Origin of the sequence: Flavobacterium ponti, from assembly GCF_042652765.1 — a bacterium.
GTDB lineage: Bacteria > Bacteroidota > Bacteroidia > Flavobacteriales > Flavobacteriaceae > Flavobacterium > Flavobacterium ponti.
In genome coordinates, this window is record NZ_JBHSGW010000003.1 from 57672 (window position 1) to 115342 (window position 57671).

At 29.5% G+C, this 57671-nt stretch carries 56 protein-coding genes and 1 tRNA gene (2 of these 57 cut by a window edge); 27 read left to right on the forward strand and 30 right to left on the reverse strand.

Translation table 11 applies throughout. From position 1 onward, the window contains the following. Nucleotides 1-77: the beginning of a ribosome assembly cofactor RimP gene (rimP, locus tag ACFO3U_RS04790; protein ID WP_379738601.1), read on the reverse strand. The gene continues 391 nt to the left of window position 1, outside the view; the window shows 77 of its 468 coding nt (coding positions 1-77); the start codon lies at nucleotides 75-77; its stop codon lies off the left edge, out of view. 163 nt (nucleotides 78-240) lie between these two features. Between rimP and ACFO3U_RS04795 the strand changes: the two genes are divergently transcribed. Continuing rightward, entirely contained in the window at nucleotides 241-1065 is an 825-nt protein-coding gene (locus ACFO3U_RS04795) for a universal stress protein (protein WP_379738602.1), read from the forward strand. A 54-nt stretch (nucleotides 1066-1119) separates the two neighbouring features. On the opposite strand, the gene ACFO3U_RS04800 is transcribed toward ACFO3U_RS04795, so the two are convergent. Next, a tRNA-Gln gene (locus ACFO3U_RS04800) sits at nucleotides 1120-1190 on the reverse strand. Between the two features lie 153 nt (nucleotides 1191-1343). Here ACFO3U_RS04800 and ACFO3U_RS04805 point away from each other — a divergent pair. After that, on the forward strand, nucleotides 1344-4550 hold the full coding sequence (locus tag ACFO3U_RS04805; protein WP_379738603.1) for a glycosyltransferase family 117 protein: 3207 nt from the start codon (nucleotides 1344-1346) through the stop codon (nucleotides 4548-4550). A 79-nt stretch (nucleotides 4551-4629) separates the two neighbouring features. Continuing rightward, a complete protein-coding gene (locus tag ACFO3U_RS04810; protein WP_379738604.1) occupies nucleotides 4630-5253 on the forward strand; it encodes a polysaccharide deacetylase family protein in 624 nt (207 codons plus the stop codon). On the opposite strand, the gene ACFO3U_RS04815 is transcribed toward ACFO3U_RS04810, so the two are convergent. From ACFO3U_RS04815 to ACFO3U_RS04825, 3 genes are all read right to left on the reverse strand, one after another. Further along, entirely contained in the window at nucleotides 5250-5546 is a 297-nt protein-coding gene (locus ACFO3U_RS04815; protein WP_379738605.1) for a thioredoxin family protein, read from the reverse strand. The two genes, ACFO3U_RS04810 and ACFO3U_RS04815, sit on opposite strands and share 4 nt — an antisense overlap. A gap of 168 nt (nucleotides 5547-5714) precedes the next feature. Beyond that, the gene (locus ACFO3U_RS04820; RefSeq protein ID WP_379738606.1) at nucleotides 5715-7187 is read right to left on the reverse strand and encodes a hypothetical protein; all 1473 of its coding nucleotides are present in this window, start codon (nucleotides 7185-7187) and stop codon (nucleotides 5715-5717) included. A 97-nt stretch (nucleotides 7188-7284) separates the two neighbouring features. Next, nucleotides 7285-8526, reverse strand: coding sequence for a metallophosphoesterase (locus ACFO3U_RS04825; protein WP_379738607.1), 1242 nt, complete (start codon nucleotides 8524-8526; stop codon nucleotides 7285-7287). Between the two features lie 118 nt (nucleotides 8527-8644). On the opposite strand from ACFO3U_RS04825, the gene polA reads away from it, so the two are divergent. Together polA and ACFO3U_RS04835 are read left to right on the forward strand one after the other, a co-directional pair. Then, entirely contained in the window at nucleotides 8645-11500 is a 2856-nt protein-coding gene (gene polA / locus ACFO3U_RS04830; RefSeq protein ID WP_379738796.1) for a DNA polymerase I, read from the forward strand. Nucleotides 11501-11513: 13 nt separating this feature from the next. Continuing rightward, nucleotides 11514-12818, forward strand: coding sequence for a serine hydrolase domain-containing protein (locus ACFO3U_RS04835; RefSeq protein WP_379738608.1), 1305 nt, complete (start codon nucleotides 11514-11516; stop codon nucleotides 12816-12818). 1 nt (nucleotide 12819) lies between these two features. Here ACFO3U_RS04835 and ACFO3U_RS04840 read toward each other — a convergent pair whose 3' ends face one another. Further along, complete coding sequence (locus tag ACFO3U_RS04840; RefSeq protein ID WP_379738609.1) at nucleotides 12820-13848, reverse strand: LacI family DNA-binding transcriptional regulator; 1029 nt, start codon at nucleotides 13846-13848, stop codon at nucleotides 12820-12822. A 243-nt stretch (nucleotides 13849-14091) separates the two neighbouring features. On the opposite strand from ACFO3U_RS04840, the gene rplM reads away from it, so the two are divergent. From rplM to ACFO3U_RS04885, 9 genes are all read left to right on the forward strand, one after another. Then, nucleotides 14092-14547: a 50S ribosomal protein L13 gene (rplM, locus tag ACFO3U_RS04845; RefSeq protein ID WP_379738610.1), complete on the forward strand. Its 456-nt coding sequence runs from the start codon at nucleotides 14092-14094 to the stop codon at nucleotides 14545-14547. Further along, nucleotides 14547-14933: a 30S ribosomal protein S9 gene (gene rpsI / locus ACFO3U_RS04850; protein ID WP_379738611.1), complete on the forward strand. Its 387-nt coding sequence runs from the start codon at nucleotides 14547-14549 to the stop codon at nucleotides 14931-14933. The genes rplM and rpsI overlap by 1 nt, the downstream gene beginning before the upstream one ends. Nucleotides 14934-15113: 180 nt before the next feature. Beyond that, the gene (gene rpsB, locus ACFO3U_RS04855) at nucleotides 15114-15929 is read left to right on the forward strand and encodes a 30S ribosomal protein S2 (protein ID WP_379738612.1); all 816 of its coding nucleotides are present in this window, start codon (nucleotides 15114-15116) and stop codon (nucleotides 15927-15929) included. A 127-nt stretch (nucleotides 15930-16056) separates the two neighbouring features. Continuing rightward, entirely contained in the window at nucleotides 16057-16881 is an 825-nt protein-coding gene (tsf, locus tag ACFO3U_RS04860) for a translation elongation factor Ts (RefSeq protein WP_379738613.1), read from the forward strand. 87 nt (nucleotides 16882-16968) lie between these two features. Then, on the forward strand, nucleotides 16969-17541 hold the full coding sequence (locus ACFO3U_RS04865; RefSeq protein ID WP_379738614.1) for a hypothetical protein: 573 nt from the start codon (nucleotides 16969-16971) through the stop codon (nucleotides 17539-17541). A gap of 123 nt (nucleotides 17542-17664) precedes the next feature. Beyond that, complete coding sequence (locus tag ACFO3U_RS04870; protein ID WP_379738615.1) at nucleotides 17665-18282, forward strand: DUF6705 family protein; 618 nt, start codon at nucleotides 17665-17667, stop codon at nucleotides 18280-18282. A 145-nt stretch (nucleotides 18283-18427) separates the two neighbouring features. After that, nucleotides 18428-22207 carry a TraB/GumN family protein gene (locus tag ACFO3U_RS04875; RefSeq protein ID WP_379738616.1) on the forward strand — a complete coding sequence of 1260 codons (3780 nt, stop codon included), beginning with the start codon at nucleotides 18428-18430 and terminating at the stop codon, nucleotides 22205-22207. A 6-nt stretch (nucleotides 22208-22213) separates the two neighbouring features. After that, nucleotides 22214-22777 (forward strand): DNA-3-methyladenine glycosylase I, encoded by a 564-nt coding sequence (locus tag ACFO3U_RS04880; protein WP_379738617.1) that lies wholly within the window; start codon nucleotides 22214-22216, stop codon nucleotides 22775-22777. A 12-nt stretch (nucleotides 22778-22789) separates the two neighbouring features. Next, complete coding sequence (locus ACFO3U_RS04885; RefSeq protein WP_379738618.1) at nucleotides 22790-23512, forward strand: phytanoyl-CoA dioxygenase family protein; 723 nt, start codon at nucleotides 22790-22792, stop codon at nucleotides 23510-23512. Between the two features lie 16 nt (nucleotides 23513-23528). Here the strand turns inward: ACFO3U_RS04885 and aat are convergent, their stop codons facing one another. The 3 genes from aat to ACFO3U_RS04900 form a co-directional block, all read right to left on the reverse strand. Beyond that, entirely contained in the window at nucleotides 23529-24164 is a 636-nt protein-coding gene (aat, locus tag ACFO3U_RS04890) for a leucyl/phenylalanyl-tRNA--protein transferase (RefSeq protein ID WP_379738619.1), read from the reverse strand. A gap of 115 nt (nucleotides 24165-24279) precedes the next feature. Then, entirely contained in the window at nucleotides 24280-24654 is a 375-nt protein-coding gene (locus ACFO3U_RS04895) for a DUF3127 domain-containing protein (protein ID WP_379738620.1), read from the reverse strand. Between the two features lie 12 nt (nucleotides 24655-24666). Continuing rightward, nucleotides 24667-25542, reverse strand: a complete 876-nt coding sequence (locus ACFO3U_RS04900) for a flavin reductase family protein (protein WP_379738622.1) — start codon at nucleotides 25540-25542, stop codon at nucleotides 24667-24669. A 100-nt stretch (nucleotides 25543-25642) separates the two neighbouring features. Between ACFO3U_RS04900 and ACFO3U_RS04905 the strand changes: the two genes are divergently transcribed. After that, on the forward strand, nucleotides 25643-26788 hold the full coding sequence (locus tag ACFO3U_RS04905) for a sensor histidine kinase (RefSeq protein WP_379738624.1): 1146 nt from the start codon (nucleotides 25643-25645) through the stop codon (nucleotides 26786-26788). On the opposite strand, the gene ACFO3U_RS04910 is transcribed toward ACFO3U_RS04905, so the two are convergent. The 3 genes from ACFO3U_RS04910 to greA form a co-directional block, all read right to left on the reverse strand. After that, nucleotides 26778-27884: a transglutaminase domain-containing protein gene (locus ACFO3U_RS04910; RefSeq protein WP_379738626.1), complete on the reverse strand. Its 1107-nt coding sequence runs from the start codon at nucleotides 27882-27884 to the stop codon at nucleotides 26778-26780. The genes ACFO3U_RS04905 and ACFO3U_RS04910 overlap by 11 nt on opposite strands. Before the next feature lie 81 nt (nucleotides 27885-27965). Further along, entirely contained in the window at nucleotides 27966-28358 is a 393-nt protein-coding gene (locus tag ACFO3U_RS04915; RefSeq protein WP_379738628.1) for an HIT family protein, read from the reverse strand. 48 nt (nucleotides 28359-28406) lie between these two features. Beyond that, a complete protein-coding gene (gene greA, locus ACFO3U_RS04920; protein ID WP_379738630.1) occupies nucleotides 28407-28880 on the reverse strand; it encodes a transcription elongation factor GreA in 474 nt (157 codons plus the stop codon). Nucleotides 28881-29029: 149 nt separating this feature from the next. Between greA and ACFO3U_RS04925 the strand changes: the two genes are divergently transcribed. Beyond that, on the forward strand, nucleotides 29030-29449 hold the full coding sequence (locus ACFO3U_RS04925) for a Rieske (2Fe-2S) protein (RefSeq protein WP_379738632.1): 420 nt from the start codon (nucleotides 29030-29032) through the stop codon (nucleotides 29447-29449). A 36-nt stretch (nucleotides 29450-29485) separates the two neighbouring features. Here ACFO3U_RS04925 and ACFO3U_RS04930 read toward each other — a convergent pair whose 3' ends face one another. The 6 genes from ACFO3U_RS04930 to ACFO3U_RS04955 form a co-directional block, all read right to left on the reverse strand. Next, nucleotides 29486-31693: a TonB-dependent receptor gene (locus ACFO3U_RS04930; protein WP_379738634.1), complete on the reverse strand. Its 2208-nt coding sequence runs from the start codon at nucleotides 31691-31693 to the stop codon at nucleotides 29486-29488. Between the two features lie 229 nt (nucleotides 31694-31922). Further along, nucleotides 31923-32324: an alternative ribosome rescue aminoacyl-tRNA hydrolase ArfB gene (gene arfB, locus ACFO3U_RS04935; RefSeq protein WP_379738636.1), complete on the reverse strand. Its 402-nt coding sequence runs from the start codon at nucleotides 32322-32324 to the stop codon at nucleotides 31923-31925. Beyond that, nucleotides 32325-33866 carry a DUF4301 family protein gene (locus ACFO3U_RS04940; protein WP_379738638.1) on the reverse strand — a complete coding sequence of 514 codons (1542 nt, stop codon included), beginning with the start codon at nucleotides 33864-33866 and terminating at the stop codon, nucleotides 32325-32327. Further along, nucleotides 33845-34450, reverse strand: a complete 606-nt coding sequence (gene pnuC / locus ACFO3U_RS04945; protein WP_379738640.1) for a nicotinamide riboside transporter PnuC — start codon at nucleotides 34448-34450, stop codon at nucleotides 33845-33847. The genes ACFO3U_RS04940 and pnuC overlap by 22 nt, the downstream gene beginning before the upstream one ends. Continuing rightward, nucleotides 34447-35163, reverse strand: a complete 717-nt coding sequence (locus ACFO3U_RS04950; protein ID WP_379738642.1) for a phosphoglycerol geranylgeranyltransferase — start codon at nucleotides 35161-35163, stop codon at nucleotides 34447-34449. Before ACFO3U_RS04950 ends, pnuC begins: the two co-directional genes overlap by 4 nt. Further along, nucleotides 35156-35797 carry a 4'-phosphopantetheinyl transferase family protein gene (locus tag ACFO3U_RS04955; RefSeq protein ID WP_379738644.1) on the reverse strand — a complete coding sequence of 214 codons (642 nt, stop codon included), beginning with the start codon at nucleotides 35795-35797 and terminating at the stop codon, nucleotides 35156-35158. Before ACFO3U_RS04955 ends, ACFO3U_RS04950 begins: the two co-directional genes overlap by 8 nt. Before the next feature lie 127 nt (nucleotides 35798-35924). Here ACFO3U_RS04955 and ahcY point away from each other — a divergent pair, with 127 nt between their 5' ends. After that, a complete protein-coding gene (gene ahcY, locus ACFO3U_RS04960) occupies nucleotides 35925-37241 on the forward strand; it encodes an adenosylhomocysteinase (RefSeq protein ID WP_379738646.1) in 1317 nt (438 codons plus the stop codon). A 250-nt stretch (nucleotides 37242-37491) separates the two neighbouring features. Here the strand turns inward: ahcY and rpmA are convergent, their stop codons facing one another. Beyond that, a complete protein-coding gene (gene rpmA, locus ACFO3U_RS04965; RefSeq protein WP_338377784.1) occupies nucleotides 37492-37752 on the reverse strand; it encodes a 50S ribosomal protein L27 in 261 nt (86 codons plus the stop codon). A gap of 32 nt (nucleotides 37753-37784) precedes the next feature. Further along, on the reverse strand, nucleotides 37785-38474 hold the full coding sequence (gene rplU, locus ACFO3U_RS04970) for a 50S ribosomal protein L21 (protein ID WP_379738649.1): 690 nt from the start codon (nucleotides 38472-38474) through the stop codon (nucleotides 37785-37787). Between the two features lie 159 nt (nucleotides 38475-38633). Between rplU and ACFO3U_RS04975 the strand changes: the two genes are divergently transcribed. Next, nucleotides 38634-39959, forward strand: a complete 1326-nt coding sequence (locus ACFO3U_RS04975) for a M16 family metallopeptidase (protein ID WP_379738651.1) — start codon at nucleotides 38634-38636, stop codon at nucleotides 39957-39959. A gap of 11 nt (nucleotides 39960-39970) precedes the next feature. Next, nucleotides 39971-42013: a M16 family metallopeptidase gene (locus tag ACFO3U_RS04980; RefSeq protein WP_379738653.1), complete on the forward strand. Its 2043-nt coding sequence runs from the start codon at nucleotides 39971-39973 to the stop codon at nucleotides 42011-42013. Between the two features lie 73 nt (nucleotides 42014-42086). Here the strand turns inward: ACFO3U_RS04980 and ACFO3U_RS04985 are convergent, their stop codons facing one another. Continuing rightward, nucleotides 42087-42953: a DMT family transporter gene (locus ACFO3U_RS04985; RefSeq protein ID WP_379738655.1), complete on the reverse strand. Its 867-nt coding sequence runs from the start codon at nucleotides 42951-42953 to the stop codon at nucleotides 42087-42089. Between the two features lie 112 nt (nucleotides 42954-43065). Here ACFO3U_RS04985 and ACFO3U_RS04990 point away from each other — a divergent pair, with 112 nt between their 5' ends. Next, the gene (locus ACFO3U_RS04990) at nucleotides 43066-43434 is read left to right on the forward strand and encodes a cation transporter (protein ID WP_379738657.1); all 369 of its coding nucleotides are present in this window, start codon (nucleotides 43066-43068) and stop codon (nucleotides 43432-43434) included. Between the two features lie 51 nt (nucleotides 43435-43485). On the opposite strand, the gene gldD is transcribed toward ACFO3U_RS04990, so the two are convergent. From gldD to mutY, 4 genes are read right to left on the reverse strand one after another with little or no spacing between them, the layout of a single operon-like run. Then, complete coding sequence (gene gldD / locus ACFO3U_RS04995; protein ID WP_379738659.1) at nucleotides 43486-44043, reverse strand: gliding motility lipoprotein GldD; 558 nt, start codon at nucleotides 44041-44043, stop codon at nucleotides 43486-43488. Nucleotides 44044-44056: 13 nt separating this feature from the next. Next, nucleotides 44057-45349 (reverse strand): gliding motility-associated protein GldE, encoded by a 1293-nt coding sequence (locus ACFO3U_RS05000; RefSeq protein WP_379738661.1) that lies wholly within the window; start codon nucleotides 45347-45349, stop codon nucleotides 44057-44059. A 22-nt stretch (nucleotides 45350-45371) separates the two neighbouring features. Beyond that, nucleotides 45372-45824: a single-stranded DNA-binding protein gene (locus ACFO3U_RS05005; protein ID WP_379738663.1), complete on the reverse strand. Its 453-nt coding sequence runs from the start codon at nucleotides 45822-45824 to the stop codon at nucleotides 45372-45374. 42 nt (nucleotides 45825-45866) lie between these two features. Further along, nucleotides 45867-46898, reverse strand: coding sequence for an A/G-specific adenine glycosylase (mutY, locus tag ACFO3U_RS05010; RefSeq protein WP_379738665.1), 1032 nt, complete (start codon nucleotides 46896-46898; stop codon nucleotides 45867-45869). 131 nt (nucleotides 46899-47029) lie between these two features. On the opposite strand from mutY, the gene ACFO3U_RS05015 reads away from it, so the two are divergent. Next, nucleotides 47030-47323 (forward strand): HU family DNA-binding protein, encoded by a 294-nt coding sequence (locus ACFO3U_RS05015; RefSeq protein ID WP_026716764.1) that lies wholly within the window; start codon nucleotides 47030-47032, stop codon nucleotides 47321-47323. Between the two features lie 334 nt (nucleotides 47324-47657). Further along, entirely contained in the window at nucleotides 47658-49205 is a 1548-nt protein-coding gene (locus ACFO3U_RS05020; protein ID WP_379738668.1) for an Rne/Rng family ribonuclease, read from the forward strand. Between the two features lie 61 nt (nucleotides 49206-49266). On the opposite strand, the gene ACFO3U_RS05025 is transcribed toward ACFO3U_RS05020, so the two are convergent. Then, nucleotides 49267-50052, reverse strand: coding sequence for an SIMPL domain-containing protein (locus ACFO3U_RS05025; protein WP_379738670.1), 786 nt, complete (start codon nucleotides 50050-50052; stop codon nucleotides 49267-49269). A 59-nt stretch (nucleotides 50053-50111) separates the two neighbouring features. Further along, nucleotides 50112-50552 (reverse strand): nucleoside deaminase, encoded by a 441-nt coding sequence (locus ACFO3U_RS05030; RefSeq protein WP_379738672.1) that lies wholly within the window; start codon nucleotides 50550-50552, stop codon nucleotides 50112-50114. A 39-nt stretch (nucleotides 50553-50591) separates the two neighbouring features. Between ACFO3U_RS05030 and ACFO3U_RS05035 the strand changes: the two genes are divergently transcribed. Next, nucleotides 50592-52361 (forward strand): 1-deoxy-D-xylulose-5-phosphate synthase, encoded by a 1770-nt coding sequence (locus ACFO3U_RS05035; protein ID WP_379738674.1) that lies wholly within the window; start codon nucleotides 50592-50594, stop codon nucleotides 52359-52361. A 3-nt stretch (nucleotides 52362-52364) separates the two neighbouring features. Further along, entirely contained in the window at nucleotides 52365-53333 is a 969-nt protein-coding gene (locus ACFO3U_RS05040) for a DUF3078 domain-containing protein (RefSeq protein WP_379738676.1), read from the forward strand. A 21-nt stretch (nucleotides 53334-53354) separates the two neighbouring features. Here the strand turns inward: ACFO3U_RS05040 and ACFO3U_RS05045 are convergent, their stop codons facing one another. Genes ACFO3U_RS05045 through ACFO3U_RS05055 form a run of 3 tightly spaced genes read right to left on the reverse strand, consistent with a single transcriptional unit; the run spans nucleotide 53355 to nucleotide 55414 of the window. Then, on the reverse strand, nucleotides 53355-54500 hold the full coding sequence (locus ACFO3U_RS05045; protein ID WP_379738678.1) for a cystathionine gamma-synthase: 1146 nt from the start codon (nucleotides 54498-54500) through the stop codon (nucleotides 53355-53357). 10 nt (nucleotides 54501-54510) lie between these two features. Beyond that, a complete protein-coding gene (locus tag ACFO3U_RS05050; RefSeq protein ID WP_379738680.1) occupies nucleotides 54511-54966 on the reverse strand; it encodes a DinB family protein in 456 nt (151 codons plus the stop codon). Nucleotides 54967-54976: 10 nt separating this feature from the next. Further along, nucleotides 54977-55414, reverse strand: a complete 438-nt coding sequence (locus ACFO3U_RS05055; RefSeq protein ID WP_379738682.1) for an acyl-CoA thioesterase — start codon at nucleotides 55412-55414, stop codon at nucleotides 54977-54979. A 69-nt stretch (nucleotides 55415-55483) separates the two neighbouring features. Here ACFO3U_RS05055 and ACFO3U_RS05060 point away from each other — a divergent pair, with 69 nt between their 5' ends. From ACFO3U_RS05060 to ACFO3U_RS05070, 3 genes are all read left to right on the forward strand, one after another. Continuing rightward, nucleotides 55484-55843: an arsenate reductase family protein gene (locus ACFO3U_RS05060; RefSeq protein ID WP_379738684.1), complete on the forward strand. Its 360-nt coding sequence runs from the start codon at nucleotides 55484-55486 to the stop codon at nucleotides 55841-55843. Then, nucleotides 55836-56729 (forward strand): DMT family transporter, encoded by an 894-nt coding sequence (locus ACFO3U_RS05065; protein ID WP_379738686.1) that lies wholly within the window; start codon nucleotides 55836-55838, stop codon nucleotides 56727-56729. Before ACFO3U_RS05060 ends, ACFO3U_RS05065 begins: the two co-directional genes overlap by 8 nt. Nucleotides 56730-56822: 93 nt before the next feature. Next, on the forward strand, nucleotides 56823-57671 hold the 5' portion of the coding sequence (locus tag ACFO3U_RS05070; protein ID WP_379738688.1) for a YicC/YloC family endoribonuclease. 12 nt of this gene lie beyond the right edge of the window; the window shows 849 of its 861 coding nt (coding positions 1-849); its start codon is at nucleotides 56823-56825; the stop codon falls past the right edge of the window.

A 57671-nucleotide genomic window follows, 5' to 3' on the forward strand; every position in this document is an offset into this window, starting at 1 on the left:
AAATCAATTAAAAACATAGATGTCTTCTGGGCTAAAGCTTCATCTAAAAGAACTTTTACTTTATCTTTAAAACTCATAATTTTATAAAAAGAGGGAAGCAGTGCTTCCCTCATTATCTAAATTCTCATACAAATAACGGTGCAAATATACATAATTTTTTAAATAAATAAAATCATTGATTTATATAATTAATTTTCATACCTTTATGTTATAAAAATACAAACCATTATAAATTTCAATATGAAAAAAATTTTAGTACCTACAGATTTTTCAAAACATGCCGAATATGCACTAAAAGTTGCAGCACAAATTGCCAAAAAAAACAATAGCGAAATAGCACTAATTCATATGTTAGAGTTACCAACTTCAGGTAATGATGCAGTTTCAAGTTCACACGATATTCCAGAATTAATGTTGTTCAAAAACGCAGCCATAAATAAGTTAGACGAAATTGCCAACTCTGATTTTTTACAAGGATTAAAAGTTTCAAAAATAATTCAATTTGAAATGGCATTTGACGGAATTGTTAAAAGCGAGAAAGCAAGTAATGCTGATTTGATCGTTATGGGTTCACATGGTGCAAGTGGGTTTCAAGAAATGTTTATTGGTTCAAACACTGAAAAAGTAGTGAGAAATGCTGATGTTCCTGTTTTAGTAATCAAAAAAGAAGACAATAACTTTAATGCAGATAATTTTGTTTTTGCTTCTGACTTTTCTGATGAAATTAAAAAGCCTTTTGCAAAAGTTGTTGAATTTGCCAATAATTTCAACTCTCACATTCATTTAGTAATGATAAACACTCCAAACAGCTTTAAATCAACTCATGTTGCTCAAGAAATAATGGATAATTTTACTTCTGGATTTAAAATCAATAATTTTTCTACACATATTTATAATGATGTTAACGTAGAAAAAGGTATTTTACATTTCGCAAAAAGCATCAAAGCTGATTTAATTGGAATGAGTACTCATGGAAGAAAAGGAATTGCACATTTCTTTAATGGAAGTATAAGTGAAGATTTAGTAAATCATGCAAAAAGAGCCGTGATCACTTTTAAAATATAATACTAAAAAAGTAAAAGCATAAAAAAAGCCCCGAAAAATTTCGGGGCTTTTTTGTTGTCCCACAAGGACTCGAACCTTGAATGACGGTACCAAAAACCGGAGTGTTACCATTACACCATGGGACATGGTTTGCTATTGCGAGTGCAAATGTAATACATATTTTAATTATTACAAATTTTTCTAAAAAAAATATTAAAAAATAAATTTCATCGTTAGTTATAACAAAAAAATAGTTTCTTTGTGGTATCGATAAAAAATAATCTCATTTAAATATGCTTATGACATCATTTAACTTTAATAAGTGGAATAATATTCTGGGTTGGTTTGCTTTTGCTGTTGCTTTAATTACTTATAGTTTAACTGTTGAACCAACTTTAAGTTTTTGGGACTGTGGAGAATACATCTCAACGGCTGCCAAATTAGAAATAGGTCATCCACCTGGAGCACCTTTGTTTCAAATGTTAGGTTCTTTCTTTGCCATGTTTGCAACTAGTCCAGATAAAATAGCATTAATGGTCAATATGATGTCTGTTTTCTCAAGTGCATTTACGATATTATTTATGTTTTGGTCGATGACTATTTTACTTAAAAAAATAATTCCTACGACTGAAAATGACGGAAAAAACAACTCAATAATGATTTTAGGAAGTGCTTTAGTAGCTTCTTTAGCCTTCACTTTTACTGATAGTTTTTGGTTTAATGCTACTGAGGCTGAAGTTTATGCTATGGCTTCTTTGTTTATTGCTTTATTAATTTGGTTGGCCTTGAGATGGGAACAAGAAATAGACACACCAAGAGGAAACAGATGGTTAGTTCTAATATCATTAGTAATCGGATTGTCTTTTGGAGCTCACTTTATGGCATTACTAACAATTCCTTCAATTGGATTGCTTTATTATTTTAAGAAATACAAAGAAGTTACTCTTAAAAATTTCATTTTAGCCAATGTTGTTGTAGTAGTAATTTTATTTTTCGTTTTCAAATTCTTATTACCCTATACACTTTCATTCTTTGGAAAGACCGAAATTTTTATGGTAAATACTTTTGGATTACCATTTAATTCAGGAACAATCTTTGCCTTTTTACTGATTTTAGCTTTCTTTTACTTTGGATTAAACTATACCCGAAAAAAAGGACATGTTTTTTATAACACCATTTTACTTTGTTTATTATTTATTCTAATTGGATTTTCAACATGGATAATGTTACCCATTAGAGCCAATACTGACATTCCAATAAACGAAAACAAACCTTCTGATGCTGCCGAAGTTTTAGCCTATTATAATAGAGAGCAATATGGTGAACAAAAAACGTTTTATGGCCCAATGTTCTCTGAACAATATGCAGGTTTAGATCCAAGCAATCCTTATTTTGATGAAAAACCTAACTACGAAAGAGATTACAAAACTGGAACTTATGTAATTACTAATGATTATAAAAACGGAAATCAAAATTTAGATGACAATCACAAAGGTTTTATGCCTAGAATGTGGAGCACTGATCATGCTGAAAATTATATGTCTTTTACTCAACCTTTAGAGTTTAGAATAAATCCAGAATATTCTCATGAAGACGAACTTGTTCAGATTGTTTCAGAATTTAGAACAGCTTATTCACAAGGAAAAGTTGATTTAGAAGATTATTCTGCCTTTTTGAAAGGTTATGGAGATTATTTAATTGTTGAAAAACCTTCTTTTGCTAGCAACATGCAATTTATGTTTGAATATCAATTTGGCTACATGTATTGGAGATATTTGATGTGGAATTTTGTGGGTCGTCAAAATGATATTCAAGGTAAATATGACAATGAAAATGGAAATTGGATTAGTGGAATTAAACCAATAGACGAAATTAGATTAGGAAATCAATCAGAGTTAACTTCTGACATGAAGAATAATAGAGCTAGAAACACTTATTATTTCTTACCATTTATTCTTGGTGTTATCGGAATGATTTTTCATGCCAGAAAAGATTTAAGGAGTTTTTATGTGTTATTAGCATTATTCTTATTTACAAGTTTTGCTTTAAAAATATTCTTAAATGAAAGACCTTTTGAACCAAGAGAAAGAGATTATGCAGTTGTTGGTTCATTCTATGTATTTGCCATGTGGATTGGTTATGGTGTTTATGCCATTTATGAAGGGTTGAAAAAATATTTGAGTCCAAAAACAGCTGTTCCTGTTGTTTTAGCTGTTACAATATTAGCTGGCCCAGTTCTTTTAGCAAAAGAAAATTGGAATGACCATGATCGTTCAGGAAGATATACAGCATTAGCTATGGCAAAAGCATATTTAGATTCTTGTGATCCTAATGCCATTTTATTTACTATTGGAGATAATGATACTTTTCCTCTTTGGTATGCTCAAGAAATTGAAGGTTATAGAACTGATATTAGAATTGTAAATACTAGTTTACTTGCAACAGATTGGTATATTGACCAAATGAAAAATAAAGCTTATAAATCTGAACCTCTACCAATTTCTTTTACAAGAGATCAATACAGAGGTAGTAATAGAGATGGAGTTTTATTTGTAGAAAAAACCAAAGAACCTTTACTTTTAGATGAAGTTTTAAAATTCATAAAACTAGACGATGAAAGAGCTACAGTTGAAATGAATAGTGGTCAGAGTCTACATTATTATCCTTCAAACAAAATAATAATTCCTGTTGACAGAGAAACAGTTATTAAAAACAATGTTGTTGCAAAACAATTTCAAGATTCTATAGTTCCTTCTATAAATCTAAAAATTAAAGGAAATGCATTGTATAAAAATCGTTTAATAATGCTAGACATTATGAATGAAAACAATTGGAAACGTCCAATGTATTTCACCGGTGGAAGTTTTGCAGATGAGGATTTCTTATGGATGAAAGATTATTTGCAATTAGACGGAATGTGTTATAAAATTGTTCCAGTTAAAACTCCATTAGAAAAAGGAGGAAGTCCATTAGATATGGGAATTATTGATAGTGATAAAATGTATGACATTATAATGAAATGGGATTGGGGAAATAGTAATGACCCAAACATCTATCATGACACAGAAACCAGAAAAAACAGTGTTTCTTATCGCTCCAATATTGCTAGACTAATGGAAACATTAATCAATGAAAACAAAAATGAAAAAGCTGAAAAATTGATTGATTTAGCTATGAAAAAAATGCCAATTGAACAATTTGGATATTATACGTTAGTTGAGCCATTTGCTGCAGGATATTATGAAGTAGGTCAAAAAGAGAAAGCACAAAAAATATTAAAAACTTTGATTGGTAAGTATCAAGAAAATCTAACTTATTATAGAAGTTTGAGTGTAAATGAACAAAACAGAATAAAATATGATATTAGTCTAGACATTGAAAGATACAGAAGCTTATTAGAAATCAGTGAAAAAGCAGATGACCTTAACTTCTACAATATAGAAAAAGTGAAATTCAACAATTTCAACAAAATGTTTGAACGTTTTAAAAGAGATATGTTAGAATAATTATCAAAATAAATTATTATTTTTAGCCATAAATCATTCACTTTTCAATTATGATTTATGGCTAAATAATTTAAACCAAATGGTAAAAGTTCCAAAAATCATAAAGAAGTTATTTTTTAACCAAGTTTGGGAAATTCCAAATAAGGAAAATAAAATATATCTAACATTTGATGATGGACCAACTCCAAAAGTTACCGAATGGGTTTTAGATATACTTGAAAAAGAAAATATCAAAGCTACTTTTTTTTGTATTGGAAACAACATTGAAAAACATCCTGAAATATTTAAAAGAATTCTTAAAGAAGGACATTCAATAGGAAACCACACATTTAACCACTTAAAAGGTTGGAAAACAGCAACGAAAAATTACATTGAAAATGTGGATTTGTGCGAAAATGAAATTAATAAATTAGCTTCAATAAGCTATAAATTATTTCGTCCTCCTTATGGAAAAATTAGTTTAATACAATCTATACAATTAAGAAAAAAAGGATTTAAAATAATAATGTGGGATGTTTTGAGCAAAGATTATGACCAAACCATTTCACCAGAAAAATGTTTTGAAAACATAAAAATAACAACTTCAGGAAGTATAGTAGTTTTTCACGACAGTTTAAAAGCACAGAAAAACCTTGAATATAGCTTACCCAAAGCAATAAAATTCTTAAAAGAAAAAGGATTTACATTTGAAACGATAAACTAAGCTTGCTCTTGCACAATATTTATCAGTGTATTAGCATCTAATTCACCACTTTGTCTCCAAACCATTTGACCTGATTTGTAAATCATTAAAGTAGGCAAACCTTTAATACGAAGAGCTTCGGCAAGTTCTTGATTTTTATCAATATCAATTTTAATCACTTTAGCTTTATCACCAAGTGCAGCAGCTACATGACGAATTACTTCGTTCATTGCAATTGAAGGCTCATTCCATTCTGTAAAAAAATCTAACAAAACAGGAACTTGAGCATCGATAAGTTCTCCAAATTTTGACATAAATTTGATTTAATTAATAATAAAATAAAATCTTATTATTGAATTTACAATACAAATGTAGTATTTTATAACAAATTACATTAAAATTTATCTTTTTTTTAGCAAAATGACTATTTTAAAGTTTACATCTTTCAAAAAACTAATTTAACATCAACAAATAATTAACTGTTATTTAATAGTAAGTGTCATATTAGGAACCACGACGTCACCATTTGAACCAGAATATCGTTGAATATATACTTCTATATAATCATTAGCAGAAAGTTCAGCTACTGCATTCAATGGAACTACAACAATATCATTGGCAGCAGCTCCTTTTCCATATATTTTAAAATTATCAATTGTTCCAGAAGATCCATTTTTTGCAATATAAACTATATAAACACCACTAGCTGGTACTTGAAAAGAAATTGATCCCGTAATTTGAAAAATTCTTTTCTTTTTACCTAAGTAAGTTAACTTTGAAAATCCATCAGATGAAAACCTAAATAAATTAGAAGAGGTACTAACAGTTGCAATTTTATATTTAGTTGTATTATTGTTAATGTAAATACCCAAACCTGAGCCAACTGGATAATCAGCTCCAAAATTACCTGTTGCTGCCGAATCACTTTCACTAGGTATACCAGGACAACGAATATTCCAATTATTATTAAAATTGTATCCTGAGTAAGTTCCAGTAGTATATGGTTTTACATACAAACCTGTTGATAGTGTTCCAGTAAAAACTACAGATTCCATTACAGCATCACCTAAAATTGCTGGGTTACCAGAGACATCAATTCCAATAGCCGTTCCATTTACTTCACAAAAACCACCTTGTTTTTGAATTAATGTAAAATTACCTGTAAATTTTTCAAAAGTTCCAGTATTATTACCAAACCAAGCAGTGTTGTTTAACAATAATCTATTAATACCTGAATAAGTAATTCCAGTAGTGTTAGCCGTATATTGCACTACTGAAAAAAACACCAATCCAAAACCACTGATTGTTCCAACATCAGAACAACCACTCACAATTGAATCTCTTAAAAGAAGAGTCTGGGTTGCAGTTCCGGATAAAGAAAAAACAGCACCTCCTGTAACAGTTATAGAAATATTCTTAACCGTACCACCAGTTCCTCCAATAAATAGATTACCTGTTCTAACTAATTTATCTTCATTTGCATCTAAACCTACTAAATAAGCACTATTTAATTCAATAGGAAAATTGACATTTATAGTTCCATTAATTTCGTAGTAGGTAGAACTATCCAAAACATATTTACTTCCTCCACCTGCTGCTAGTTCTGAAGCTAAAACAGTTGAAAGTACATCTGTAGATTTAATTCTCTTAAAATTAAGCCTTCCATTTACTTCACTATTTATTTTAACCCATGAACTAGTTGATGTATTATAATGATAAAAAGATTTTAAAGTTGTATCATAAACCAACAAACCATCTGTAGGAGTCGCAATAGAATTTCTTTGCAAAGTGGTCATTCTTGGAGTTAAAAATCCTTTAGAAGTTGAGCTAACATCTAACATTGAACTAATATCTGGTGATGTAGTTCCTATTCCAACTTGTGCTCTTATTTGGGTTAAAACCATAAAGAAAGAAAGCACTATCCACATAGATAGCTTAGTAGGTAAATTTTTCATAAGTAAGTCTATTTTTCTAGATTTGGGAATCTATTGAAGCACCAAAATTACATCAATTATAAAATAAACATATCTGAAAAAAGTTAATCTTTTAAAATTATAAATCTTTTACGGTAAAACCTCCTTTTTTTAAAGTGATAACCGTAATTTCAGGCATTATCCCTACTCTTCCAGGAAAAGCATGAAATCCAAATCCACGATTAACATAGATAAATCGACCCATATTTTCATACAATCCAGCCCATTGTTTATAAACATATTGAACAGGACTCCATTTTAAAAATCCTGGTATTTCAATTCCAAATTGAAAACCATGTGTGTGACCAGAAAGTGTCAAATGATAATTTCTTTCATCATGTTGAACTTCTGCGTCCCAATGACTTGGATCGTGACTCATTAATATTTTAAACTCATCATTTGAAACACCTTCACTTGCTATATTTAAGTCACCAGCTTTTTTGAAATGTTTTCCCCAATTTTCCACACCAACTAGTCTTATGAAATCCTTCCCTTTTTGGATTTTTACATTTTGGTTCAGTAATAACTTAAAATCTATTTGACGATGTAAATCTTTAATCTCTTTAAAATTTTCTTCTTTTGCTTCTTCAGAACTCCAATCAGAATATTCTCCATAATCATGATTTCCTAAAATAGAATATTTTCCTAAAACTGGATTATGGATTTTTTTAAATGTTTCAATCCAAGGATGCATTTCCTTTGCATGAGTATTTACAATATCACCAGTAAACAATACTAAATCACTGTTTTGTTCATTGATTAAATCGATAGCATATTCAATTTTTTCATGATTATCAAAGCTTCCACTGTGTATGTCAGAAATATGTGTAATTGTAACACCATCAAAAGAATCAGGTAAATCAGGAAAACTCAAAGTTTTTTTTATTACTTTGAAATTATATTTTCCAATTGTCATTCCATAAATAAGAGATGTAAAAGGAATAGATGCTAACCCAAGAGCAATTTGACTTACAAATCTTCTTCTGGTAGGCATAAATTTTCCTCCATCATTATCTCCCATAAAATGAACAATAATAGCTTTGAAAAATCTAAAAATATCTTCCCCAAACAAGACTACTGCAATTAAAATTTTTGGAACAACAAAGATTAAAAACATACCCATAGCCAACATACTTTGTTGAGTCTGGCCTACACTTCTATCAAATTGTAAAAAGTTATAAACTATGTAAATAATTGTTATTAAAGTAGCTAAAATATAAACCGCTAAAACAATTTTAGATTTTGATACCGTTCTAATTGCCTGAAAAGAGTAAAATTCAACGACAGCAATTACTATTAATGGAATTATCCAACGTAGCATATTATTATTTTTTTACAAAGTAAACAACTAGAAATCAAATAGACTATTTATTTAATCAAATTTAACAAAGTGATATTCATAAAGAATTGTATTTTTACGTTTTAAAATAAATTTCAAAATCATGTCACAAAAAAGATTATTCCTTTTAGATGCATATGCATTAATATTTCGTGGGTATTATGCCTTTATCAAAAATCCTAGAATAAACTCAAAAGGAATGGATACTTCTGCCATAATGGGATTTATGAATTCTCTTATGGATGTGATTAAACGTGAAAAACCAGATCATTTAGCTGTAGCTTTTGATAAAGGTGGAAGTGACATACGAAATGAAATGTTTCCTGATTACAAAGCTAATAGAGATGCTACTCCAGAAGCTATAAAAATTGCAGTTCCATATATTCAAGAAATTTTAAAAGCCATGCACATTCCAATTATGGAAAAAGCAGGTTTTGAAGCCGATGATTTAATTGGAACATTAGCCAAACAAGCAGAAAAAGAAGGATTTCAAGTTTTTATGGTAACTCCAGATAAGGATTTTGCGCAATTGGTTTCCGAAAATATTTTTATGTATCGACCAGCTCGAATGGGTAATGGTATTGAAATTTGGGGAATTCCTGAAGTACAAGCTAAATTTGAAGTTCAACATCCTTTACAAGTAATTGATTTTCTTGGAATGATGGGTGATGCAGTTGATAATATTCCAGGATTACCTGGTGTTGGAGAAAAAACAGCCAAGAAATTTTTAGCCGAATATGGTTCGATGGAAAAATTGCTTGAAAGCACACACGAACTGAAAGGCAAAATGAAAGAAAACATCGAAGCCAACAAAGAAAAAGGGATTCTTTCTAAAAAATTAGCTACTATCCTACTCGATTGCCCTGTGACATTTAATGAAAATGATTTTGAACTTTCAAAACCAGATGTAGAGAAAACTGAAGCCATTTTTCAAGAATTGGAATTCAGAAGAATGCAAGAACAGTTTGATAAAATGTTTAGAGATGGAAGTGATTATGATGAAATAAACACAAACGATATTCCTACAAATGGTGAAACTCCAAAACCAGCCAAAAAAACAGCTCCAAAAAATGAAGATCAAATGGATTTATTCGGATTTTCTGATGATTCCAATGATACTTCAAGTCACAATTCATTTTATGCAACTTTAGAAAACACCGAACATTTTTATCAAATTGTTCAAGGTGATTTAGCTTTGAAATTATTACTTCAAAATTTACAAAATCAAACTTCAGTGTGTTTTGATACTGAAACTACTGGTTTAGATGCTTTGAATGCTGAATTAGTCGGAATTGCCTTCTCTTACGAAAAAGGAAAAGGGTTTTATGTTCCGTTTCCAGAAAACCAAGAAGAAGCTTTAGTTTTAATGGAAAAACTGAAACCATTTTTTGAAAACGATGCGATTGAAAAAATTGGTCAAAATTTAAAATACGATTTAAAAATACTTTCTAATTACAACATAACCATAAAAGGAAAATTATTTGACACCATGATTGCTCATTATTTGATTAACCCAGATATGCGACACAATATGGATGTTTTAAGCGAAACCTATCTAAAATATAGTCCAAAAAGCATTGAAGAATTGATTGGTAAAAAAGGAAAAAATCAAAAATCAATGAGCGATGTTCCTTTGGAAGATGTCAAAGAATATGCTGTAGAAGATGCAGATATCACTTTCCAATTAAAAGAACATTTTCAACCTATTTTAGAAAAAGTAGGTACTAAAAAATTATTTGACGAAATTGAAATTCCTTTGGTAGAAGTTTTAGCTGATATGGAAAAAGAAGGCATCAACTTGGATGTTGATTTTCTAAAAACCATGTCAAAAGAATTAGCAGAAGAAAGCAAATCATTAGAACAAAAAATATATGAAATTGCTGGAGAAACTTTCAATTTAGCTTCACCAAAACAATTAGGAGATATTTTATTTGACAAATTAAAAATTGGAGGTGCCAAACAAAAGAAAACCAAAACTGGTCAATATGCAACTGGTGAAGAAATCTTAAGTTATTTAGCCAAAGACAATGAAATTGTTCAACATATTTTAGAATGGAGACAAATGGTAAAACTGCAAAATACTTATGTAGATGCTTTGCCAAACCAAGTAGATGCAAAAACTGGTCGCGTTCACACTGATTATATGCAAACTGTTGCTGCCACAGGTCGTTTGAGTTCCAATAATCCAAATTTACAAAACATTCCAATTCGAACCGAAAGAGGAAGACAAATTAGAAAAGCTTTTATTGCTCGTGATGAAAATTACACCTTACTAGCAGCAGATTATTCTCAAATAGAACTTCGTATTATTGCTGCTTTATCTGGTGAAGAAAACATGATAAAAGCCTTCCAAAATAACGAAGATATTCATCGTTCAACAGCTTCAAAGGTCTTCAATGTCCCTTTAGAAGAAGTAACTAAAGAGCAACGTAGTAATGCCAAAACGGTCAACTTTGGTATAATTTATGGTGTTTCAGCATTTGGATTAAGCAATCAAACTGATTTATCTCGAAAAGAAGCAGCTGAATTAATTGATGCTTACTATCAAACTTATCCAAAATTAAAAGCTTATATGTCAGAGCAAGTTGATTTTGCAAGAGAAAATGGTTATGTTGAAACAATTTCAGGGAGAAGACGTTATTTAAAAGACATCAATTCAGCCAATGCAATGGTTCGTGGTGGAGCAGAACGAAATGCAGTTAATGCTCCAATTCAAGGAAGTGCTGCTGATATCATCAAAATTGCCATGATTAACATTCATAAACGATTAATTTCAGAAAACTGGAAATCAAAAATGTTATTACAAGTACACGATGAATTGGTTTTTGACGTTTATAATGATGAGTTAGAAAAAATTCAACCGATGATTAAAAGTGAAATGGAAAATGCATTTAAAATGGGTGTTCCTTTAACTGTAGATTTAGGTTTGGGTAAAAATTGGTTAGAAGCACATTAGAATTATAATAAACATGAAAAAAATATTAATACTTTTTACTTTATTTTCAACTTTTGGATTTGCTCAAGAACGTTTTCAAAGATTAGATAGTTTATTGACTTATTTAAATGAAAACAACAAGTTCATGGGTTCGGTTTCTCTTCGAGAAGGGAATGAAATTGTATTTTCAAAAGCCTATGGTTATGCAGATATTAATGCAAATATAAAAGCCGATAATACTACTAAATACAAAATTGGTTCTATTACCAAAACCTTTACAGCAACTATCATCATGCAATTGATTGAAGAAAAAAAATTGCGTTTAGAAAGTAAGTTAACCAAGTTTTATCCAAAAGTTCAAAACGCTGATAAAATTTCCATTTATGATTTATTACACCATCGAACAGGAATTTTAGATTACATTAATCAAGATTCCCTTTCTGTTGAAGATTTTGCTAGTGACAATTTAAAAGATATAATTTATAAAAAAATAAACAACTACGAATCTATTTTTGAACCAGGTTCTCAATTTTTATATAGTAATTCGAATTATTATTTATTAGGTGGAATTATTGAAAAATTAACCAATGAGTCGTATGAAAAAAATGTTGAGAATAGAATTGTTAAGAAACTTGGCTTAAAAAACACTTATTACCCTAAAGACAAAACCAATTCTTCAAAAAAAGAAAGTTACTCATACCTATACAATGGTTCAACTTGGGAAAAAATTCCTGAATGGGGAAATGATGTTGCTTTTGCAGCTGGAGAAATAGTATCTACTCCAGATGATTTAACACTATTTATGTATAGTTTATTAAATGGAAAGCTAGTTAAAAACAGCTCGTTAGCACATATGAAAGAATTAAAAGATGGTTATGGTATGGCTTTAATGCAATTTCCTTTTGGTGAAAGAAAGTTCTACGGTCACACTGGTGGAATTGAAGGATTCAGGTCTGTTGTTGGTTATTACCCCAATGACAATCTTGCAGTTTCATTAATTGTAAATGGAGATAACTATAACAGAAATGATATTATGATTGGTATTTTGAGCATTTACTATAAAATGCCTTTTCCTTTTCCAAATTTTGACAAAATAGATAACACGGTTTTGCAAAAATATGTTGGTACTTATACTTCTAAAGATATTCCACTTAAAATTGATATTTCTATAAAAAATGGTGAATTAACTGCACAAGCAACAGGACAAAGTTCATTTCCCTTGACACCAAAAAGCGAAACGGAATTTATATTTCAAACTGCAGGGATTGAAATGGATTTTGAAGAAAATCAATTTACCTTAAAACAAGCAGGGCAAAAGTTTAAATTCACTAGAGAATAATCTAAATTTTTCTGGTTGACTCTCTTTGACGTAATTCAGTCTTAATAACAACTGTTTTATATTCTGGAATTTCTTTTTCAGATTTATCTTCAAGTCTATCAATTAACAAATCAGCGGCATTTTTTCCAATTTCCGGTGCATGTTGACTTACTGTTGATAGACTAGGAGTTAATCTTTTAGACCAAACACCATCAGCAAAACCAATAAAGTTTATTTCTTCAGGAATTTTAATACCTTTTTTTAATGCTAATCTAAATGCTGTAGTTGAAGCAACTTCGTTTAGTGCAAAAACACCATCAATCTTTTTTGAACTCAATAAATCTTTCAATTTTGACTCAAAAACATCAATATCATTTTCAAGAATAATTAATTCTTCATTCAGAGTTTGATTTTTACTTTCAATTGCTTTTTTAAAACCCTCTAATCTCAATTTGCCAACACTTACATTATCAATTGTAGAAAGTAAAGCAATTTTTCTACAGCCAAGTTTTATTAAATGATTAGTCGCATCAAATGCAGAGTCAAAATCATCAACTATAACTTTATCACATTTAATTTCATCCGCAACCCTATCAAACATTACGATAGGTGTTCCACTATTTAAAATTTCTTTAATATGCTTATAATTTTTCTCAAATTGTGTTTCTTCAGCAAGTGAAATAATAAAACCATCAATAGTTCCATTATTTAACATGTCCATCACTTGTTGCTCTTTTTGTTGAGATTCATTTGAAATCCCAGTAATTACATTATAACCTCTTTCAAGAGCACGTTTTTCAATACCACTAAAAACTTTGGCAAAAAAAGGATTTAATATATTAGGTATAATTACACCTATAGTATTAGTACGCTGATTTTTTAAATTTTTAGCAATACTATTAGGTTTGTAATTTTTTAATTTAGCAAATTCTTTTATTTTTACTTTTGTACTATCACTAATTTCAGAACTATCACTTAAAGCTTTGGAGACAGTAGATACTGAAACTCCTAATTCTTTTGCAATTTGTTTTAATGTGGCTTTTGATTTCATAACTTGTTAAAAAGGTAAAATTAGTCATTTTTAAAATAACATTTTAAACTTAGGAAAAATAAAACTAGATATTTTTTTTCCACTTTATAATTCTGAAATATTATTCTCACTTTATAACTACTTCATATACAATATAAATAATATTGCAATTGGTATTTGGTTTTATAATAAATAATTGTACTTTTGCACTCCCTTACCCGAACCATCGGAAGGGAATGGAATGTTTAATTAAAATAAATTATTGTGAACACATTAAGCTACAAGACAGTTTCAGCTAACAAAGCCACAGTTGACAAACAGTGGGTTGTTGTAGATGCTGAAGGTCATAACTTAGGTCGTTTATCTACAAAAGTTGCAATGCTTTTAAGAGGTAAATATAAGCCAAGTTATACACCGCACGTTGACTGTGGAGATAACGTAATCGTTATCAACGCAGAAAAAATCAACCTGACTGGTAACAAGCTAGACGAAAAAACATACATTCGTCACACAGGTTACCCAGGAGGACAAAGAACTTTAACTGCTAAAGTAATGCAACAAAAAAATCCTGCATTATTAGTAGAAAAAGCTGTAAAAGGAATGTTACCTAAAAATAAATTAGGTGCTGAATTATTCCGAAATTTAAATGTATTTGTAGGTGCTGAGCATACTCATGGAGCTCAAAAACCTAAAACCGTTAACCTAAACGATCTTAAGTAATGGGAGTTATTCACAAAATCGGTAGAAGAAAATGTGCTGTAGCACGTGTTTATGTTTCAGAAGGAACAGGTAAAATTACCGTAAACAAAAAAGAATTTGCAACTTACTTCCCAACTGCTACTTTACAGTACAAAGTTATGCAACCAATGTCTATGACAGAAAATGCAACAAACTTTGACGTAAAAGTAAATGTTTATGGTGGTGGTTCAACAGGTCAAGCAGAAGCTGTAAGAATGGCTATTGCAAGAGCTATGTGTGAGGTAGAAGCTGAAAACAGAGCTATCTTGAAACCAGAAGGGTTACTAACAAGAGATCCAAGAATGGTAGAACGTAAAAAATTCGGTCAGAAAAAAGCAAGAAAAAAATTCCAATTCTCGAAACGTTAATATTTCGAAGGAGTTTGGATTATTTTTCAGACAGATTTTTACAATTAAAATTGAATTTAAAACACAGTTGTCGATATTCCTTCAATTAAAAAAGGGAATTAGTTTAGCATCTAAATTTTCAAGACAAACGCAAGTGACTACTTGAAGATTGCTATAACACGGAACGTAAACTATTACACAATGGCAAACAAAATTGACGTTAAAGAATTATTAGAAGCAGGTGTTCACTTTGGACACATGACTCGTAAGTGGGATCCAAACATGGCTCCTTACATCTATATGGAGCGTAATGGTATTCATATCATTAACCTATATAAAACAGCTGCAAAAATTGAAGAAGCTAACGAAGCTTTGAAAAAAATTGCATCTTCAGGTAGAAAAGTACTTTTCGTTGCTACCAAAAAACAAGCTAAAGACATCGTAGCTGAAAAAGCTGCTGCTGCAAACATGCCTTACATCACTGAAAGATGGCCAGGTGGAATGCTAACTAACTTCGTAACTATTAGAAAAGCTGTTAAAAAAATGGCTATGATTGATAGAATGAAGAAAGATGGTACTTTCATGACGTTATCTAAAAAAGAAAGATTACAAGTGGATCGTCTTAGAGCAAAATTAGAAAAGAACTTAGGTTCAATTTCTGACATGACTAGACTTCCAGCTGCTCTTTTTGTAGTTGATGTTAAAGCTGAGCATATCGCAATTAAAGAAGCTCACAAATTAAACATTCCAGTTTTCGCAATGGTTGATACAAACTCTGATCCTCGTGAAGTAGATTATGTAATTCCATCAAACGATGACGCTTCAAAATCAATCGATAAAATTTTATCTTTAGTTACTGGTGCACTTATTGAAGGTTTATCTGAAAGAACTTCTGACGGTGAAGACCAAGAAGAAGGAAAAGAAGTAAAAAAAGCTCCTAAAGCTAAAAAAGCTGAAACTACTGAAGTAGCTGCTGAAGTAGAAGTTAAAGCTGAAGAAACTTCAACAGAAGAATAATATAAAAATTCAGAATTTATAAAATCCAAATTCCAATAAAGCATCAATTAATTGATAATTTAATAAAGTTGGGATTTGGATTTTTATAGTTTAAGACTTTAAATTTACAATTAAAAAATAAAATATTATGGCAACAATTACTGCTGCAGACGTAAATAAATTAAGAACAATCACTGGTGCAGGTATGATGGACTGCAAAAAAGCATTGGTTGAAGCTGATGGCGATTTTGATTTAGCAATCGAAAACCTTAGAAAAAAAGGACAAAAAGTTGCTGCTAATCGTTCAGATAGAGAATCAACTGAAGGTGCTGCAATTGCTGTTGTTAATGCAGACAATACAGCTGGTGTTGTTATTACATTAAACTGTGAAACTGACTTCGTTGGAAAAAACGAAAGTTTCGTAAAATTAGCTACTGATTTAGCTAATCAAGCATTAAAATTCAACACTAAAGAAGAATTATTAGCTTCTGATTTCAACGGAATCACTGTAGCTGATAAATTAATTGAGCAAACTGGAGTTATTGGAGAAAAAATTGAAATCAATTCTTTCGAAAGATTAGAAGGTCCTTTCGTAGGTTCTTACATCCACGCTGGAAACAAAATTGCTACATTAACTTCATTATCTGCAAAAGTTGAAGGTGCTGAAGAAGCAGCAAGAAACGTATCTATGCAAGCTGCTGCAATGAACCCAATCGCATTAAACGAAGATGGTGTTGATGCTGCAACTATTGAAAAAGAAATTGAAATTGCTAAAGATCAATTACGTGCTGAAGGAAAACCAGAAGCAATGTTAGACAATATCGCAAAAGGAAAATTAAACCGTTTCTTTAAAGATAATACTTTAGTAAACCAAGATTTTATTAAAGACGGTTCTATGAGTGTTGCTGCTTATGTTAAATCTGTAAATGGAGATTTAACTGTAACAGGATTCAAAAGAGTTGCTTTAGGATAATATTTATTCTGAACTCGTTTCAGAAACTCACAATTTTAAAAACCTTAATTCTATAACGAATTAAGGTTTTTTTATTATATTTAAATTATGAAAAATATATTAAAATTTATTTGCTTTTTATTTTTTACAATAAACTTAAGTTGTGGCGCTCAAATAGTAGTGCCACTTAAAACAATTGACGAACCAAACGGTGCTTATAAGAAAGATCTAAACGATATTTTTACTTTTTGGGAAGGAACATGGAAAGGAAACATTAACAATAAAGAGTATACTTTTGAATTTGTAAAATTCACCAAACATTTAATAACTTTATCAAATGGAGAATATTATTACAGAGACATGCTTTTATGTAAATTTAAAGTAGTTGATTTAAATCTAAACATAATATTATATGATGATTTAAATATTACATCCTATGAAAATTATAAAATATATAATTTAGGTAATATTTTTTCTGAATATTTTTTTCAATATAATGATTCAGATAATTGTAATAACAATATAAAGTTTACACTTGTTAAGGATATAAATAATCCAAATCAAATTCTTTATAAGGATTTTAGCTTTGATGAATATTTATATTTTGACTGCCCATATGCAAATCAACAAGACATTCCTATGTTTTTGCCAAAAGTAGATTTGACCTTAACTAGACAATAAAAAATACAAGACAATTTTAAAAACCTTAATTCGTTCTAGAATTAAGGTTTTTTATTTTAAACAATGTTTTTAAAAATTCCATATATTTGAAAATTACTATCATATACACATATCATATCTTTTATGTCTAAAAAAATCATTCTTATTGCACTTTTGTTTTTTTGTTTTGCAAAAGCACAAGAAGTACCAGGTTACCCTGTACTATCCACTACATCTTTGGCAATTGAAAGTGATGATATTCATTTTGCTGAAAATGGCAATTACGCTATGGATACTGCTAATGAGAGAGATCAATATGTTGGCACATGGCAATATAATCAAAATGGTACACTTTTTATAATAAAAATAGAAAAAAGAGATCAACGCTTTTTAGGGGATATTATTCAAGGTCAATTAGAATCTACATATTCTTATATTGATGAAGTTAGAATAAGATATAAGCTTGTAATTAATGGAGTTTTATTATATGATAACCTAAATGAAACAAATATGAATAATATAAATACTAGTGGTTTTAAATTTGCTGGTGATGATTATTTGTCCGGTAATTTTATAGATAAAACTAAAAATGTTGGTGTTAGGTATCAAATATATAAAACCGATGCATCAACTCCCGAAACTATAATTTTTAAAGCAGACAACGGTGCTAACTTTAAGCTAGGACCTGATTCATCATACACATCTGGAGAACAGATAATTTTTATTCCTTTAGGGGAAACTACTATGATTAAAATTGATTAGTAAAAGTTATCCTTTTTTAAATATAAAAAAGGTCAATTTCAAAAACCTTAATTCCACAACGAATTAAGGTTTTTTTATTTTAAACAATGTTTTAAAAATTCCATATATTTGAAAAATACTATCATATACACTTATCATATCTTTTATGTCTAAAAAAATCATTCTGATTGCACTTTTGTTTGTTTGCTTTACACAAGCACAAGAAAAAAAATATCAAAGTCTTCTTTGGGAAATTAGCGGAAATGGCCTTCAAAAAAACTCTTACGTTTATGGTTCTATGCACGTGAGTGAAAAAGTTTCCTATCATTTATCAGATGCTTTTTTTAAACATCTTATGGAAGCTGATTTTGTAGCCAATGAAAGTGACCCAACCACTTGGTCAGATTTATATAACATCTTTAGTGGAATGTATGGCAGCAATTATGGTTACGGTGCCTTTTATAGCAATTTTTATATTACAAAACCCAAAAAAGAAGATTTATATCCTTTATTCAGAGGAACAAATTATAATTTAATTGGCTTACTTTCAAGAACTAATGAAATGAACAAAGATTATCAAGAAGACACGTATCTTGATATGTTTATTTATAGAACTGGAAGAAAATATGGTAAAAAAACGTTAGGATTAGAAGATGTAAAATCTTCAACTATCAACATTATGAAGGCTGAAGCTAAAGTAAAACCAAAAGATGTTGAGGAAAACCGTCAAAAACTCAAAAAACTGCTAAAAAACAAAAACTACAATGAAGCCATGATGGATTACTATCGTGAAAAGGATTTAGATATGCTAGATTCTTTGACTGTTTTATCTTCTTCTGAAACCTATTTAAAAGCCATGCTTTATGACAGAAATACAGATATGGTTAAGAGCATGGATTCAATCATGAAAACAGGTAGTTTATTTGCAGCTGTTGGAGCAGCTCATTTACCAGGAAAAAATGGAATTATTGAAGCTTTAAGAGCAAAAGGATATACTGTAAAACCAGTTTTTGGAGAATATACTGATGAAGGAAGAAAAACCAAAAAACAAATTGAAGAGTATTTTATTAAACCTGAATTTGAAACTAAAACTTCAACAGACGGAATGCTTTCTTTACCACTTTACAAATTGGTTTTAGAAAATGGAGAAAACTTTGAGTCACCAGATTTAGCAAATGGTGGTTATATCAATGTAAAAAGAAGTCTTTTAAAGGACTTTATCACAAAAGACAACACTTTATTCAACCATAAATCTTTGGATAGTTTATTTTATGAAAACATTCCAGGGGATATTTTGGATAAAAAATTCTATAATGAAAAAAACTATTTGGTTTATGATATCAAAAGTAAAACCAAAACTAACAATGCTCAACATTATAGATATTATATCACTCCACTTGAAATAATTGCAGTAATTATGGGTGGTGAAGGTGATTATGTGCGTCAATATGAATCCTATGTTTTTGACAATATTACTTTAAAATCAAATGAAAATAGCACTCAAAAATTTGTACCTAAAAAAGGTGGTTTTGAAGTAGAAGTTCCTTCATATTATATCACACAAGGAAATAAAGATTTTGACAAACAATATGCAGATATCAAATTATTAGCTTATGATGAATCTGAAAAATCAAATTACTTTATAGAAGAGCAAACACTTGGAGATAATGATAATTTAGAAGATACAGAATTTGAGCTAAAAAGAATTCAATATGAATTTTATAACCAACATGATTTAGATTCAACAAACACATCATTCAATAAAAATGAGATGAGTTTTGTGTCGCAATCTAAAATTGGTTCAAAAGATATTTATTTAAAATCTGTTATCAATGGAAGTAAATACTATCTTTTAGGAACTGTTGGAGCTTCAAAAAATAAAACAGAAGCATTTTTCAATTCGTTTATTACAAAAAAATTAAATGCTGAAGTTGAAACTAGAGTTTATGTAGATAGTACAGCAATGTTTTCAATAGAAATTCCTAAAAAACAAAACGAATATCTTGATTTTAGGTTTGATAGAGATTACAATAGTTACCAAAAAAAGGAGAATATTTTTAAAGTAAAGTCAAAAGCCTTTGCTTTTATTTCACCAACAGGAAAAGATGTTGAACTTTCGTTCTATCAATATCATAAATATGATAGTGAGAAAAATTTAGATTCAGTTTGGAAAGAATTTAGAGATCATATAAAATCAGATTTTGCAAGCAATTCTTATGACAATTACGATTCTGCAATGGATTCAGTAGAAAGCGTTGAAACAGCTGTTGAAATGGTTGCTGGTGATGTAACTCCATCAGATCTTAAAAATGAAGATTCTGATAAAAAGAAAAAATTGAGTTACAATATTTCGCGTTGGGATGAAGAACTTGGTTTCAACAAAAAAGACAAAAATAAAATTGAGTTAGTGGATGAAAAATTGACATCAAATGCAGATAAAACCGTTCACGAAATGAATGTTTTGGCTGTAAAACCTAATTCTAATCAAGCTATTAAATACAAAGCTGTTTTTAAAGATGGAATGTCGTATTTAATGAAAACTTTGGTAGAAAAAGAGTATAAAAACGATGATGCTTTTGTGGAAAAAACATTTAATTCGTTCAAACCTTTTGATACCATTATTACACCTTCTGTTTTTGAAAATAAATTTAAATATTTTGTTGCTGATGCTTACAGTGAAAATGACACAATCAGATATTCTGCTTTAAAATCAGTGTACTTTTTAGACATTTCAAAAGAAGATTTACCTCAAGTAAAGGAGTTTTTAGATGGTTTTGAATTCAAACAAGATGAAATTGAAACACTTGTAGCTCTTTACGAAAAAATTGGACAAATAAAAGACCCAGCAATTATTCCTTATTTAGAAGAAGTTTATAAAAAAGAAAATGTAACAACTTCAATTCAATTTGCTATTTTAAATGCTTTAACGAATCAAAAAAGCAAGGAAGCTTACAAAGTCATAGGAAAGTTACTTGAATATGATTTACCGCTTTCTGACAATGAATATGAAGTAACAAGTTTATTTAGCACTTTTGAATATGATATTAAAAATAGTGAAGTTTTATTTCCAGATGTGTTTCAGTTTTATAGTGTAAATGAATATCATACTCCAATTATTGATTTCACAAATAAATTGATTGAATCAAATTTGGGTAACCCAAAGAAACTTAAATCATACAAAAAAATGCTATTGACTAATGCCAAATTAGAATACAAACGTGTTTTAAGTTGGAAACAAAAACAAAACATAAAAGATAATGATGATTATGGTTATTATGACGATGGAAGTTATGCTCCAACAGATGAATTAATAAGCTATTTAAACATTCTTTATCCATTTAAAAAAGAAAAAGCTGTAGCAGAATTATATGCAAAAGTGCATAAACTAGATGTGGAAAATGTAAATATAGGTTTAGCCAAAATACAATTGGACAAAAACAACGAAATCAACAAAAAAACCATTGAAAGACTGATGGCAAAGCCTAAGACAAAATTCGTAGCTTTTCAAATGTTGCATCATACTAAAGAGTTAGAAGAATTGAACAAATTTGGAGAAGACACAATTGCTTTAGCAGGAATGCGTTATTTTGATGATTTGAAAAAAGACAAAGATGAAGTTACCTTTTTAGAAAAAAGAATTATTACACAAGATAAAAAAGAGATTCATTATTTTTTCTATAAAATTGTTGACATTGATGAAGATTCATACAACAAAAACGCTGAAAGAATTGGTGGAATTGCTTTCGTTATGGAAGACGGAAAAATAAATCCACAAGCGTTTAAAAAATTACGTTCAAAAGCAATTATTGAGGAAAAAGAAATAGAACCTTACATAAAGTCTGTTATTGACGAAAGTATTAACACAAATCATCCACGTGCTACTTATCAAAAAATGAGCGATGCTTACAACAGATATGGCTATGATGATGAATATTACGAAGATTAAATTTCTATGATAATAAAAAAACGTTGTGCTTGGTGCGAAAAAGATGATTTATATAGAGATTATCACGATAATGAATGGGGAAAACCTGTTTATGATGATGATTCTCTTTTTGAATTTCTTATTTTAGAAACATTTCAAGCAGGTTTGAGTTGGTATACAATTTTAGCAAAACGAGAGAATTTCAGAAAAGCTTTTGACAATTTTGACTATAAGAAAATTGTAAAATATGACGATTCAAAAGTTGAAGAATTATTGCAAAACGAAGGAATCATCAGAAACAAATTAAAAGTAAGAGCTACTATTTCTAATGCAATCGCTTTTATAGAAGTGCAAAAAGAATTTGGTAGTTTCTCCAAATACATTTGGAATTTTGTGGATGGAAAACCCATTGACAACAAACCGAAAACCTTAAAAGACGTTCCGGCAACTACTCCACTTTCTGATGCAATTAGCAAAGATTTAAAAAAACGTGGATTTAAATTTGTGGGTTCAACTGTTATGTATGCTCACATGCAAGCTACAGGAATGATAAATGATCATGTGGAAGACTGTTTTGTTAGGAGAAATTAAATTGCTTTTAAAATGAATTATTTAAATGAAATAAATTCTGAAGGGTTTATTATTATCAATAATATTTACTCTAATGTTGAAATTGAAAATATTATTCTAGAAATAGAAAAAGTTACTGAAAATAATACTGAAAATTCAACATTTAGAAAATCTGATGGTATTTTTGCAATTCGACAATTTCACAAAGAAATTCCAAAATCAATAGAATTTATTTTTAATGAAAAATTAAAAAAAATAATAGAAACAAACTTTGGAGAACATTTCTTTATTACTAAATCTATATATTTTGATAAACCTGAAAAATCAAACTGGTTTGTAGCTTATCATCAAGACTTAACTATTTCAGTTAACAAAAAAGTAGAAATAGAGAATTATGAAAACTGGACAAAAAAACAAAACCAATTTGCTGTCCAACCGCCAAATGAAATATTAGAAAAAAATTTTACAATAAGGATTCATCTTGACAATACAACAAAAGAAAATGGAGCTTTAAAAGTTATAAACAAATCTCATAAAAAAGGGGTTTTAAGAACTGATAATATTGATTTTAAACATGAAATTGAAACAATTTGCGAGGTAGAAAAAGGAGGAATCATGATCATGAAGCCTTTATTATTTCATGCTTCAAATAAAACTACAAACAATCAAAAAAGAAGGGTAATTCATATTGAATTTAGTAATCAAAAATTACCTAAAGAATTAAAATGGAGTGAAAAAACAAATTTAACTTTTTAATACTCAAAGTTTCTTATCAACCTTCCAAAATTCTCATAAAACTATCTCTAGAAATTTCAAATGCTCCCAATTTTTCTAAATGATCATTATGAACTTGGCAATCCAATAATCGATACTTATTTTCTTTTAGATATTCAATCAATTTTACAAAAGCAACTTTTGAAGCATTTGGTACTTTTGAAAACATACTTTCTCCACAAAAGATAATTCCTAAATCTACACCATACAAACCACCAACTAACTCATCATCTTGCCAAACCTCAACAGATTGTGCAAATCCTTGTTTATGTAATTTGCAATAAGCATTAATCATGTCTTGAGTAATCCAAGTTCCGTTCTGTCCTACTCTTTTTATTTGTTGGCAATTGGTAATTACTGCTTCAAAATTTTGATTGAATGTAATTTTAAAAATGTCTCGATTAATAATATTTCGTAAACTTTTCTTGACTTTATAATCATGAGGATTTACAACCATTCTGTCTGCTGGTGACCACCAAAGTATTGGTTCATCTGCTTCAAACCAAGGAAAAATACCACTTCTATAAGCAAGTAGTAATCTTTCGGTTGATAAATCTCCACCAACAGCCAAAATACCTTCATAAGAAGCTTCTTCAACTGGTGGAAAATAAAGTTTTTGGGTTACGTAATACATTTTGAGAAAGATGAAAGAAAAAAGAGGAGAGAAAAAAGACTAATCTTTATGAAAAAGCCACTCAAATTAATTTATGAATGGCTTTCTTTTTTTTACTCTTTACTCTATTTTCTATTTAGAAAGGTAAATCGTCATGCTCTTCTTCATTGAAGTTTGAAGCTGGTTCAAATGCATCAGCAGCTGGCATTGGAGGAACATTTCCTTGTGGTGCTTCTGGTTGCATTTTTTCAATTCTCCAACCTTGAATGCTGTTGAAATATTTTGTTTCTCCTTGTGGATTTACCCATTCTCTACCTCTCAAATTGATAGAAACTTTTACTTGTTCTCCTGGAGTATAATTGTTTAACAAATCTGTTTTATCTTGAGTAAACTCAATCATGATATGTTGAGGATATTGCTCGTCTGTTGTAACAACTAATTCTCTTTTTTTGAACGTTGCACTAATTTGTTGTTCTGGGTTAATAACCTTTACTCTTCCTAAAATTTCCATATTACTTACTTTTTATTGTTTGGCTAAAAGTACTTTCCAAGCACTAATTGCATCATTATTATCTAAATATTCTTTGGCTTTTTGATGTTTTTTACCTTCATCATCCGAACTTAAAACACCTTTAATTGCAAAATTTTCTTGTACAAAGATAGCAATTTCTTCTTCATTTGGAATAGCTTCAATATTACCTAATTTTCCCAAATCATTTCCATCAAAATAAGAGCTTTCTTTAATAAATTCTGGAATATTATCTACTCCAATTCCTAGAGTACTTAACGGTTTTTCTACTTCAAATAAACCATTAATTGCTCTGCTATACCAATTGCCACCTAATCTTGAAACTAAATCAATTTTAAGTTGGTCAATCATTCCATTATCATCCAAAATAGTTTCACTTACGTGAATTTTCACCACTTCACAAATGATTAAATTTCCTGCTCCACCTTCAGTTCCTAAAGCAATTATATCATTTACTTTGCATTCAAATTGCACAGGACTTTCGGCTACTCTAAACGGTTTTACAACATCAGAAGCCAACATGGTTAAACCTGATTTATCAAATTCATTGACACCATCAGCATATTCTGTACTTGACAATGACATTTGTTGCACCATTGCATAATCAACAATATTAATTACAACTTCTTTTGTAGAATCACAATTTATTAAAGTGTGCTTTATGGTGTTATTTCTTACTCTTCTAGCTGGAGAAAAAACCAAAATTGGTGGATTTGAACTAAAGACATTAAAAAAACTAAATGGTGATAAATTTGGATTTCCTTTTTCATCAACTGTACTGGCAAAAGCAATTGGTCTAGGAGCAATAGCACTTTGCAAATAACCTTGTAATTTAGCCGGAGAAACCTCTTTTGGATTAATTGAAATCATAAAATAACATTTTTACAAATATAATTTTTTAAGATTAAAAACGTTTAAATAAGGTCTTAAAACTTTGTTTAAATTTTAGTACTTTTAACAAAAAAATTGCATGCAGTTTACCGAAAGAAGCAACTCAACTCGCTGGTTTATTATTATATCTTCCTTTTTAATCGTGGTATTAATTCTATGGAATACCTATAACTTTTTTCAAATTTTTAAAAATGAAGAACGAATTAAAATGGAATTATGGGCAACTGCTCAAAAATCATTAGCTAAAGCCGATGAAAATACAGATTTAGATTTAATACTTGAAATTACAACTCATAATACAACAATTCCAATCATTGTTGAAGATGAAAATGGAACTATCAGTAATTTTGCTAATATTGATGAAAATATCACAAAAGATTCTATAAAATTAAACGATTTTTTTAAAGATTTAAAAACACAAAATCAACCCATTACCATGGAAAATCAAATGCTTTACTATGGTAATTCTCCTTTATTAACTCAATTAAAATATTATCCAATTGCTTTACTCTTAATTATTCTACTTTTTGGAGCTGTAGTTTACAATTTTTATAGAGCTACAAAAATGTCTACCCAAAACAAATTATGGGCTGGAATGGCAAAAGAAACGGCTCATCAGATAGGAACACCGCTTTCTTCATTAATTGGTTGGTTAGAAATTTTGAAAATGGATAATGTTGAACCTTCTACTATTGAAGAAATTGAAAAAGACATCAATAGACTTCAAACCATAACCGATAGATTTTCAAAAGTAGGTTCAGAACCTGTTTTAGAAATAAAAGATATTATTGAAGAAACTAGAAGTTCGTTTGATTATTTAAAAGATAGAAGTTCAAAACAAGTAGATTTCAAGTTTATAGCTCCAAAAAACGAAATAAATGTGGCTATAAATCCGGCTTTGCATAGTTGGACCATTGAAAATTTAGTGAAAAATGCTATTGATGCTATGAAAGGCAAAGGAAACTTAACATTAGTAATCGAAGAAAAAGAAGATTATGTTCGTATAAAAATTACAGATTCTGGAAAAGGAATTCCAAAATCATCTTTTACAAAAGTTTTTGAACCTGGCTTTACCACTAAAAAACGTGGTTGGGGTTTAGGGTTGTCTCTAACTAAAAGAATTGTACAAGAATATCACAAAGGAAGAATAAAAGTAGCTCAATCTGAAATAGGAAAAGGAACAACCATGCAAATTAGCTATAAAAAAACAACGTCTATTTCTTAACTAAAAACATTTTTTTTCGTTCTTTAGTACTTTTCGTTAGATAATCTTTTACAAAGGTTTTATGTTTTTTAGTTTCTTCAATTATATCAATTAAGCCTCTTTTAAATTTATTTAAATCGTATAAATTATCCTGACCTACAAAACCTAATTTATATACTTTATCACTACATTCTTCAAAAATGTCTAACGGTTTTTGAATCATTTCTAAAATCTCTTTATCCTCTTTTAGAGGTCTAAATTGAGCATTTCTGTAGTAAATAAAATCGTTTAGCAATTTTACACCTTCATTATAACTTGTTGTGATTGCGTTCAATTCTCTCACATTAGCATTTAAAGAATATACTTCTAATTGCTTTTTTAAAATTTCAAAACGTTCTTTGGCTAATTTGTTTTTATACCCTGTTTGAATCATTCGCTCTTTCAAACCAACTAATTGTTCGTTTTCAGAAAGAGTTAAAAATGTTTTTATAGTTTCGTCATAATCAAAAACTTTTTGGTTTTTATCTTGTTGAAAATTACTATCGATAAAATTTTGTTCTGATATAGGATAATTCAAAAACTGCCACATATAATCAAAAGGCATATGCGATTGCAACATTACAATTGGTTTTGTTTTATAATATTTGGAACTCAATCTTCTAACAAATTTACCGTTTTGCTTGAATCCAGAATCCCATGTTGGATCAAAAAGATACCAATTACCATCTTTCAATTTTATCGCATTCCAAGCATGAGATTGGTCAGCGAGAACTTTATCTTTTTTGGTATAACCCGAAATAACTTGACAATTATAACCTAATTGCGTGATTATATCTTTGAAAAATTTAGCATAATGAATACAAACTCCTTTTTTAGTAGCAATTGTTTTGGAAACCATTTCGTCATCAGAAATTACCAAATTAACCGTAAACTCATGATTAACATCATAAGACACCGTTGAAATTACATAGTAATAAGCTGCTTTAATTTGAGATTCTTCTGAAGAAAACTTACCTTTGATGAAGTTGGCAATATCTTTTGAAGATTTCTTTTGACTATCAGGAATAGCTTGCATTGTTTTTTCAACATCAGCATAAATGCTCTTGACTTGAGCCAAAGCTATCGTTTGAAAAAATAAAAAATAAAAGAGGTATTTCATAATGCAGTAGAAAACAAAAACTACACCAAAAGATTATTTTTAGTTTAAATTTGAAGCTATTTTTTGAGCAATAGTTTCAAATTCTTCTTTTTCTAAACTTACTTTTCGTTGAAAACGCATATCATCCATATCCTGTAATGGAATTAAGTGAACATGAACGTGAGGTACTTCTAAACCAACTACTGCTACACCAACTCTTTTACATTCAACTGATTTTTCAAGAGCAATTGCTACTTTTCTACTAAATTGCATCAATCCAAGATATTGGTCTTCTTCCATATCAAAGATTTTATTGATTTCTTGCTTTGGAATACATAAAGTATGTCCTTTTGCATTAGGATTCACATCTAAAAAAGCTAAAAAATTATCGTCTTCAGCAATTTTATAACATGGAATTTCACCGTTAATTATTTTAGTAAAAATAGAAGCCATTTTTTTTAGGTAAAAGGTTTTTGATAATTGGTCTTGGTTTGAAAAAATTTATCTTGAAACTTCTAATATTTCAAATTTTAAAGTCCCATTTGGAACAGTAATTTCTGCAATATCACCAACAGATTTTCCTAGCAAACCTTTTCCAATTGGAGAAGTTACAGAAATTTTTCCTGTTTTTAAATCTGCTTCACTTTCTGCTACTAAAGTATAGTTCATTTCCATACCATTAGTTTGGTTTTTTATTTTCACTTTTGATAATACTAGAACTTTAGATAAATCCAATTGTGACTCATCAATCAATCTTGCATTAGCAACTACTTCTTCTAATTTTGAAATTTTCATTTCTAAAAGTCCTTGTGCTTCTTTTGCTGCATCATATTCTGCATTTTCAGACAAGTCACCTTTATCTCTTGCATCTGCAATAGCTTGTGATGCTTTTGGTCGTTCTATACTTTTTAGTTGATCTAATTCTTCTCTTAAATGCTTTAATCCTTCTGCTGTGTAATAAGATACTGTACTCATAACTTCATTGTTTATAAAAATAGAAAAAATCCCATACGAGTGGGATTCCTATATGCAAATATAACAAATATTTTGATTCCGAAATTTTTTAAGATATAATTTTGATTGTTAGTAATTCAAAAGTATTAAATTTGGTGTAAAATTATGCTATGAAGAAATATATCTTACTTTTATTACTACCCTTTTTTATGGGTTGCGAAAAAGATAGTGTTGGAAATAAAAATCCTTTTTTACCTGATTATCCTGTGAATTTAAACGTGAATTTGAACTTACCTACTTATAGCAATTTACAATTTCCAGGAAATGGAGTTTTAATTACTACTGCTGGAGTTGGAATAAGAGGAATTTTTGTTTTCAATACAGGAACAGGTTATACAGCATTTGATGCAGCTTGTCCTAATCAAGCATTGAGTGATTGTTCTTCGATGACTTTAAATGGAATCAATGCTAAGTGTCCTTGTGATGATGCAGAATATAGTCTTTTTACTGGGCTATCTGAAGGAAAAACTTATCCGATGAAACCTTATCGAACAGAAGTTAATGGAAACATAATTAGAGTTTATAATTAAAAAAGAGGGAAGTTTTAAAAAACTTCCCTCTTTTGCTTAGAATTTTAAGGTCATTCCTGCTAAGAAATTAATTCCTGCTTGTGGATAATATCCTGCTCCTTCATACGTAATGACATTTCCAGTTGAATCATCATCATAGGTATAAAAATATCCATTAGACTCGTATTCAATATTAAAAATATTATTTACTAAACCAGAAAAGATAATAGATTTTATTCCTTTATTGATATTCCATTCATAATTTACATTTAAATCATTAATAAAATAAGCATCCAAAGTTGATTCTTCTGAATCAATATTTCCCATATATTGTTTTCCAACATATTTAGACAGCAATGAAACTTGTAATTTTTTCAATGGTAAAAAAGTAATATTTCCACCAGCAATTACGTCTGGAGAAAAAGCAATATTAGTATCACCAAGGTTTGTTAATTCTCCATCACGTTGAAAGAAAAAATCTTTATTTTTATTTTGACTCAACGTAACATTTGGTTGAAAAAACAATTTATCTGTAATCTCAATTTGAGCATCAACTTCAAGACCAACTCTATAACTTTTTCCACTGTTTGTAAATATTGGAGAACCTACATCATTTAATGCACCTGTTAAAACTAACTGATTAGTGTAATCCATAAAAAAGGCATTCGTATTAACTTTTACTTTTTTAGAATTGTATTTCCAACCTAGTTCAAAGTCTTTTAAACGTTCTGATTTTGTACTTCCGTTTTCGTAATCATCTCTTCTTGGTTCTTTGTTGGCAATTCCGAAATAACCATAAAACATATTTTTAGTATTCAATTGATAATTCAATCCTACTTTTGGATTAAAGAAACGAAAGGTGTCATTTACATCATTTTCAAACTTATAACTATCTGCTTGATAAAAGACCATTCTATATTGTAAATCAGCAAAAACATTTATTTTGTTAGTTAATTCTTGAGATATTTTACCATATATATTGATGTCATCTTTGTTTCCGAAGTTGTCATAATAGCGATTTGCTCCAGGAACATAAAATTGTGTATTTACTACTTCACCATAATGCTTTCCTAAATATCTATTTACAGCACCACCAATTTGAAAATTGGTTTTCTTATTGTCGTAATTAAAATTTGCAGTTGCTCCAAAAAAATCATTATCCAACCATCTTTTTCTAACTAAATCTGAAGTTGTTATCCCATTAAAATCAGGTAAATTGTATTCTAAAAGATCTTCATCTTCTTTATATTGTTCGAAATATCCTTTTCCAATAGTATAGTGTAAAGCTACATTTGAGTTCCATTTTGAATTCCATTTTTCTGACCAATGCAATTGAAAATGATTTTGCCAATAATTATCGGTTTCATTATCATAGAATTGCTCATTTCCATTTTCGTCAAAATAAAGTCCAGCCAAATTATACGTTCTATCATTTTCCAACTTTTCTTCATCTTCAAGACCATACCAAGCTTGATAAGTTTTTTCTTTTCCTCCAAAAGCTAAAAATTTTATTAAAGTGTTTTCTTTAACATAATTGGCATTTAAGAAATAACCAAACATATTCGTTGAAGCTCTGTCTATAAAACCATCAGAAGCTATTTGAGACAATCTTCCGTTGATTTCAAAATTATTATGCAAACCTGTTCCAAAAGCTAAAGTATGTTTTCTTGTTCCAAAACTTCCTGCAGAATTAGCTATTTCAGCATAAGCTTCTTCTTGAAACGATTTTGTTTCCACATTTAAACTTGCTCCAAAAGCTCCAGCTCCATTTGTTGAAGTTCCAACACCTCTTTGTAACTGAGCACTCTGAATAGATGAAGCAAAGTCAGGTAAATTCACAAAAAATGAACCTTGACTTTCGCTATCGTTAAAAGGAACACCATTCAATGTAACATTAATTCGAGAACCATCTGAACCTCTAACTCTCATGTAAGTGTAACCAACTCCATTTCCTGCATCAGTTGTTGTTACTACAGAAGGTTGATAATTTAATAAAACTGGAATATCTTGTCCAAGGTTTCTTTTAGCAATTTCTTCTTTAGAAATATTGGTAAAAGTGATAGGGTCTTTCTCTTTTGCTCTTACAGATGTTAGCACAACTTCTTTTAGTTGCGTAACTTTTGTAGAATCAGTTTCTGTTTCTTGTGAAAAAGAGCACAGAGAATAGAAAATAGAAAACAGAGAATAGAAAACAGTTGAAATTTGTAAATAAGTCTTTGTTCTTTTCTCTTTTTTCTTTTCTCTTTTTTTAAATAATTGTTTCATTCGTAAATAAATTATACGAATAAAAGGGGTAATTATTCTTTGGTTAAAATTAAAATTGAAAACTCCAGACGCAAACAAACGTGCACATTTGCTTTTGTCTTTTCCCTAAACAGCATTACCTGTTCTAGGTTCTATGGGTATAATCTCAGCTCGATATTTAGAGCACCCCTTTGAGACGGTGCAAATGTAGTCTAATTTTTTAAAAAACAAATTCCAAATTTTAAAAAAATTATAGGTCAGGTTTTTTTCTGTTTTTCTTGATTAATGAAGTCACCTTTTTAATTTTTAATCTTCTTTCTTTAGAAGCTTTTGTGGCTTTTGTGGCTCTTCTAATTTTTGGTTTTGTTAATCCTTTTTCAATTATTCCAAGAAAACGTTTGGTGACAATTGATTTGTTTTTTACTTGACTTCTATCTTCATCACAATTTAAAATTAAGATGAAATCTTGCGTGAGTTTTGAAGCTATTTTTTCTTTTAAATAGGTTTTTTCTTCTTCGTTTAAACCTTCAGAATTTCCCAAGTCAAAGCTCAAAACCACTTTTGATGAAACTTTATTCACGTTTTGTCCACCAGCACCACTACTTCTAATGGCTTTATAGTTGAGTTCTTTTAAAAGAGTTTCTTTATCCATTTAACTATCTTTGTCTTCAGGTTGATGAGCTGGTTTCAACAAATCGTTTACTGTTTTTACTGGATTAAATGTTGACAATGGAACTTCTACAAAAATTGTAATCCATTTTGCCATGGCTCCATTCCATAAACCTGGTAATTCAAATGATTTAACTGGTTTTCCAAACTTATTTTTTTCAACAATAAAGCCTGTGTTAGGATCAACAAATTGGGATAAATCAAACTTATTTTTTTTATAATCTTTTATACCACAAACTAAATCTACAGGATTAAAGTGAGTTGCAAATTCAACAATTTTCTTCTGCTCTTTATCCTTCATATTAATTTGAGATGTTTCAACAATTTGTAAAGTTGATAATCCATTTTCACCTTTGACCCAAAAAGGACCACCACCAGGTTCTCCTTCGTTTTTAACCATTCCGCAAACACGAATAGGTCTATTTAGTTCATTAAAAAGTAACTCAACTTTATATTCCGATTGGTATTTGTCAAAATCAATAGGTAAGATAATATTCAGATTTTCTTTTGCAAATAGTTCAATTTCTGATATAAATTTATCAGAACTATCTTTAGTTTCTAATTTTTCTAAATAAGCAAAAACTTGCTGTTGGATTTTTAACAGCAATCCTCCTAAAACCTTCTTATATTTTATGATATCTGAAATATGATTTTGAGAGACATTATCTATATTTTTTATAAAAATAATGTCCGATTTTAATTGGTTTAAATTTTCAATTAAAGCTCCATGTCCACCAGGTCTAAAAAGCAAACTTCCATCATCTAACCTAAAAGGTGTATTGTCTAAATTTACAGCAATTGTATCCGTTTCTTCTTTTTGAAAAGAGTAAGAAACATCAACTTCTGGATACTTATTAGTGATATTCTCAAATTGTTTTTGATGTTCTTTTGAAATTGTAAAATGAACTTTTGCTTTTTTATCTTCTTTTTTATAAAAAATAGTTTCATTTAAATGCTCTTCTACAGGAGTAAGAATTGAGTTGTTTTTTGCATGAAAAGGCAAAATCCCTTTTGGTTTATTGGCAAAATCAAAATATTCAGAAGACAAAAGAGTTTTTATGAATAAATAATCTTTTTCATCTTTCTCCAAGCTATAATAATCCGGATAAAATTCTAAAATTTTGTCTTTTACTTCTCTGTAAAATGGAAAATTTTTTAGTCCAACCAAAAAAACAGGTAAATCATGTTCTTTATGATGGTTGATATAAGAATTAATAGTTCCTTTTTCAAAATCAAATTCAGCTAAAAATTCATTTAAAAACTTGAACATTCTACTAGCAGCACCAGAAGAAGGAACAAATTTTTTAATGACCATTTTGTCTTTATTTTCATCAAAAAATTGACACAAATCTTCAATTTCTTTCTCAGAAAAAAGTGAAATTCCATCATCAATCGTTGCAGATTTTTCAAGATTTACTTTAGATACTCCATTTTTAAAAAACTGAAGTTGTTGTTCAATTTTATCTAATGAAATTCCTTTTTCTTGAATTTGTTTTATATCTTTTATTCTAAGTTTTTCTTCCATTCTAAATAACCATAAATTGCAATTATTGTAAAGATTGCATATTGAATACTTGTAAAAGTATATCCTTTATGAAAGTATAAAGGTACTGAAACTATGTCTCCAATTATCCAAAGTAACCAATTTTCTATTTTTCGTTTTGCCATTAACCACATTCCAACAAAGAAAACACCCGTAGTAAATGTATCAACATATGCTGTCCAACTTGTAAATTTATCAAAATATTTATATACTATAACAACAAAAAGCATTGTAAAAATAAAAATGGCAAATCCTTGATAATATTCTTTTACTTCCATTTGAGAAATTGGAAATTCTGGTTTATTTTCCGTTTTTCTTGTCCAAATATACCACCCGTAAATGCTCATAGTAGTGTAATATCCATTAATCAACATATCACCAACTAAACCCCATTTATTCAATAAATAAACAAATATTATAGTGCTAATTATTCCTGTTGGAAAGACTAAAATATTATTATTTTTTGCAAAAAGAACACTTGCCAATCCAAATAAGATAGCTGTTATTTCCAAGACTATATCAATGGTTTCATAATCGCTGTATTGTGAAAATAAAAACTCAATCATTCTTCAAAAAAATTTGGATTATTTTCAAAAGCAGTTCCTATAACTACTAAATCTGCTCCTGCTTTATATGCACTTTCAATTCCTGCCTTAGTTCTAATTCCTCCTCCAACAATCAAAGGAACATTAATTTTATTAATTGTATTTTCAATCATTTCTAATGAAATTGGTTTTTTGGCTCCACTTCCAGCTTCTAGATAAATCAATTTGTTACCCATATATTCTCCAGCTTTTGCTGTTTGACTTACATAATCAATATTATTCCTATCCAAAGGTTTTGTCTGACTTATTCGTTCCACAGCACTTTGTTTGCCATTTTCGACTAAAATATAGCCCGTAGAAATAATTTCCAAATTTGTTTTTTCAAGAACAGGAACAGCATTAACTTGATGTTCTATTAAATACTCTGGATTTCTTCCTGAAATTAAATTTAGAAACAAAATTCCATCTGCATATTTAGAAATTTGAGAAGGATTTCCTGGAAATAATAGAATTGGTAATTTACAATGTTGTTTAATTTTTTGAATAATAGCATCTATTTGATTCGTTTGAACCAAACTTCCACCCACAAAAATATGAGTAGCAGGAGATTTATTAATTTTTGAAATTAAACTATCTAAAATTTCTAATTTAATATCATCTGGATCCAATAAAATAGCCAATAATTTTTGGTTATTCTTTTTTGCAGCAAGTATTTCTTGGTAAATTTTATGCATTTTCAACTTGTTCTAATGCATACACTAAAGTATAATTTTCTATTTCTTCAAAAGCAAAATCATAAAGAGATTTTCTATTATCATAATTGACTTCCGCAGTTCCTTTATCATCAATCATTTTAAATGGATGAACCACTATATTTTCAATAAAAAACAACCCTTTTTGATTGTATAATTTATAAATGGATTCCTTTGCTCCCCAAACAACAGTCAATAAGTTTGTATATTCTTTGTCATTTTTTTGAATATAATTAAACTCTATATCCACAAATTTTTTTGCAATTAGTTGGACCTTATCTCGTCTTAATTCTATGTCAATTCCGACTTTCTTATCACTTATAATTATAGCCGAAAAATCAAATGAATGTGTAATTGAAATTTCTTTACCATCTTTTAAATGTGGTTTCCCTTTTTCATCATAAAATAAATCAAAATCATCATAATTAGCAATTTTCAATAAATGTCTAATACTCAAAAAGCCCTTTTGATGCTTCACGTCTTTCATTGATTCTACTCTTGCTAAAGAGATGTCTTTTAAAGGAATTGCTCTAAATAAAGTATTGAAATCCTCTTCAATTTTCCATATATATATTGAAGTAGTCGGATTTAAATGTATAATTTTATGAATTGGCATTGAATATTTTACTGAATTTCAAATGATTAAACTACTAAACAATTCACAAAATAAGTGAAATAATTAGTAAATAAAAAGGAATTACTTACCTTTGCATTTTCAAATTAATAATACAAATATACAATAGATGAGCACAAAAACATCAACTTATGTACCTTATAAAGTTAAAGATATCACTTTAGCTGATTGGGGAAGAAAAGAAATTGAATTAGCTGAAGCTGAAATGCCAGGATTAATGGCTTTAAGAGAAGAATATGGTGCAAGCCAACCTTTAAAAGGAGCTAGAATTGCTGGTTGTTTACATATGACAATCCAAACTGCCGTTTTAATTGAAACCTTAGTAGCTCTTGGTGCTGATGTTACTTGGTCTTCTTGTAACATTTTCTCAACACAAGATCATGCTGCTGCTGCTATTGCTGCTGCTGGAATTCCTGTTTATGCTTGGAAAGGATTAAATGAAGAAGAATTTGACTGGTGTATTGAACAAACTTTATGGTTTGGTGAAGATAGAAAACCATTAAACATGATTTTAGATGATGGTGGAGATTTAACAAACATGGTTTTTGATAAATTCCCTGAATTAATTAAAGAAATTAAAGGTTTATCAGAAGAAACTACAACAGGAGTTCATCGTTTATATGAAAGAATGCAAAATGGAACTTTACATATTCCAGCAATCAACGTTAACGATTCTGTTACTAAATCTAAATTTGATAACAAATATGGTTGTAAAGAATCTGCAGTTGATGCAGTTCGTAGAGCAACAGATATTATGTTAGCAGGAAAAAGAGTTGTTGTTTGTGGATATGGTGATGTTGGAAAAGGAACTGCTGCTTCATTTAAAGGTGCAGGTTCAATTGTAACAGTTACTGAAATTGATCCAATTTGTGCTTTACAAGCTGCAATGGACGGTTTTGAAGTTAAAAAATTAGACACTGTTGTTGGAAATGCTGATATCATCATTACAACTACAGGAAATAAAGATATCGTAATGGGTTCTCATTTCGAAAAAATGAAAGATAAAACTATCGTTTGTAACATTGGTCATTTTGATAACGAAATTGATATGGCTTGGATGAATAAAAATCACGGAGCTTCAAAAGTTGAAATCAAACCACAGGTTGATAAATATACTGTAAACGGAAATGATATTATCATTTTAGCTGAAGGTCGTTTAGTAAACTTAGGTTGTGCTACAGGTCACCCAAGTTTTGTAATGAGTAATTCATTTACTAATCAAACTTTAGCTCAAATTGAACTATGGACAAATACTTCAGCATATAAAAATGAAGTATATATGTTGCCAAAACATTTAGATGAAAAAGTAGCAGCGCTTCACTTAGCTAAATTAGGTGTTGAATTAGAAGAATTAAGACCAGATCAAGCAAAATATATTGGTGTGCCTGTTGAAGGACCATTCAAGCCAGAATATTATAGATATTAATCTACAATTTTGGTATGCTGAACTTAATTAGGCATCTAAAATAAGACTAAACCCTTGCAGTTATGTGAGGGTTTTTATTTAGGCAATTACAAGGCAACGTGCCATCGATTATATTTTTGCAAAACCATTTGTCAAAATTTTGCAAAAGCTGCAATTCCTATAATTACTGCAAAAAACTATAAAGCATTAAAAACAAAAAATCCCAAACTAATTAAAGTTTGGGATTTTTATATTTTGAAGTTTCTGTTAATTATGCTTCAAAAGGAACTACAGATACAAATGATTTGTTTTCTCCTTTTTTCTGAAACTTAACCACTCCGTCAACTCTTGCATGTAAAGTATGATCTTTACCCATGTAAACGTTTTCACCCGGATTGTGTTTAGAACCTCTTTGTCTTACGATAATGTTTCCAGCAATTGCAGCTTGACCACCATAAATCTTAACACCTAAACGTTTCGATTCTGATTCTCTACCATTCTTCGAACTACCGACACCTTTCTTGTGAGCCATGATGTATTGGTTTTTATAAGTTAATATTAAAATTAAACAGCTCTACCACCGTTTAATTCATCTTGTAATTTTTGTAATTCTTCCATTTTACCATCTGCAGCTAATTGAGCTTGTTGTGCCCAAGTAGTTGGATCTAAATGTTGTACTTTTGCTTCAGCAGCATCTAAAATTTCTTTTACTTTTTCTGCTTTAGCTTTAGCCAATTTAGCGAAAGTATCAATTCCAGCAGCAACTAAAACTTCAGCAGCTTTAGGACCGATTCCTTCGATTAATTTTAAATCATCTCCTTTTTTAGAAGCTTTTGCTTTTGGTGCTTTCGCTTCAGCAGCTGGAGTTTCTACTAATTTTTGAGCTTTAGCTGGAGCTTCTTTTTTTGCTTCTTCTTTTTTAGGAGCAGCTTTTTTAGAACCAGATGCTAAAATCCCTTCAATTACGATTTGAGATAATGATTGTCTATGGCCATTTTTCTTTTTGTAACCTTTTCTTCTTTTCTTTTTGAAAACGATTACTTTATCTCCTTTTAAGTGGCTTAACACTTTGGCTTCAACAGAAGCACCTTCTATAGCTGGGGCGCCTAAAGTAACTGTACCATTATCGTCTAACAAAAGAACTTTGTCAAAAGAAACTTTCGCTCCTTCATCTTCTGATAAACGGTGTACAAAAACTTTTTGGTCTTTGCTAACTTTAAATTGTTGCCCTGCTATCTCTACGATTGCGTACATAACAATGTGTTTAAATTATTTTTTTAAGGTTGCAAATATACAACTAATTAGTATATTAACAACATATTAGCATAAATATTTTTTTAATACTTTTTTAAGGCAAAACTGTAACTTTTTTACGATTTTTGCAACATATTAAAAAAACAACAACTTCATTTTATGAAAAAATCATTAATAGCTTTAAGCGCAATGCTTATGTTAGGAAGTATTTCTACCGCTCAAAACGTAGCTTTTGAAGAATTTGATTTAGACAATGGCTTACATGTTATTCTTCATCAAGACAATTCTGCACCTGTAATAATTACATCAGTAATGTATCATGTAGGTGCTAAAGACGAACAACCAGACCGTACAGGTTTTGCTCACTTTTTTGAACACCTTTTATTTGAAGGTACAAAAAATATAGAAAGAGGAGAATGGTTTAAAATTGTAACTGCTAATGGTGGTCAAAACAATGCAAACACATCTGATGATAGAACATATTATTACGAAGTTTTTCCTTCTAACAACTTAGAATTAGCTTTATGGATGGAATCAGAAAGATTAATGCATCCTGTGATTAATCAAATTGGTGTTGATACACAAAACGAAGTTGTTAAAGAAGAAAAAAGACTTCGTGTTGACAATCAACCTTATGGAAACTTAATCAAAGCTGTTAAACAAAACTTATTCAAAACTCATCCTTATAAGTGGACAACTATTGGAGAAATGGAACATTTAGATGCAGCAACTTTAGAAGAGTTCCAAGCTTTTAATAAAAAATTCTACATTCCAAACAATGCTGTTTTAGTAGTTGCAGGACAATTTGATAAAGAGCAGGCTAAAGAATGGATTGAAAAATACTTTAGTGCAATTCCAAAAGGAACTCCTATCAAAAGAAACAAAATTGAAGAAGCTCCAATTACTCAAACTATTAATGCTTCATGGGAAGACCCAAACATTCAAAAACCAATGTTTGTTCAAACCTATAGAACTCCTTCAATGAAAACAAGAGAAGCTAGAGTTCTTGATATGTTGTCAACTTACTTGTCTGACGGAAAAAGTTCTGTTTTGTACAAAAAAATTGTTGATGAAAAGAAAATGGCTCTTCAAATTGGTGCATTTAACTTCAGTCAAGAAGATTATAGTATGTATATTATATTAGGAATCCCAATGGAAGGATTTACTCAGGAAGACATCAACAAAGAAATTGATGAAGAAATTGTAAAAGTTCAAACTGAATTAATTTCTGATAAAGATTTAGAAAAATTGAGAAATATTTTTGAGAATCAATATGTGAATAGTAATACTAGTGTGGAAGGAATTGCAAGTAATTTAGCAACTTATTATTTATTATATGGTGATGTAAACTTGATTAATACTGAATTAGATATTTACAAATCAATCACTAAAGAAGAAATTAGAGATGTAGCTAAGAAATATTTGAATACAAACCAAAGATTACTTTTAAACTACATGCCTGCAACTGATAAAACTCAAAAATAAGAACACATATCATGAAAAAATTATTATATATAGTAACTAGTTTGTTCTTTATGACAACAATAACGGCTCAAGATAGACCAATGCCAAAAGCTGGTCCTGCTCCTAGTATAAACATTAAGAAACCTGAAACTTTTACACTTAAAAACGGTTTAAAAGTATTGGTAGTTGAAAACCCTAAATTACCAAGAGTATCTTACACATTAACTATTGACAACACTCCTTATACAGAAGGTAACAAAAAAGGAGTTGACGATATGTTAAGTTCAATGATTGGAAACGAAACGGAAAAAACTTCAAAAGAAGCTTTTAACGAAGAAATTGACTTTTTAGGAGCAAACATTAACTTTTCTTCAAGCGGAGCAAGAGCTAGTGGATTATCTAAATATTCTAAAAGAATTTTAGAGTTAATGGCAGAAGGATGTTTAGAACCTAAATTTACACAAGCAGAATTTGACAAGGAAAAATCTAAAATGATTGAAAATCTTAAGTCTGATGAGAAAAATGTAACTGCTAACGCAAGAAGAGTTGAAAACATTTTAGTGTATGGAAAAAATCACCCAAGAGGAGAGTTTTTAAGTGAAGAAACATTAAATAATGTTACTCTTGATGATGTTAAATTAAACTACAATACTTACTTCGTTCCAGAAAATGCTTATTTAGTAATCATAGGAGATGTTAAATTAAAAGACATTAAAAAACAAGTTGAAAAGGCATTTAAAGGTTGGAAAAAAGCAACAGCTCCATCACTTACTTATACTGAACCAACTGATGTTCAATACAACCAAATTAACTTTGTAGACATGTCAAATGCAGTTCAATCTGAAATTGCAGTGGTAAATACTTCAAATTTAAAAATGACTAGCAAGGATTATTATGCTGCTCTTTTAGCTAACCAAATTCTTGGTGGTGGTGGAGAAGGTAGATTATTCTTAAATTTACGTGAAAAACATGGTTGGACTTATGGTTCATATTCTTCAATCGGTTCAGGAAAATATACTTCTAAATTTAGAGCTGGAGCTTCTGTTAGAAATTCAGTTACTGACAGTGCTATTGTTGAAATTTTGAATGAAGTAAAAAGAATGAGAACTGATTTAGTTTCTGACGAAGATTTAAGAAATGCAAAAGCTAAATATGTAGGAAATTTTGTAATGCAAATTGAAAAGCCTGAAACAGTTGCTTTTTATGCCTTAAACAAAGAAACTCAAAATTTACCTGATGATTTCTATGAAAATTACATCAAAAATATCAATGCTGTAACTGCAGAAGACATCAAAGCTGCAGCAAATAAATACTTTTTAGCAGATAATTTAAGAATTGTTGTTGTTGGAAAAGCAGCTGATGTTTTACCAGGATTAGAGAAAACAGGTATTCCAGTAATGTATTTTGATCGTTTTGGAAACAAAGTAGATAAACCAGTTATCAAAAAAGAAATCCCTAAAGGTGTTACTGCAAAAACAGTTTTAGAAAATTACATCAAAGCAATTGGTGGAGAAAAAGCGTTAAAAGAAGTTAAGTCAATTGTAGTAATATCAAAAGCATCTGTTCAAGGACAAGAATTACAATTAACTTCTAAAACAACTAATGATAACAAAATGAATTCAGAAATGTCAATGTCAGGAATGACAGTTATGAAATTAGTAGTGACAGATAAAGGAGCCTATGCAGTTCAACAAGGTCAAAGAAAAGAATTTGATGGAGACAAACTAAAAGAAATGCAAGAGACTGCTTATACATTCCCTGAACTTTTATTAGTAAACAACTCAGACGTTGTTTTAAAAGGAATTGAAACAGTAAATGGTTCAGATGCTTATGCATTGACTTTGGGCAACAAAACAATGATGTATGATACAAAATCAGGATTAAAAGTTGCTGAGTCTGTTGAACAAGAACAAGGTGGTCAAAAAATGACACAAGTAACAAATTATGGAGATTACAAAGAAGTAAAAGGAATTTTGTTCCCATATAATACTACTTTAAATGTAGGAATGGAATTAGAATTCATTACTCAAGAAGTAAAAATTAATGAAGGAGTTACTGCTAAAGATTTTGAATAATTTCTAAGCATTATAAATCTAAAAAGCCATTCTGTAATTAAGAATGGCTTTTTTATTTCCTATATAAATCAATTTATTTTCTACTCGAAAAATAAACACCTAATAAAACCACTAAAGCTCCAATTCCTTGCACAAAAGACAAGGTTTCATCCATTACAAAGTAACCCAAAAGAATTGCTACAACTGGAATTAAATAAGTCACAGAAGAAGCAAAAACAGGTGAAGACAATTGGATTAATTTAAAAAATAAGATATTAGAAAAACCTGTTCCCACAATTCCTAAAATAGCAATATAACCTAAAGATGTTATTACTTTAGGTTCAGTCGCAATTTCAAAAAAACCTGAAAAATAAAGGATCATTAAAGCTGGAAATAACATAATCAAAAAGTTTCCAGTGCTTATTGTTAAAGGTTTCAAATCAGATAAATATTTCTTAATCAAATTGACATTTATTCCATAAAAAACAGAAGCCAAAACAACCAACAAAGCATAATAATAGTTTTCGGTAGTATTTTCTCCTTCTCCAAATAAAATCAACAAAATACAACCCACAAAACCGATAACTACTCCAAAAATCTGCCTTCTTTGTACATCTACTTTAAAGAATAAAATTCCAAAAATCAATGCAAACAATGGTGTTAATGAATTAAGTATTGAACTTACAGAACCATCTATTTTAGATAAAGCTGTAGCGAATAAATAAACAGGTAAAAATGTGCCAAACATAGATGTTAAGGCAATATACTTCCATTTATGCAAAGGAATTTTAGCTATGTGCTTAAATCCAACTACAACTAAAAAAGCAGCAGCAAATAAAATTCGTAAACTTCCCATTTGAATAGGATTCACACCTTTTAAACCTAATTTCATCAGTAAAAAAGAACTTCCCCAAACACAACCCAAAAAGAAGAGCAAATACCATTTTTTATTATTTTCCATAGTAGTTCGAATTTTCAAGTGCAAAATTGAGGCTTTATTTTGAAATAATTGCAACAAATTTGAAAAATGGAATTTGTATCTTTGTAAAATAAATTTAATTTAAATACTCAAAATGAATATAGTTAAACAAACATTATTAATAGCTTCAATAAGTCTTTTATTAGTTAGTTGTAAAAACGAAAACAATTCATCATCAGAAGAAATTCAAGCTATTGAACAAGACACTACAAAAACAATAGTTGCAAATTCAAAAACAGCTTCTTTTGAAATTGAAGGAATTACTTGTGCAGAAGGTTGTGCTAATTTAATTGAAGGAAAACTAAACAAATTAGATGGTGTTTCAGAAGCAAAAGTAGATTTTGATGCTAAAACTGCAACCGTTATTTATGATGCTGATAAAGTAAACCAAGAAAAAATAACAAAAACCGTAGAAGGAATTGCTGGTGGAAAACTGTATAAAGTTTCCAAATTAAAATCTTAAATTAAAGAAGATAAAAAATCACTAAAACCATTTCTAAACCGAAATGGTTTTTTATTTCTCCCACTTAATAGACTCCAACATCGTTTTCATGTCTTTAGTAATATAACTTGAAGCTGGTAAAATAGAGTCAAAATTAGGTTTTGCGTAGAAATAAACACTTCCTGTTACAAAATTTTTGGTACTATCTGTAGCATAAAATAATGCATTTGAAGCAGCATCTCCACCAACCGTATAAAACATTCCATACACTTTTTTATCAGGATTTATGTAAGGTTGTTCAATGATTTCATCAGCTTTCATTACATGAAGTTTATAGGTTAATTTTTGAGCATCTGTTAATAATTGTTCTAAATCATTATTTACAGGTTTGTAGCTCAAATAAACTGTTGCTTTCATTTTTGGATAATGAATTTCCACAGCACCATTATCTTTAGATTCAATAGTAGAAAAATCATTTACTTCTAAAGAAAATGGATATTTTGATTCTTTTGAATTATATATTGGAGTTGGATATTCTAAACGTAACTGACTTGTTGGTCTTGGAACAGCATCATCATTACACGATTGCAAACAAATAGCTAATCCAACAAGAGCAAAAAAATTCTTCATTATAATCTGTTTGTTATTGTAACGTAACTTTTACTTGTTTTATTCTGCGTTTGTCTACACTTTCAATGGTAAACTTATAAGCATCAAAAATTATCTTGGCATTTTTTCGAGGAAAATTTCCTGAAATTTCTAAAATAAAACCAGCTAAAGTTTCTGCTTCACCTTTGGCATTTTCAAATTTTTCTTCATCTACATCCACAACTCTATAGAAATCTTTTAAACTAACTTTTCCATCAAAAAGATAATTTTTATCATCTATTTTAGTAAAACTGATGTCAATATCATCAAATTCGTCACTAATATCTCCTACAATTTCTTCCAAAATATCTTCCAAAGAAACCAATCCAGAAGTTCCACCATATTCATCAACAACGATTGCAAGGTGATTTTTCATACCTTGAAACTCTTTTAAAAGATTATCCAATTTCTTGTTTTCAGGCACAAAAAACGGTTCTCTCAAAAGTGTTTGCCATTCATAATCTTTATGGTCAATATAAGGAATCAAATCTTTGATAAACAAAACACCTTCAATATGATCAATTCCTTCTTTGTAAACCGGAATTCTTGAATAGCCTTTTTCAACAATTTTTGGCATTATTTCTTTGAAACTTTCTGAAATTTCAAGTGCAAAAATATCAATCCTTGGACTCATCACTTGTTTAACATCAGTATTTCCAAATGTTACAATTCCTTCTAATATTTTTTGTTCATCAGAAGTGGTTTCTTTTTGGTCCGTTAATTCTAAAGCTTGTGACAATTGATCTACAGAAAAATTAGTTTTCTGAACACTAAACTTCTTTTCAATATACACAGTAATGTTTCGCATTGGAATACTAATTGGACTTAGCAGCCTATTTAAAAATACGATTGGAATACTAACCTTTTTAGAAAATGTTACATTATTTCTACTAGCATAAATTTTGGGCAAAACTTCTCCAAAAAGCAAGATTAAAAAAGTCAAAAGAATTACTTCAACTAAAAATTGAAGCATTGGTGAAGTTATAGCTCTGAATAATTTCTCATTTATAGAGGAAAAGAGAATTACTACACCAATATTTATGAAATTATTTGCAATTAATATGGTAGCTAATAATTTTTTAGGTCTGTCTAAAAGACTGGAAATTAATTTTCCTTTGTGACTATCATTTGCTTCTAAATCATCCAGACTTTTTTGGTCAAGAGAAAATAAAGCTACTTCAGAACCTGAAATAAATGCAGAACACAACAATAAAAAGGCTACACCAATTAGCCCGAAAACCAAACTAAAATCTATAGTATTTATAAAACTGGAAGGATCTGAGTCCAAATTTGTAGGTATTAGTTAAACATTAAAAAGGCAAATCATCTTTTGGATTTGACTCTTCATTTTCTGCGTCAAAATTAGTCTTTTTTATGGCATCATTTTCATTTGATGGAAAATTTTGCTTGTTACCATCAGAATCTTTCTTTGTACTCAAAAAAGTAAATTCTGTAACTTGAATTTCTGTAGTATATTTTGTGGAACCATCTTCAGCTTGCCAGTTTCTAGATTTTATTCTTCCTTCTACATAAATTTTATCTCCTTTTGATAAATATTTCTCACAAATTTCGGCTGCTTTATTGCGAACCACCAAGTTGTGCCATTCTGTAGAAGTGATTTTTTCTCCTGTGCTTTTATTGATATAAATTTCATTTGTAGCTAATGGAAATCTACCAATACAATTTCCTCCATCAAAATAGTGCATTTTTACTTCGTCTCCTAAATGACCTATTAACATAACTTTATTTAATGTTCCGTTCATGGCTTGTAATTTTAATTATATCAAATGTAGTAAATATTTTAATTAGCTGAAATATCTTTCAATAAAATTATGAATAACAATTGGAAATGGAAGTCTTCTTAAATCAGAAATTGAAATCGCATTTTCAAATTTTGTTGATACTTGAACTTTTATAAATTGAATATGTAAAGTTTGATGAGATAGTTTGTGAATAACATCAAATGATGGTAAAATTGAAATACTCTGAATTTCTGAATATTTTTGATTTATTAATTTAATAATTTCTTTCTCTTCAAGAATAGTTTTTGACTCAAATACAGGAAACTCATATAAATTTTGCCAAATACCTTTTTCTGTTCTTTGATTCACAATAGTTTTTTCTTCTAGGTCCTCAAAAACTATATAGTTAAAGTAACGATTTGTAACTTTTGTTTTCTTAGATTTAATGGGTAAGATGTCAACTGTTTTATATTGTAAAGCAGCACAACTATCATTCAATACACAAACTGAGCAATTAGGACTTTTAGGAACACATTGCAAAGCACCAAATTCCATAATTGCTTGATTATATATAGGAGTAACTTTTTCAGGAAGCACTTCTTTGGCTAATTCCTGAAACACTTTTTTAGTAGATGAAACTGAAATATTATTATGAACATTAAAGTATCTTGATAAAACTCTGTAGACATTTCCATCTAAGACAGCTACATTTTCGTTAGCCGAAAAAGAAGCTATTGCTGAAGCTGTATAATCTCCTACTCCCTTTAATTTTATTAGTTCATTATAAGAATTTGGAAATTCTCCATTTAATTCATCAACAACAAATTTTGCAGTAGCATGAAGATTTCTAGCTCGAGAATAATAACCTAAACCTTGCCATAGTTTTAAGACTTGCTCTTCTGAAGCTTTTGCCAAATCAAAAACAGTTGGAAATGCACTTATAAATGACTCAAAATAAGGTAATCCTTGCGCAACTCTTGTCTGTTGTAAGATGATTTCTGAAAGCCAAATTGTGTAAGCATCTGTGGTATTTCTCCAAGGTAAATCCCTTTTATTTTGTAAATACCAATGAATTAAAGAGTTAGAAAAAGACATAAAAATTGTTGTTAGGGCAAAATTAACTTTTATTATATTAAAATTTAATTGATTATGCTTGAAATATTGTTTTTTTAATTCCTATATTTGCACTCTCAAAAAAAATTAGAATAAAATTAATACGCAAGAAAATGACGAAAGCAGATATCGTAGCAAAAATTTCTGACAGACTAGGACTTGAAAAAGGAGATGTTCAAGCTACTGTAGAAACATTCATGGAAGAAGTAAAAGATTCATTAGAATCTGGAGACAATGTTTACTTAAGAGGTTTTGGTAGTTTTATCATTAAAACTAGAGCTGAAAAAACTGGAAGAAACATTTCTAAAAATACAACAATAAAAATTCCTGCTCACAACATACCAGCATTTAAACCTGCTAAAGTTTTTGTAGAAGGAGTTAAAACGAAAACAGAAATAGCAGTATAATTATTATTAATCTAAACTAACGACATTATGCCAAGTGGTAAAAAAAGAAAAAGACATAAGGTAGCAACGCACAAGCGTAAAAAAAGAGCGAGAGCTAACCGTCACAAGAAGAAAAAGTAGTATTTAACTACTTTTTCTTTTTTACAAAAAGAAGATGTTCTTTGAAAAAAACTAATTTTAGGAATTGGTTATCGGGAAAAAATCCTGTAAAATTATTGTTTAATCCATCTGTACTGGAAAGTAACTAGTAATTAGTAACTAGTAATTAGTTTTTAGCTAATTACTATTCATTATTCACTATTCACTAAACAAGTATGGATAAAAATGTACTCTTTTGAACAAAGAATTAATTATTAGATCAAGTTCAGATGCTGTAGATTTTGCCTTATTAAAAGATGGAAAACTAATTGAACTTCACAAAGAAGAAGAAAACAGTAGCGGAAGTAATTTCGCAGTTGGAGATATTTTTATATCAAAAATTAGAAAACCAGTGGCTGGTTTAAATGCTGCTTTTGTGAATTTAGGTTATGAAAAAGATGCTTTTTTGCATTATCATGATTTAGGTCCAAATCTTCCTTCGATGATGAAATTCATAAAACTTGTAAGCGCAGGTAAAATAAAAGATTATTCACTCAAAAATTTTCCTTTTGAAAAAGAGATTGATAAAGATGGTAGTATCGCAGATATTATTAGTGCTAATCAATCGCTTTTAGTTCAAATAGTTAAAGAACCAATATCTACAAAAGGCCCAAGAATTTCTTCAGAAATTTCGTTAGCTGGTAGATTTGTAGTTTTAGTTCCTTTTTCGGATAGAGTTTCTATTTCTCAAAAAATAGAATCTAAAGAAGAAAAAGAAAGACTAAAACGATTGGTTCAATCTATTAAACCAAAAGGATTTGGTGTTATTGTGAGAACAGTAGCCGAAGGCAAAAAAGTAGCTGAACTAAACAAAGATCTTCAAAACTTATTAGACAAATGGTCTAGTATGTGTAAGAAGCTGCAAACAGCTCATCATCCATCGAAAGTTTTAGGAGAAGTCAACAAAGCTTCCTCCATCTTGAGAGATGTATTTAATGATTCCTTTACTGGAATTCAAATTGATGATGAAGAATTGTATTTGCAAACGAAGGACTATTTGCAAGAAATAGCTCCAGATAGAGTCTCTATCGTAAAACACTATCAGTCGAAAGACTTACCTTTATTTGAGAAATATAACGTGGAAAGACAAATTAAAACTTCCTTTGGAAAAACAGTTTCTATGAGTAAAGGAGCTTATTTAATCATCGAACACACAGAAGCATTACACGTAGTAGATGTTAACAGTGGAAACCGATCAAACAAAGCTCGTAACCAAGAAGATACTGCTTTAGAAGTAAATATGATTGCTGCTGCAGAGATTGCGCGTCAATTGCGATTACGAGACATGGGAGGAATTATTGTGGTGGATTTCATTGATATGCAAAATCCAGAAAACCGCAGAGTTTTATACGATTTCTTGAAAGAAGAAATGAGTGACGATAAGGCCAAGCATAAAATCTTGCCTCCTAGCAAATTTGGATTAATTCAAATTACTAGACAAAGAGTTAGACCAGAAGTAAATATTAAAACCAGAGAAGAAGACCCTAATGAAAATGGGGAAATTGAAGCTCCGATTTTGATTATTGATAAAATTGCGTTTAGCCTTGAAAAAATTATTAAAGCCCATAAAAAAGTTACACTTCATGTGCATCCTTTTGTGGCAGCATACCTTGAGAAAGGTTTTCCATCAATACGTTCAAAATGGTTTTTTGAACATAAAAAATGGGTGAAAATTATACCTCGTGACGCTTACACGTATCTTGAATACCATTTCTTTGACGACAAAGGAAAGGAAATCAAGTAAAAAACAAAAACCGTTTAGATATTAAGTTCTAAACGGTTTTTTTATGCTTATAAGTTTAGAACTAGTCTAATTCATACTCTAATCTAACAGTAATTCTAGCGGTTTTATTTTTGCTATATGTATCATAAATTCCTCCATAACTAAAGTCTTCTGTAGAACCTTGACCTGTAATTTGAAAAACTCCCATTGAAGCATTTTTTAATTTTCCTAAATTACCATCACCTGTTTCAATTATTTTTATAGCTCTTTCTCTAGCATCTTTTGTAGCACTTTCAATTAAACTTTGTTTTAAACTAGGCAAATCAGAATATGTATATTGAATAGGATTTGAAGTAAGCTCAATACCAGAATTTATCAACTCGGAAGTTTTACTAGAAACATCTTCAATTTTTTTCATCAATTCAGGATTCTTTTGGGTTTTAAAAGTTATCGTTTGATAAGCTTCATACCCATCAAAAACTTGTTCATATTGGTTTTGATAGGGATTCTCTGGATTTTCTTTTCTTATTTCTCTAAAACTTTTATTAAAATTTACAGCTCCAAATGAAAAATCACTTGCTTTAAAACCTTTTTCAATAAAAAAATCAGAAACTATCTTTTGATCTGATTTCATTTTATTATAGGCTTCTTTTATATCGTAATTTTTAACTGAGAAACTAGCAGTCCATAAAATTTCATCGGAAACAAAATCTTTAGTTCCTAATCCAACTACAGAAATAGAATCTAAATTTTCATTTCTGTTTTTAAATGAATTTCCTAAAATCCATGCCGTTAAAATAATAGCTAAACCAATTACGATAGCAGGAAGTAGTCTACTATTCGATTTTTGAACATTGTTGATTTCCATGAAATTACATTTTAAAAATTATAAATGTAAAGGTATAAAACTTTTTAAATAAAAGTAAATTATCTTCTCAATCTAAAAAAAGCTCGCATCAATAAAGCACATTCTTTTTCCAAAATTCCACCTACAACTTCTGTTTTTGGATGTAATTGGGTTCCCATTTTTGTAAAACCCCTTTTTTCATCCGTAGCACCGTAAACTATTTTTGAAATTTGACTCCAATACAAAGCTCCAGCACACATTTGACATGGTTCTAAGGTGACGTACAATGTGCAATCTTTCAAATATTTTCCACCTATGAAATTGGCTGCACTTGTTATCGCTTGCATTTCAGCATGAGCAGTAACGTCATTAAGCATTTCTGTTAAATTATGTGTTCTTGCAATGACTTTATTATCTATAACAATCACTGCTCCAACAGGGATTTCACCTTTTTCAAAAGCGGTTTCAGCTTCTTGCAAAGCTTTTTTCATAAAATAGTCGTCGGTGAAAATATCTATCATAATTGCAAAAATACAATTTCAAGTTAGTACTTTTGTCAAATGATGGAAAATTTACTTTCTCATATAAACAATCCAAATGATTTGAAGAAACTTACTCCAAATCAACTTCCACAATTAGCCAAAGAATTGCGTGAATTTATCATTGATATTATTTCGCAAAGAGAAGGTCATTTGGGAGCAAGTTTAGGGGTTGTAGAGTTAACTATTGCTCTTCATTATATTTTTAATACTCCAGATGATTTATTAGTTTGGGATGTTGGTCACCAAGCTTATGGTCACAAAATTTTGACGGGAAGACGAGATGTTTTTGAAACCAATCGAACTTTAAACGGAATTTCAGGTTTTCCAAAAAGAAGTGAAAGTGAATATGATACTTTTGGTGTTGGTCACTCTTCTACTTCTATTTCAGCAGCTTTAGGAATGGCAATTGCTTCCAAATTAAAAGGTGATTTTGATAAACAACATATTGCAGTAATTGGTGATGCTTCAATAGCTTCAGGAATGGCTTTTGAAGGTTTAAATCACGCTGGAGTAACTGATGCTAATTTATTAGTAATCCTAAATGACAATGCAATAGGTATTGATCCAAGTGTTGGGGCTTTAAAAAATTATCTAACAGCTGTTAAAGAAGGGAAAAATCCAAAACAAAACAACATTATAAAATCTTTAAATTTTGATTATTCTGGGCCAATTGATGGTCATGATTTACCTAAATTATTATCTGAATTAGAACGATTAAAAAAGGTAAAAGGTCCAAAATTTCTTCATGTAATCACTACAAAAGGAAAAGGATTACAATTAGCTGAAGAAGATCAAGTAAAATATCATGCTCCTGGAAAATTTGAAGCCAAAACAGGTAAAATTCATCCCAAAAATGAAGAAAATTTACCTCCAAAATTTCAAGATGTTTTTGGACATACATTAGTGGAATTAGCCGAAAAAAATGAAAAAATTATTGGAATTACACCTGCAATGCCAAGTGGAAGTTCCATGAAATATATGATGGAAGCATTTCCTGAAAGAGCTTTGGATGTTGGAATTGCCGAACAACATGCTGTAACATTAGCCGCTGGAATGGCTACGCAAGGAATGGTTGTGTTTTGTAATATTTATTCCACTTTCTTGCAACGAGCTTATGACCAAGTGATTCATGATGTAGCTTTACAAAATTTACCCGTTATTTTTTGTTTGGATAGAGCTGGTTTGGTTGGTGAAGATGGAGCAACACATCATGGTGTTTTTGATATTGCTTATTTAAATTGTATTCCAAATTTAATTATTTGCGCTCCAAAAGATGCTATTGAATTAAGAAATATAATGTTCACAGCATCTCAAGGTTTAAATCACCCTATTGCTATTCGCTATCCAAGAGGAAGAGGAGAAATTGTGGATTGGAAAAAACCTTTTGAATCAATTGAAATTGGAAAAGCTAAATGTTTAAAAAAAGGTCCCGATATTGCAATTCTTTCCACAGGAACAATGGCTTCAAATGTTGAAAAAGCAATTAAAGAATTGGGTCAAGCACAAAATGTTTCCCATTATCATTTTCCATTTATAAAACCTTTGGATGAAAATATGTTGAACCAAATATTTAAAAATAATTCTAAAATAATTACAGTTGAAGATGGAGTCATTAGTGGTGGTTTTGGAGGTTTAGTAAATTCATTTGCAACTTTAAATTCATATAAAAACAAAATTGTTAATTTAGGTATTCCAGACAATTTTATTGAACAAGGTAGCGTTCAAGAATTACAACAGATTTGCCAAATTGACGTTACATCTATAATAAAAACAATTTCTACTATTTAAAAAATGTTCAAAAAAAGCATCCTTATCATCATTTCTTTATTTCTATTTCAAAATAGTTTTTCGCAAATTATAAGAACAAAATTACCTGATACAATTTCACATTGGAAGTCAAAAAACAAGGTTGGTTTTGATATTTCTCAGATTTCTTTCGTGAATTGGAATGCTGGAGGAAACAACTCTATTTCTGGGTTGTTAAAAGGAAACTTTAAAAGAGATTACAGTTCTGATAAATTCAATTGGAATAATGAATTAATTATGCGTTATGGAATTAACAAACAAGAAGGTCAAGAGTTAAGAAAAACTGACGATCAATTTCAATTAAACTCCACTTTTTCACATAGAAATGATACCCTTTCTAGATGGTATTTTGCTGGAAAATTCAATTTTAACACGCAATTTGCCAATGGTTATGCTTATCCAAATACAGATTTAGCCATTTCAAAACCTTTTGCTCCTGCTTACATTTTCTTAGGACTTGGAGCTGAATATGTTGTTAAAGAAGCCTATTTCAAACTCTATTTATCACCTCTAACTCAAAAAACAACACTTGTTTTAAGTCAGAGATTAGCCAATGAAGGTGCTTTTGGGGTAGATGAAGCAATATATGATGAAAATGGAAACATAATTTCTCTAGGAAGAAAATCAAGAACAGAATTAGGTGTTTTAGTAACTAGTGAATGGGAAAAAGAAATTTACAAAAACATGACTTTAGACCATCGCATATCATTATATTCAGATTATATTCACAACTTTGGAAACATTGATGTGAATTGGCAAATTCAAGTTGAAATGACTATAAATGAATATGTAAAAGCCAGTTTAGGAACTCAATTAATATATGACGATGATATAAAAACCAAAGAAGAACAAGATGGAATGCAAATTACCAAAGGTCCAAAAATTCAATTGAAACAAATTATGGGAATTGGTATTGTATATGAATTCAAGAAAAAAACCATCACTACTGGATAATGATGGTTTTTCTATATTATATTAGGCTAAAGCTTGCTTTAAATCTTCCAACAAATCTTCTATATCTTCTACTCCAACACTTAAACGAACCAAATCGTCAGTAATTCCAATTTCTAATCGTTCTTCTCTAGTTAAAGAAGCATGAGTCATAGTTGCTGAATGATTGGCTAACGACTCAACTCCACCTAAAGATTCTGCTAAAGTGAAAACTTTTAATTTTTCAAAAAAAGAAATAGCATCTTCCATTTTACCTGAATTAAACGAAAAAGAAACCATTCCTCCAAAACCACCAATCATTTGTTTTTTAGCAATTTTATGATTGGGATGATTCTCTAATCCAGGATAATATACTTTTTTAACTGCTGGATGAGAACTTAAGTATTCCGCTACTTTCATTCCGTTTTCGCAATGACGTTGCATTCTTAAATGTAAAGTTTTGATTCCTCTTAAAACCAAAAAACTATCCATTGGACCTAAAATTCCACCTGTTGCAAATTGAGAAAAATGTAGTTTTTCACCAAGTTCTTTATCCTTGACAATTAACGCTCCAGCCATAACATCCGAATGTCCACCTAAATATTTTGTGGCTGAATGCATAACAATATCTGCTCCCAAATCTAAAGGTTTTTGTAAATAAGGTGTTCCAAATGTGTTATCTACTGCTAAAAGTATATTGTGCTTTTTAGTGATTTTAGATATTTCAGCAATATCAGCCAATTTCATTAAGGGATTTGTTGGTGTTTCTACCCAAACTAATTTTGTTTTTTTATTGATAAGAGATTCTAATTTTTCCAAATCAGTCATATCTACAAAATGAAATTTGATTCCAAAATCTTGATACACTTTGGTAAACATTCTATAAGTTCCTCCGTATAAATTATCTGTAGCAATAACCTCATCACCAGGTTTTAAAATTTTCATTAAAGCATCAGTTGCTGCCAAACCAGAAGCAAAAGCCAACCCTCTTGTTCCATTTTCCAAACTAGCTAGTGAATTTTCCAAAGCAGTTCTTGTTGGATTTGCAGACCTAGCATATTCATAATCACCAACAGGTTTTCCTGGACTTATTTGAGCAAAAGTTGATGTTTGAAAAATAGGAGTCATTACAGAACCTGTCTCTTTTTCGTAGTGTTGTCCACCGTGTATTGTTTTTGTATTGAATTTCATTTGAAAAGTTTTATAGAAACTTTTTAATCTGCATCATTATTCCTAAATGAATTCCTTCGTGATAATTATTGAATTCTATTGCTTCTTGCAATGTTCCTAAATAAAATCCTGTTTTGGTTTGATAAGGATTAAATTCTTTAAAAATTCCATTGTCAAAATCCGATTTGGTTTGATTTACTAAAAAAGTGAGTAATTGCTTGATTTCATCAACTTCTTCTTGAGCAACTTCCCCATCTGGTCGTGAGCCATTTTGATATTTTTCTAACATTTCCTGAGAAATATGCATTGGTAATCCTGACAAAGCATAAACTAATTTCTGTTGCGAAACGATTATATGAGCAATATTCCAAATTAAATTATTGCTAAAACCTTCAGGAATTTTATTCAATTGTTCTAAGGAATAGTTTTCTAAATATTTCAAATATAAATTTCTGCTGGTTTCCCAAATATTGAAAGTAGTTTTCATTTTTTTATTTTTAAAGTAAGATAAAATCTTCTGTTTTTGGTATTGCATTCATAACTTGTAAAGCCATTGCTGGTGTTGGAACAGCCAATTTTCTCAATTTTGTATCCATCCAAGCTCCATCAATTGTTATTTTGGCACAAAGCACTCCATCTTGGTTATGTAAATCATGAACAATAGTCCAACGAGAAGCATCAGCTCTCATTTTTCCAATTTTGGTACTGATAACAATTTTATCTCCTAAATGAATTTCTTTTCTAAAAACACATTCTTCTCTAAAAGCAATAGGTCCAAAATTTTGTTCTTGCATCACTTGCATTGTTAAACCTTCTTGAGATAATATTTCTATACGATGTTGTGCTCCAAAATCATAATAAGCAGAATGACGTAAATGAAAATTTGGATCTAAATCAGACCAACGGATTGATAATTCTTTACTAAAAGTACTCATTAAATTAATTTTTTTACAAAAATACAGATTAAAAGTTTTAAATGATTTTTCTTTGCAAAAAGAAATTTTATGGCTGACAAAATATATTACTTAGCATCTTGTGATACTTGTAGAAAAATTATTAAATCATTACCAAAAGGAATTGAATTAGAATTTCATGACATTAGACAAGATAAAATTACGGTTGAAGAATTAGAACAAATGCGCGAATTAGCTGGAAGTTATGAAGCCTTATTCAGTAAAAGAGCTCAATTATATAAAGAAAGAGGTTTAAAAAATCAAACACTAATAGAAGAAGATTACAAAGCTTTAATTTTAGAACATTATACTTTTTTAAGTCGTCCAGTTTTTATTATAAAAGATGAAATTTTTATTGGAAACTCGCAACCCAACATTCTAAAAGTCATGAAAGCCTTAGAAAATGTCTAAAAGAACCTTAGCCATAATTGGAGCAACATTTGTAGCCTTAATTTATGGGACCAATTTCACGGTTGCCAAAGATGTTATGCCTACTTATGTGCAACCTTTCGGATTTATATTAATTCGAGCTTTAGGTGCTTGCTTTTTATTTTGGCTGCTAACTTTTTTTGGACCTAAAGAAAAAATTGATTTAAAAGATTTTCCGAGAATAATGGCTGCTGCTTTGTTTGGTGTTGCTATAAATCAATTGGCTTTTTTCAAAGGATTGAGTTATACTTCTCCAATAAGTGCTTCAGTTATCATGGTTACAACACCTATTTTGGTGTTAATTTTATCTGCGATTTTAATCAAAGAAAAAATCGAACTTAAAAAAGTTATTGGAATTATCATTGGTTTAACTGGAACTTCTATTTTAATCCTTTACGGAAAAGATATTCAAAACAGTCCAAATGCGAGTTTTGGAAATTTTTTAGTATTTGTTAATGCTTCTTCTTATGGAATTTATTTGATTGTGGTCAAAAAACTAATTTCAAAATACCATCCTTTTACGTTTGTGAAATGGATTTACACTTTCGGATTATTATTTGTTATTCCTTTTGGATATCAAGAATTTACCGAAATAAATTGGCAAACTATTCCAACATCTATTTATTTCAACATTGGATTTGTAGTTTTGTTTACTACATTCTTTGCTTATCTTATTAATTTGATGGCTTTAAAAGAATTAAAACCCACAACTTTATCCATTTTTATCTATTTGCAACCTTTATTTGCCAGTATAATTGCGATTAGCCTACAAAAAGATGAACTTACTTTTATCAAAATAATTTCGGCAATTCTAATTTTTGTAGGTGTATTTTTAGTAACTCACAAGAAAGCAACTGGTGATAAGTAATTAGCCATTAGCTTTTTTAGACACTATTCACTAATTACTATTCACTAATTACTAATTACTTTTATTATCTTTGAAGTCAATTAAAAAACAGGAATGATACAATCAATGACCGGTTTTGGGAAAGCTTTTATGCAATTACCAAATAAAAAAATAACTGTAGAAATCAAATCATTAAATAGCAAAGGATTAGACTTAAATGTGAGAACTCCTTCTATTTACAGAGAAATGGAATTACAAATTAGAAATTCAATTGCACAAAGATTAGAACGTGGAAAAATTGATTTTTCTTTATATATTGAAGTTACTGGTGAAGAAACTTCAGCTAAGATTAATGTCCCAATTGTAAAAGGATACATCAATCAAATGAAAGAAGTGATTCCAAATGCTGACGAAACGGAATTAATGAAAATGGCGGTAAGAATGCCAGATGCTTTAAAAACAGAACGCGAAGAATTAGACAAAAACGAATGGCTTCAAATTGAAAAAGTGATTAATGAAGCTTTAGATAATATTTCAACTTTCAGAAGTGATGAAGGTGTTTCTTTAGAAAAAGAATTCGAATTAAGAATTTCCAATATTGAAAACTTAATGAATGAAGCGGTTTCTTATGATTCAGAAAGAGTAGAAACTGTTAAAACAAGACTTCGCACAGCTTTAGAAGAATTAAAAGCCACTATAGATGAAAATCGTTTTGAACAAGAATTGATTTTTTATTTAGAGAAATATGATATCACAGAAGAAAGAGTTCGTTTGGGAAATCACTTAAATTATTTCTTAGAAACCATGAAAAACGAAGAAGCCCTTGGAAGAAAACTAGGCTTCATTACACAAGAAATTGGTAGAGAAATAAATACTATGGGTTCAAAATCCAATCATACGGAAATGCAAAAATTAGTAGTGCAAATGAAAGATGAATTGGAGAAAATTAAAGAACAAGTTTTG

Bases quoted from the DNA above. Each gene is read 5' to 3' on its own strand.
- ACFO3U_RS04795 (WP_379738602.1), top strand. From the start codon at position 241: ATGAAAAAAATTTTAGTACCTACAGATTTTTCAAAACATGCCGAATAT.
- ACFO3U_RS04805 (WP_379738603.1), top strand. From the start codon at position 1,344: ATGACATCATTTAACTTTAATAAGTGGAATAATATTCTGGGTTGGTTT.
- ACFO3U_RS04810 (WP_379738604.1), top strand. From the start codon at position 4,630: ATGGTAAAAGTTCCAAAAATCATAAAGAAGTTATTTTTTAACCAAGTT.
- ACFO3U_RS04815 (WP_379738605.1), bottom strand. From the start codon at position 5,546: ATGTCAAAATTTGGAGAACTTATCGATGCTCAAGTTCCTGTTTTGTTA.
- ACFO3U_RS04820 (WP_379738606.1), bottom strand. From the start codon at position 7,187: ATGAAAAATTTACCTACTAAGCTATCTATGTGGATAGTGCTTTCTTTC.
- ACFO3U_RS04825 (WP_379738607.1), bottom strand. From the start codon at position 8,526: ATGCTACGTTGGATAATTCCATTAATAGTAATTGCTGTCGTTGAATTT.
- ACFO3U_RS04835 (WP_379738608.1), top strand. From the start codon at position 11,514: ATGAAAAAAATATTAATACTTTTTACTTTATTTTCAACTTTTGGATTT.
- ACFO3U_RS04840 (WP_379738609.1), bottom strand. From the start codon at position 13,848: ATGAAATCAAAAGCCACATTAAAACAAATTGCAAAAGAATTAGGAGTT.
- rpsI (WP_379738611.1), top strand. From the start codon at position 14,547: ATGGGAGTTATTCACAAAATCGGTAGAAGAAAATGTGCTGTAGCACGT.
- rpsB (WP_379738612.1), top strand. From the start codon at position 15,114: ATGGCAAACAAAATTGACGTTAAAGAATTATTAGAAGCAGGTGTTCAC.
- tsf (WP_379738613.1), top strand. From the start codon at position 16,057: ATGGCAACAATTACTGCTGCAGACGTAAATAAATTAAGAACAATCACT.
- ACFO3U_RS04865 (WP_379738614.1), top strand. From the start codon at position 16,969: ATGAAAAATATATTAAAATTTATTTGCTTTTTATTTTTTACAATAAAC.
- ACFO3U_RS04870 (WP_379738615.1), top strand. From the start codon at position 17,665: ATGTCTAAAAAAATCATTCTTATTGCACTTTTGTTTTTTTGTTTTGCA.
- ACFO3U_RS04875 (WP_379738616.1), top strand. From the start codon at position 18,428: ATGTCTAAAAAAATCATTCTGATTGCACTTTTGTTTGTTTGCTTTACA.
- ACFO3U_RS04880 (WP_379738617.1), top strand. From the start codon at position 22,214: ATGATAATAAAAAAACGTTGTGCTTGGTGCGAAAAAGATGATTTATAT.
- ACFO3U_RS04885 (WP_379738618.1), top strand. From the start codon at position 22,790: ATGAATTATTTAAATGAAATAAATTCTGAAGGGTTTATTATTATCAAT.
- aat (WP_379738619.1), bottom strand. From the start codon at position 24,164: ATGTATTACGTAACCCAAAAACTTTATTTTCCACCAGTTGAAGAAGCT.
- ACFO3U_RS04895 (WP_379738620.1), bottom strand. From the start codon at position 24,654: ATGGAAATTTTAGGAAGAGTAAAGGTTATTAACCCAGAACAACAAATT.
- ACFO3U_RS04900 (WP_379738622.1), bottom strand. From the start codon at position 25,542: ATGATTTCAATTAATCCAAAAGAGGTTTCTCCGGCTAAATTACAAGGT.
- ACFO3U_RS04905 (WP_379738624.1), top strand. From the start codon at position 25,643: ATGCAGTTTACCGAAAGAAGCAACTCAACTCGCTGGTTTATTATTATA.
- ACFO3U_RS04915 (WP_379738628.1), bottom strand. From the start codon at position 28,358: ATGGCTTCTATTTTTACTAAAATAATTAACGGTGAAATTCCATGTTAT.
- greA (WP_379738630.1), bottom strand. From the start codon at position 28,880: ATGAGTACAGTATCTTATTACACAGCAGAAGGATTAAAGCATTTAAGA.
- ACFO3U_RS04925 (WP_379738632.1), top strand. From the start codon at position 29,030: ATGAAGAAATATATCTTACTTTTATTACTACCCTTTTTTATGGGTTGC.
- ACFO3U_RS04930 (WP_379738634.1), bottom strand. From the start codon at position 31,693: ATGAAACAATTATTTAAAAAAAGAGAAAAGAAAAAAGAGAAAAGAACA.
- arfB (WP_379738636.1), bottom strand. From the start codon at position 32,324: ATGGATAAAGAAACTCTTTTAAAAGAACTCAACTATAAAGCCATTAGA.
- ACFO3U_RS04940 (WP_379738638.1), bottom strand. From the start codon at position 33,866: ATGGAAGAAAAACTTAGAATAAAAGATATAAAACAAATTCAAGAAAAA.
- pnuC (WP_379738640.1), bottom strand. From the start codon at position 34,450: ATGATTGAGTTTTTATTTTCACAATACAGCGATTATGAAACCATTGAT.
- ACFO3U_RS04950 (WP_379738642.1), bottom strand. From the start codon at position 35,163: ATGCATAAAATTTACCAAGAAATACTTGCTGCAAAAAAGAATAACCAA.
- ACFO3U_RS04955 (WP_379738644.1), bottom strand. From the start codon at position 35,797: ATGCCAATTCATAAAATTATACATTTAAATCCGACTACTTCAATATAT.
- ahcY (WP_379738646.1), top strand. From the start codon at position 35,925: ATGAGCACAAAAACATCAACTTATGTACCTTATAAAGTTAAAGATATC.
- rpmA (WP_338377784.1), bottom strand. From the start codon at position 37,752: ATGGCTCACAAGAAAGGTGTCGGTAGTTCGAAGAATGGTAGAGAATCA.
- rplU (WP_379738649.1), bottom strand. From the start codon at position 38,474: ATGTACGCAATCGTAGAGATAGCAGGGCAACAATTTAAAGTTAGCAAA.
- ACFO3U_RS04975 (WP_379738651.1), top strand. From the start codon at position 38,634: ATGAAAAAATCATTAATAGCTTTAAGCGCAATGCTTATGTTAGGAAGT.
- ACFO3U_RS04980 (WP_379738653.1), top strand. From the start codon at position 39,971: ATGAAAAAATTATTATATATAGTAACTAGTTTGTTCTTTATGACAACA.
- ACFO3U_RS04985 (WP_379738655.1), bottom strand. From the start codon at position 42,953: ATGGAAAATAATAAAAAATGGTATTTGCTCTTCTTTTTGGGTTGTGTT.
- ACFO3U_RS04990 (WP_379738657.1), top strand. From the start codon at position 43,066: ATGAATATAGTTAAACAAACATTATTAATAGCTTCAATAAGTCTTTTA.
- gldD (WP_379738659.1), bottom strand. From the start codon at position 44,043: ATGAAGAATTTTTTTGCTCTTGTTGGATTAGCTATTTGTTTGCAATCG.
- ACFO3U_RS05005 (WP_379738663.1), bottom strand. From the start codon at position 45,824: ATGAACGGAACATTAAATAAAGTTATGTTAATAGGTCATTTAGGAGAC.
- mutY (WP_379738665.1), bottom strand. From the start codon at position 46,898: ATGTCTTTTTCTAACTCTTTAATTCATTGGTATTTACAAAATAAAAGG.
- ACFO3U_RS05015 (WP_026716764.1), top strand. From the start codon at position 47,030: ATGACGAAAGCAGATATCGTAGCAAAAATTTCTGACAGACTAGGACTT.
- ACFO3U_RS05025 (WP_379738670.1), bottom strand. From the start codon at position 50,052: ATGGAAATCAACAATGTTCAAAAATCGAATAGTAGACTACTTCCTGCT.
- ACFO3U_RS05030 (WP_379738672.1), bottom strand. From the start codon at position 50,552: ATGATAGATATTTTCACCGACGACTATTTTATGAAAAAAGCTTTGCAA.
- ACFO3U_RS05035 (WP_379738674.1), top strand. From the start codon at position 50,592: ATGATGGAAAATTTACTTTCTCATATAAACAATCCAAATGATTTGAAG.
- ACFO3U_RS05040 (WP_379738676.1), top strand. From the start codon at position 52,365: ATGTTCAAAAAAAGCATCCTTATCATCATTTCTTTATTTCTATTTCAA.
- ACFO3U_RS05045 (WP_379738678.1), bottom strand. From the start codon at position 54,500: ATGAAATTCAATACAAAAACAATACACGGTGGACAACACTACGAAAAA.
- ACFO3U_RS05050 (WP_379738680.1), bottom strand. From the start codon at position 54,966: ATGAAAACTACTTTCAATATTTGGGAAACCAGCAGAAATTTATATTTG.
- ACFO3U_RS05055 (WP_379738682.1), bottom strand. From the start codon at position 55,414: ATGAGTACTTTTAGTAAAGAATTATCAATCCGTTGGTCTGATTTAGAT.
- ACFO3U_RS05060 (WP_379738684.1), top strand. From the start codon at position 55,484: ATGGCTGACAAAATATATTACTTAGCATCTTGTGATACTTGTAGAAAA.
- ACFO3U_RS05065 (WP_379738686.1), top strand. From the start codon at position 55,836: ATGTCTAAAAGAACCTTAGCCATAATTGGAGCAACATTTGTAGCCTTA.